Origin of the sequence: Suttonella sp. R2A3, assembly GCF_021513215.1 — a bacterium.
Taxonomy (GTDB): Bacteria; Pseudomonadota; Gammaproteobacteria; order Cardiobacteriales; family Cardiobacteriaceae; genus JAHUUI01.
The window spans coordinates 1152326-1209357 of the sequence record NZ_CP090975.1 but is presented as its reverse complement, the minus strand read 5'-3'; the positions used below and the strand labels follow the sequence as shown (position 1 = coordinate 1209357).

Annotated in this window: 60 protein-coding genes and 2 pseudogenes (2 of these 62 running past the window's edge); 36 read left to right on the top strand and 26 right to left on the bottom strand. The window is 47.9% G+C overall.

What is annotated here, in order from left to right; translation table 11 throughout:
• The 5 genes from ald to L0B52_RS05695 all read right to left on the bottom strand — a co-directional run.
• On the bottom strand, nt 1–464 hold the 5' portion of the coding sequence (gene ald, locus L0B52_RS05715) for an alanine dehydrogenase (protein WP_235063778.1). It extends 658 nt beyond the left edge of the window; 464 of the gene's 1122 nt are visible here — the first part of the coding sequence; its start codon is at nt 462–464; its stop codon lies beyond the left edge, outside the window.
• A gap of 166 nt (nt 465–630) precedes the next feature.
• The gene (locus tag L0B52_RS05710) at nt 631–1137 is read right to left on the bottom strand and encodes a TPM domain-containing protein (RefSeq protein WP_235063777.1); all 507 of its coding nucleotides are present in this window, start codon (nt 1135–1137) and stop codon (nt 631–633) included.
• Nucleotides 1134–1991, bottom strand: coding sequence for a YgcG family protein (locus tag L0B52_RS05705; RefSeq protein WP_235063776.1), 858 nt, complete (start codon nt 1989–1991; stop codon nt 1134–1136). Before L0B52_RS05705 ends, L0B52_RS05710 begins: the two co-directional genes overlap by 4 nt.
• Before the next feature lie 292 nt (nt 1992–2283).
• Entirely contained in the window at nt 2284–3273 is a 990-nt protein-coding gene (locus L0B52_RS05700; protein ID WP_235063775.1) for a hypothetical protein, read from the bottom strand.
• 91 nt (nt 3274–3364) lie between these two features.
• A complete protein-coding gene (locus tag L0B52_RS05695) occupies nt 3365–3877 on the bottom strand; it encodes a ClbS/DfsB family four-helix bundle protein (RefSeq protein WP_235063774.1) in 513 nt (170 codons plus the stop codon).
• Nucleotides 3878–4037: 160 nt separating this feature from the next.
• Between L0B52_RS05695 and L0B52_RS05690 the strand changes: the two genes are divergently transcribed.
• Nucleotides 4038–4217, top strand: coding sequence for a lipoprotein (locus L0B52_RS05690; RefSeq protein ID WP_235063773.1), 180 nt, complete (start codon nt 4038–4040; stop codon nt 4215–4217).
• Between the two features lie 55 nt (nt 4218–4272).
• On the opposite strand, the gene L0B52_RS05685 is transcribed toward L0B52_RS05690, so the two are convergent.
• Nucleotides 4273–6150, bottom strand: coding sequence for a calcium-binding protein (locus tag L0B52_RS05685; protein ID WP_235063772.1), 1878 nt, complete (start codon nt 6148–6150; stop codon nt 4273–4275).
• A 317-nt stretch (nt 6151–6467) separates the two neighbouring features.
• Here L0B52_RS05685 and L0B52_RS05680 point away from each other — a divergent pair, with 317 nt between their 5' ends.
• Both L0B52_RS05680 and L0B52_RS05675 read left to right on the top strand, forming a co-directional pair.
• Nucleotides 6468–7019 carry a cytochrome b gene (locus tag L0B52_RS05680; protein ID WP_235063771.1) on the top strand — a complete coding sequence of 184 codons (552 nt, stop codon included), beginning with the start codon at nt 6468–6470 and terminating at the stop codon, nt 7017–7019.
• Between the two features lie 84 nt (nt 7020–7103).
• Complete coding sequence (locus L0B52_RS05675) at nt 7104–7652, top strand: YceI family protein (RefSeq protein ID WP_235063770.1); 549 nt, start codon at nt 7104–7106, stop codon at nt 7650–7652.
• 86 nt (nt 7653–7738) lie between these two features.
• Here the strand turns inward: L0B52_RS05675 and L0B52_RS05670 are convergent, their stop codons facing one another.
• The 4 genes from L0B52_RS05670 to L0B52_RS05655 all read right to left on the bottom strand — a co-directional run bounded on the left by L0B52_RS05670 (nt 7739) and on the right by L0B52_RS05655 (nt 11980).
• Nucleotides 7739–8761 (bottom strand): ABC transporter ATP-binding protein, encoded by a 1023-nt coding sequence (locus L0B52_RS05670; protein ID WP_235063769.1) that lies wholly within the window; start codon nt 8759–8761, stop codon nt 7739–7741.
• The gene (locus L0B52_RS05665) at nt 8745–10403 is read right to left on the bottom strand and encodes an iron ABC transporter permease (protein WP_235063768.1); all 1659 of its coding nucleotides are present in this window, start codon (nt 10401–10403) and stop codon (nt 8745–8747) included. The genes L0B52_RS05670 and L0B52_RS05665 overlap by 17 nt, the downstream gene beginning before the upstream one ends.
• Nucleotides 10381–11388 (bottom strand): Fe(3+) ABC transporter substrate-binding protein, encoded by a 1008-nt coding sequence (locus tag L0B52_RS05660; RefSeq protein ID WP_235063767.1) that lies wholly within the window; start codon nt 11386–11388, stop codon nt 10381–10383. The genes L0B52_RS05665 and L0B52_RS05660 overlap by 23 nt, the downstream gene beginning before the upstream one ends.
• 154 nt (nt 11389–11542) lie before the next feature.
• Entirely contained in the window at nt 11543–11980 is a 438-nt protein-coding gene (locus tag L0B52_RS05655) for a CopD family protein (protein WP_235063766.1), read from the bottom strand.
• Between the two features lie 206 nt (nt 11981–12186).
• Between L0B52_RS05655 and mnmA the strand changes: the two genes are divergently transcribed.
• Together mnmA and hflD are read left to right on the top strand one after the other, a co-directional pair.
• A complete protein-coding gene (gene mnmA, locus L0B52_RS05650) occupies nt 12187–13290 on the top strand; it encodes a tRNA 2-thiouridine(34) synthase MnmA (RefSeq protein ID WP_311195328.1) in 1104 nt (367 codons plus the stop codon).
• Nucleotides 13287–13895: a high frequency lysogenization protein HflD gene (gene hflD, locus L0B52_RS05645; RefSeq protein WP_235063765.1), complete on the top strand. Its 609-nt coding sequence runs from the start codon at nt 13287–13289 to the stop codon at nt 13893–13895. The genes mnmA and hflD overlap by 4 nt, the downstream gene beginning before the upstream one ends.
• A 16-nt stretch (nt 13896–13911) precedes the next feature.
• On the opposite strand, the gene L0B52_RS05640 is transcribed toward hflD, so the two are convergent.
• From L0B52_RS05640 to L0B52_RS09700, 5 genes and pseudogenes are all read right to left on the bottom strand, one after another.
• A complete protein-coding gene (locus L0B52_RS05640) occupies nt 13912–14331 on the bottom strand; it encodes a diacylglycerol kinase (protein ID WP_235063764.1) in 420 nt (139 codons plus the stop codon).
• Nucleotides 14303–15829: a Ppx/GppA phosphatase family protein gene (locus L0B52_RS05635; RefSeq protein WP_235063763.1), complete on the bottom strand. Its 1527-nt coding sequence runs from the start codon at nt 15827–15829 to the stop codon at nt 14303–14305. Before L0B52_RS05635 ends, L0B52_RS05640 begins: the two co-directional genes overlap by 29 nt.
• A 13-nt stretch (nt 15830–15842) precedes the next feature.
• On the bottom strand, nt 15843–16574 hold the full coding sequence (locus L0B52_RS05630) for a phosphodiester glycosidase family protein (protein ID WP_235063762.1): 732 nt from the start codon (nt 16572–16574) through the stop codon (nt 15843–15845).
• On the bottom strand, nt 16567–17025 hold the full coding sequence (locus tag L0B52_RS05625; protein ID WP_235063761.1) for an NfeD family protein: 459 nt from the start codon (nt 17023–17025) through the stop codon (nt 16567–16569). The genes L0B52_RS05630 and L0B52_RS05625 overlap by 8 nt, the downstream gene beginning before the upstream one ends.
• A pseudogene (locus L0B52_RS09700) lies at nt 17022–17944 on the bottom strand (SPFH domain-containing protein). Before L0B52_RS09700 ends, L0B52_RS05625 begins: the two are co-directional and overlap by 4 nt.
• 278 nt (nt 17945–18222) lie before the next feature.
• Here L0B52_RS09700 and L0B52_RS05610 point away from each other — a divergent pair.
• Nucleotides 18223–18366 (top strand): entericidin A/B family lipoprotein, encoded by a 144-nt coding sequence (locus L0B52_RS05610; protein ID WP_235063760.1) that lies wholly within the window; start codon nt 18223–18225, stop codon nt 18364–18366.
• Nucleotides 18367–18462: 96 nt separating this feature from the next.
• Here the strand turns inward: L0B52_RS05610 and L0B52_RS05605 are convergent, their stop codons facing one another.
• Nucleotides 18463–18933, bottom strand: a complete 471-nt coding sequence (locus L0B52_RS05605; RefSeq protein WP_235063759.1) for a hypothetical protein — start codon at nt 18931–18933, stop codon at nt 18463–18465.
• A gap of 132 nt (nt 18934–19065) precedes the next feature.
• Between L0B52_RS05605 and glyQ the strand changes: the two genes are divergently transcribed.
• From glyQ to L0B52_RS05460, 28 genes and pseudogenes are all read left to right on the top strand, one after another.
• Nucleotides 19066–19977 (top strand): glycine--tRNA ligase subunit alpha, encoded by a 912-nt coding sequence (gene glyQ, locus L0B52_RS05600; protein WP_235063758.1) that lies wholly within the window; start codon nt 19066–19068, stop codon nt 19975–19977.
• Nucleotides 19974–21845, top strand: coding sequence for a glycine--tRNA ligase subunit beta (glyS, locus tag L0B52_RS05595; protein WP_235063757.1), 1872 nt, complete (start codon nt 19974–19976; stop codon nt 21843–21845). The genes glyQ and glyS overlap by 4 nt, the downstream gene beginning before the upstream one ends.
• Entirely contained in the window at nt 21821–22042 is a 222-nt protein-coding gene (locus tag L0B52_RS05590) for a DALR anticodon-binding domain-containing protein (protein WP_235063756.1), read from the top strand. Before glyS ends, L0B52_RS05590 begins: the two co-directional genes overlap by 25 nt.
• 3 nt (nt 22043–22045) lie before the next feature.
• Nucleotides 22046–22780, top strand: coding sequence for a 1-acyl-sn-glycerol-3-phosphate acyltransferase (locus L0B52_RS05585; protein ID WP_235063755.1), 735 nt, complete (start codon nt 22046–22048; stop codon nt 22778–22780).
• On the top strand, nt 22780–23520 hold the full coding sequence (locus L0B52_RS05580; RefSeq protein WP_235063754.1) for a 1-acyl-sn-glycerol-3-phosphate acyltransferase: 741 nt from the start codon (nt 22780–22782) through the stop codon (nt 23518–23520). Before L0B52_RS05585 ends, L0B52_RS05580 begins: the two co-directional genes overlap by 1 nt.
• Nucleotides 23521–23625: 105 nt before the next feature.
• Nucleotides 23626–24903: a DUF2157 domain-containing protein gene (locus L0B52_RS05575; RefSeq protein ID WP_235063753.1), complete on the top strand. Its 1278-nt coding sequence runs from the start codon at nt 23626–23628 to the stop codon at nt 24901–24903.
• Nucleotides 24900–25436 (top strand): GDYXXLXY domain-containing protein, encoded by a 537-nt coding sequence (locus L0B52_RS05570; protein WP_235063752.1) that lies wholly within the window; start codon nt 24900–24902, stop codon nt 25434–25436. The genes L0B52_RS05575 and L0B52_RS05570 overlap by 4 nt, the downstream gene beginning before the upstream one ends.
• On the top strand, nt 25433–26311 hold the full coding sequence (locus L0B52_RS05565; RefSeq protein WP_235063751.1) for a DMT family transporter: 879 nt from the start codon (nt 25433–25435) through the stop codon (nt 26309–26311). The genes L0B52_RS05570 and L0B52_RS05565 overlap by 4 nt, the downstream gene beginning before the upstream one ends.
• A gap of 216 nt (nt 26312–26527) precedes the next feature.
• Entirely contained in the window at nt 26528–27892 is a 1365-nt protein-coding gene (locus L0B52_RS05560) for an NAD(P)/FAD-dependent oxidoreductase (RefSeq protein WP_235063750.1), read from the top strand.
• Between the two features lie 7 nt (nt 27893–27899).
• Nucleotides 27900–28265 (top strand): DUF5368 domain-containing protein, encoded by a 366-nt coding sequence (locus L0B52_RS05555; RefSeq protein ID WP_235063749.1) that lies wholly within the window; start codon nt 27900–27902, stop codon nt 28263–28265.
• A 93-nt stretch (nt 28266–28358) separates the two neighbouring features.
• On the top strand, nt 28359–29087 hold the full coding sequence (locus L0B52_RS05550; protein ID WP_235063748.1) for a glycosyltransferase: 729 nt from the start codon (nt 28359–28361) through the stop codon (nt 29085–29087).
• A complete protein-coding gene (locus L0B52_RS05545; RefSeq protein ID WP_409202325.1) occupies nt 29081–30709 on the top strand; it encodes a glycosyltransferase family 2 protein in 1629 nt (542 codons plus the stop codon). Before L0B52_RS05550 ends, L0B52_RS05545 begins: the two co-directional genes overlap by 7 nt.
• Nucleotides 30693–31250 carry a hypothetical protein gene (locus L0B52_RS05540; RefSeq protein WP_235063746.1) on the top strand — a complete coding sequence of 186 codons (558 nt, stop codon included), beginning with the start codon at nt 30693–30695 and terminating at the stop codon, nt 31248–31250. The genes L0B52_RS05545 and L0B52_RS05540 overlap by 17 nt, the downstream gene beginning before the upstream one ends.
• A 41-nt stretch (nt 31251–31291) precedes the next feature.
• Nucleotides 31292–31936 carry an O-antigen ligase gene (locus L0B52_RS05535; protein WP_235063745.1) on the top strand — a complete coding sequence of 215 codons (645 nt, stop codon included), beginning with the start codon at nt 31292–31294 and terminating at the stop codon, nt 31934–31936.
• Between the two features lie 47 nt (nt 31937–31983).
• A pseudogene (locus L0B52_RS09695) lies at nt 31984–32978 on the top strand (glycosyltransferase family 4 protein).
• A gap of 69 nt (nt 32979–33047) precedes the next feature.
• Nucleotides 33048–33212: a hypothetical protein gene (locus L0B52_RS05520; protein ID WP_235063742.1), complete on the top strand. Its 165-nt coding sequence runs from the start codon at nt 33048–33050 to the stop codon at nt 33210–33212.
• Nucleotides 33213–33363: 151 nt separating this feature from the next.
• Complete coding sequence (locus tag L0B52_RS05515; protein WP_235063741.1) at nt 33364–34659, top strand: O-antigen ligase; 1296 nt, start codon at nt 33364–33366, stop codon at nt 34657–34659.
• A 153-nt stretch (nt 34660–34812) separates the two neighbouring features.
• A complete protein-coding gene (gene msbA / locus L0B52_RS05510) occupies nt 34813–36573 on the top strand; it encodes a lipid A export permease/ATP-binding protein MsbA (protein ID WP_235063740.1) in 1761 nt (586 codons plus the stop codon).
• Nucleotides 36563–37357: a hypothetical protein gene (locus L0B52_RS05505; RefSeq protein ID WP_235063739.1), complete on the top strand. Its 795-nt coding sequence runs from the start codon at nt 36563–36565 to the stop codon at nt 37355–37357. Before msbA ends, L0B52_RS05505 begins: the two co-directional genes overlap by 11 nt.
• A 150-nt stretch (nt 37358–37507) precedes the next feature.
• The gene (gene ndk / locus L0B52_RS05500; protein WP_235063738.1) at nt 37508–37930 is read left to right on the top strand and encodes a nucleoside-diphosphate kinase; all 423 of its coding nucleotides are present in this window, start codon (nt 37508–37510) and stop codon (nt 37928–37930) included.
• A complete protein-coding gene (gene rlmN, locus L0B52_RS05495) occupies nt 37931–39040 on the top strand; it encodes a 23S rRNA (adenine(2503)-C(2))-methyltransferase RlmN (RefSeq protein WP_235063737.1) in 1110 nt (369 codons plus the stop codon).
• Nucleotides 39037–39789 (top strand): tetratricopeptide repeat protein, encoded by a 753-nt coding sequence (locus tag L0B52_RS05490; protein ID WP_235063736.1) that lies wholly within the window; start codon nt 39037–39039, stop codon nt 39787–39789. Before rlmN ends, L0B52_RS05490 begins: the two co-directional genes overlap by 4 nt.
• Before the next feature lie 2 nt (nt 39790–39791).
• A complete protein-coding gene (locus tag L0B52_RS05485) occupies nt 39792–40781 on the top strand; it encodes a RodZ domain-containing protein (RefSeq protein ID WP_235063735.1) in 990 nt (329 codons plus the stop codon).
• Nucleotides 40774–42045 carry a histidine--tRNA ligase gene (hisS, locus tag L0B52_RS05480; RefSeq protein WP_235063734.1) on the top strand — a complete coding sequence of 424 codons (1272 nt, stop codon included), beginning with the start codon at nt 40774–40776 and terminating at the stop codon, nt 42043–42045. The genes L0B52_RS05485 and hisS overlap by 8 nt, the downstream gene beginning before the upstream one ends.
• Nucleotides 42045–42671 carry a tetratricopeptide repeat protein gene (locus L0B52_RS05475; RefSeq protein ID WP_235063733.1) on the top strand — a complete coding sequence of 209 codons (627 nt, stop codon included), beginning with the start codon at nt 42045–42047 and terminating at the stop codon, nt 42669–42671. The genes hisS and L0B52_RS05475 overlap by 1 nt, the downstream gene beginning before the upstream one ends.
• A 15-nt stretch (nt 42672–42686) precedes the next feature.
• Nucleotides 42687–43847 carry an outer membrane protein assembly factor BamB gene (gene bamB / locus L0B52_RS05470; protein WP_235063732.1) on the top strand — a complete coding sequence of 387 codons (1161 nt, stop codon included), beginning with the start codon at nt 42687–42689 and terminating at the stop codon, nt 43845–43847.
• Nucleotides 43848–45269 carry a ribosome biogenesis GTPase Der gene (gene der, locus L0B52_RS05465; RefSeq protein WP_235063731.1) on the top strand — a complete coding sequence of 474 codons (1422 nt, stop codon included), beginning with the start codon at nt 43848–43850 and terminating at the stop codon, nt 45267–45269. It begins immediately after the preceding gene.
• Nucleotides 45269–45592 carry a BolA family transcriptional regulator gene (locus tag L0B52_RS05460; RefSeq protein WP_235063730.1) on the top strand — a complete coding sequence of 108 codons (324 nt, stop codon included), beginning with the start codon at nt 45269–45271 and terminating at the stop codon, nt 45590–45592. Before der ends, L0B52_RS05460 begins: the two co-directional genes overlap by 1 nt.
• Before the next feature lie 4 nt (nt 45593–45596).
• Here the strand turns inward: L0B52_RS05460 and L0B52_RS05455 are convergent, their stop codons facing one another.
• Genes L0B52_RS05455 through L0B52_RS05445 form a run of 3 tightly spaced genes read right to left on the bottom strand, consistent with a single transcriptional unit; the run spans nt 45597 to nt 47703 of the window.
• Complete coding sequence (locus tag L0B52_RS05455) at nt 45597–46238, bottom strand: GDSL-type esterase/lipase family protein (protein ID WP_235063729.1); 642 nt, start codon at nt 46236–46238, stop codon at nt 45597–45599.
• On the bottom strand, nt 46235–47071 hold the full coding sequence (pdxY, locus tag L0B52_RS05450) for a pyridoxal kinase (protein WP_235063728.1): 837 nt from the start codon (nt 47069–47071) through the stop codon (nt 46235–46237). The genes L0B52_RS05455 and pdxY overlap by 4 nt, the downstream gene beginning before the upstream one ends.
• Nucleotides 47071–47703 (bottom strand): trimeric intracellular cation channel family protein, encoded by a 633-nt coding sequence (locus L0B52_RS05445; protein WP_235063727.1) that lies wholly within the window; start codon nt 47701–47703, stop codon nt 47071–47073. The genes pdxY and L0B52_RS05445 overlap by 1 nt, the downstream gene beginning before the upstream one ends.
• A 137-nt stretch (nt 47704–47840) precedes the next feature.
• On the opposite strand from L0B52_RS05445, the gene L0B52_RS05440 reads away from it, so the two are divergent.
• Both L0B52_RS05440 and purU read left to right on the top strand, forming a co-directional pair.
• A complete protein-coding gene (locus L0B52_RS05440; RefSeq protein ID WP_235063726.1) occupies nt 47841–48770 on the top strand; it encodes a bile acid:sodium symporter family protein in 930 nt (309 codons plus the stop codon).
• A complete protein-coding gene (gene purU / locus L0B52_RS05435; RefSeq protein WP_235063725.1) occupies nt 48767–49636 on the top strand; it encodes a formyltetrahydrofolate deformylase in 870 nt (289 codons plus the stop codon). The genes L0B52_RS05440 and purU overlap by 4 nt, the downstream gene beginning before the upstream one ends.
• Nucleotides 49637–49690: 54 nt before the next feature.
• Here purU and L0B52_RS05430 read toward each other — a convergent pair whose 3' ends face one another.
• The 7 genes from L0B52_RS05430 to L0B52_RS05400 form a co-directional block, all read right to left on the bottom strand.
• A complete protein-coding gene (locus L0B52_RS05430) occupies nt 49691–51136 on the bottom strand; it encodes a bifunctional 2-methylcitrate dehydratase/aconitate hydratase (protein WP_235063724.1) in 1446 nt (481 codons plus the stop codon).
• Nucleotides 51137–51199: 63 nt separating this feature from the next.
• A complete protein-coding gene (gene prpC, locus L0B52_RS05425; protein ID WP_235063723.1) occupies nt 51200–52315 on the bottom strand; it encodes a 2-methylcitrate synthase in 1116 nt (371 codons plus the stop codon).
• Between the two features lie 9 nt (nt 52316–52324).
• Entirely contained in the window at nt 52325–53203 is an 879-nt protein-coding gene (gene prpB / locus L0B52_RS05420; RefSeq protein ID WP_235063722.1) for a methylisocitrate lyase, read from the bottom strand.
• Nucleotides 53203–55140, bottom strand: a complete 1938-nt coding sequence (locus tag L0B52_RS05415; protein ID WP_235063721.1) for an AMP-binding protein — start codon at nt 55138–55140, stop codon at nt 53203–53205. Before L0B52_RS05415 ends, prpB begins: the two co-directional genes overlap by 1 nt.
• Before the next feature lie 192 nt (nt 55141–55332).
• Entirely contained in the window at nt 55333–56451 is a 1119-nt protein-coding gene (locus L0B52_RS05410) for a WD40 repeat domain-containing protein (protein ID WP_235063720.1), read from the bottom strand.
• A 14-nt stretch (nt 56452–56465) separates the two neighbouring features.
• The gene (locus L0B52_RS05405; RefSeq protein ID WP_235063719.1) at nt 56466–56975 is read right to left on the bottom strand and encodes a hypothetical protein; all 510 of its coding nucleotides are present in this window, start codon (nt 56973–56975) and stop codon (nt 56466–56468) included.
• Between the two features lie 17 nt (nt 56976–56992).
• Nucleotides 56993–57032, bottom strand: partial view of an NADP-dependent oxidoreductase gene (locus L0B52_RS05400; protein WP_235063718.1) — the 3' portion only. It continues 908 nt past the right edge of the window; 40 of the gene's 948 nt are visible here — the last part of the coding sequence; its start codon lies off the right edge, out of view; its stop codon occupies nt 56993–56995.

Genomic DNA, 57032 nt, shown 5'->3' with positions numbered 1-57032 from the left:
CCATGACTGTTTTTCTGCAGATGATAGGCGCCCACTTGAGTGGCCATACGGCCGGCAACTTCTGACATCGGTGCAAGTAAAGGCAGCGTACCTTGGCGAGACGTGACTGTTTCATAGGCTACAGCGATGCATTTACTTTGCATGAGGCCTTCTGTTTGTTCTGGATCGGGCGATAGGTGTAAGTAGGTAAAGAGGATTTGATCGGCGCGCAGTTGTTTGTATTCTTTTTGCTGAGGTTCTTTGACTTTAACCACCATCTCAGCACGACTAAATATTTCGGATGCTTCGCTCACGATTTCCGCGCCGGCTGTGCGATAAGCCTCATCGTCCTCGCCAATGCCTTCTCCGGCATGGGTTTCGATGATCACTTGATGCCCACTGGTGCACAATTCGCGGACGCTATCGGGGGTTAAACCCACACGAAATTCATTACTTTTGATCTCTTTTGGTACGCCAATCAACATAATAGACTCCTAAAATAATTTGCCGCAATATTACCTTAATTTTAACAATGATGAATAGTCATAAACAACAAAATTAGTATAATCAAACGATTGTTTGCTAATCATGAAATGGTGCGTATAGCCAGTCTGGCTTTGCCGTAAAAAGCTGAAAAGGGGGGCTTGATACTTATAAAACCACGACACGATCAGGCAGCTCATTACCATGAGGATCATCAGGGCAAGCGAAGTGTTCACGCAAGGTGTCGCCAATCGCACTGAGTAATTGCTCTAAAGCGATTTGCGGCGATCCTTGGTCAATGTCAGCAGCGGCTTTGTCGCATAGTCGTTGCCAGGTTTCCTGCGCAACTTTTTCACCAATGCCACGATCAGCAACGAGCTCCAAGCGTTTTTCGGCTAAATTCAGATAAATCAGTACGCCGCTGCGTTCCACCGTATCCCAAATACGTAGATGTGCGAATAGATCTTCGGCTCGCTCGCGAATTCGTTGGTTAAAGGCGACACCTAGCGGCATTGAACGCTCAATAAGCAGGCGTATTTCGCCACGATGGCCGCATTCAGCCGCTTTGTTGGCTTCATTAAGCGCGGCAATAACGCGATGGTTCAGCCATCTCTGGCGTAATGGAATAAAGCTAATTTGGCGCAAGCTACGCCCGATATTATGGATAATCGTCACCACGAACCTCCTGCGCCGCCACCACCGCTACTGCCACCACCGCCCCAAGAAGAGCCGCCTCCTGAGGACCATCCTCCGCCCGAAGAAGGCCAGTTACGATTGGATCGAGACGAACCTTTAGTGGATTTGGGTAGCGAAAAAATAGCGAAAAAGACAAACATAAACACTAATATTGGAATGATGCCAAACGAGAATCCCATGGTGAGGATAACAATCGCTGCCGCACTACCATATAAGATAATAAAAGTGAGCAAGCTGCCCAAAAACTTACGCAAAAAATTACCGATAAAGGCAAGGACCATTAAAATAGGCACAAGCAAATTCTCGAGCGTAGTTCTCTCTTTCTGGTCATGCGATGGCCTATTTTCAGCAATCACTTCATCGCCGTTAAGTACCGCTTCTACAGCACTCATACCGCTGATGATACCCGCGGCATAATCGCCTTGTTTAAAATAAGGGGTGATGTTGTTTTCGATGATACGTTTGCTGGTTATATCAGGTAGTGCGCCTTCTAAGCCGTAGCCAGTATGAAAACGTAACTTACGATCATTAACCGCAACGATCAGTAATAGGCCGTTATTGGATTCGGCATTACCGAGTCCCCAGCGCCTAAAGACAGCCAAGCCATAATCAAACAGATCTTCGCCATCGCTGGAGTCAATCGTCAGCACTGAGGCTTCCATTAAACCGGCTGTGCGCGCTTGTTGTAATTGTTCTGTGAGCACGGTTTCTTGTTCAGCAGGGATCACGCCAGCAAGGTCTACCACAGGTGCGGCTGCTGGTATATCAGCGAGAGGCAGTGCTTGTAACCATACGCTGAACAAGCATAGAAATAAACCCCACCAACGCTTCATGATCACCCTTTGTTCGCAACAATAGTTAAAGTATAGCGAGAATCTTTATGACTGCCAATGAACACCATGATAAGTTGGGTTTATCTCAGTTAAGGAATACTCAGCAAACCATTTAGGATTGAGGGCTAACTTTTAGTTACCAGTGTTAAAAGACAGGGTGTTATGCGTCAACTTATGACGGTCTTGCCAAAGCTTTGCACTTTGTTCTTGATATATGAAAATTAACCGGTTAAATTCTATGAATGAACTGTTTCAAATTCGGGGGTATTTATACTGGTTTAAAGAACCTTTTTTATTTTATGCAATGATATGAAATTGGGATGTTAAATGTATTTTTCAAAAACCATATATACTCAGAAGTTGTCTTGTCCAGTTCAAACTCTCCTGCGACTACCAACTCTACATTAAACTCTTGCCTGTTCCAAAATGCATATTCAAATAATTGCCCTATCGCTTGACGAATACAGGATTTAGCTGAACTTCCAGTTTTAATTTCATAAAATATATAGCTGTTCTTGCTGTTTTCTACAACAATATCAATCCGATTTCCATTTATTGGATTTTCTAAACTAACCGCATCTTTTCCAAATATTGAAACTAAGTGGTCATATAGTTTTTCCTGTAAGTACGTATGTCTAGCGTCAATATTAATTTCTCTTTCTATAGGACTGTAAATAGCACTTCCCGGCAATATTTTTGATTTATTATTGAATATGAATGTATCTTTCTTTTTTGTGGTTTCTATTATTTTCTCTGATTCAATTTCTACTTCCTGGTAGATATTTAATAAATCATGAAAAGTTGATAATATTTCGTCAAAATTAATTTCTTTAGTATTCATTAACTTTCCGATAAATATAAATGTCCCACCTTGAACTAATTCAGTACCTATTTCATGAACTCCTGTAATGTCGCTCCTTTCTCCTTTGTAATGCCACATTCTATAATCTTTAAATAACTCTGGCTCATTTCTGATCAAAGCATTAATTTTTAAAATTTTTGGATATAAAACTCTCAAATCAGTAAGAGAACGACTTGTGACTAAGGAAAATGCTAATCCATATCGAAAACTTTCATTTTCAAATCCAATATTAAATTGTATTTCTTTTCTTCCACCACAATGAAAAGCCCAACCATCGTTAGAAATGGTTTGATCTGTAAAAATTTTAGAGCTCGCTTTTCTATTAAGTCCTTTTATTTTTTTGCGTAAATTTTGAAATTCTCCGAATAAATGTTTTTTTGATCGTTCATTTATTTCGTTGGCTATTTCTCTAATATTCATTTTGATAGTCCGTAGCTTTTTGATAATAGGTTGATGGTGATTTAGCTAAGAGTGGCATGGGGTTTTAGAGTGAACATTTCAATTTAGTGTTCTAGTTTGTCGTTACATGCTTTTTGTGTTTTTTAATGATCTTCATCGCCCAGTCATAATGACTCGAGGTAGCGGAAACGCAATAGCTTCCTAAACTTGTCGTTCCAGTCCAAGAAAAATATTTTTTTGTAAATAATGCTTCGTCTGAAAAAGCGCGTATTAAGTTCATGACCTCTGCATGACTGTCTTGCAGAATGGTTACTGATTTTTCTAAAGACGTTTTCTGATGCTTCTCCCAGAAAGCATCGTTCATTTGTGGATAAGTTCTCCAATTGTACGGTTTGGGTAAGAAGTGTTGTTCTTTTCCTGCCTGATTTGAATCAACCCAATTGAGCAAAAGTTGATGCCATTCATATAAATGCACTAAAACGTCGCGAATATTTTTATCTCTACCCTCGAAGCTGAATAGCGCGTTTTGCTCTTCTTTGCTCATTGAATCAATCAGCGTGAATAATTGTGCGAAGTTCATTGTGCTGGCTGATTCTAATGCTTCTTTTGTGGAGGGTCTTGCCATGGTTTTGCCTTTATAGACTATCTCAGTTAAGCCATTTACGTTGGACTATAGCATAGTCTCTACGTTATTGGCTGGTGGTCTAGTATTTAAGCGATTTTAATCGTGATGCTGACCAATGTAGGCTATGCTTAAGCGACATTGACTAACCTTGGAGTCGGTTATGCGAGGGTTTATTTTCGTGTTATTCGCGGCGTTTGTCGTGGCTGGTTGCCAAAGTAGCGGCGGGGGTTCTTCTACCGATGTGTATGGTAGCGTGGGCGTGAGCACCAGTATTGGTGGTAGCGGCGGCAGCTCAAGCGCTAACCATGTTGGTGTTCAAGGGAGTGTGCCGATAAATTAAGCACCACTGCCTGCCTTTTATCAGCAGGTAGGGCGCTTATAGCGGATGCAATAGGTTAGATGACGACGATTGCACTATGATTGAGCACATCTTCAACGCGGCTGTTTTCAACACTAATGTTGAGCGATTGATAGCTTAGTAATACATCGTCACCGTGTTGGCTTGCGATATCACCTAAGGCAATCTCTTCGCTAAATAGCGCTTGAGAGAGCAACAGCGTATCGTGCTCGGCACTGTCGGCATTAAAATCGGTGATGCGGTGCGTGCCGCTGTCTTGCTGGAAGATAAAGTAGTCATCACCCAGTCCACCAGAGAGTAAGCTATCACCAGAGCCGGCAATCAAAACATCGTTGCCTTCAGCGCCATAAAGCTGGTCAGCACCAGCGCCACCGATTAACACATCATGCCCTTTGCCACCGTGTAATAAGCTGTCGTTATCGAGTGCCTTTAGTGTATCGTTACCAGCTTGCGCAAACACGACTTCACCACTGAGCATATCATCACCTTCGCTACCTTCAACGCGCTCTTGGTACGCAATATCTTTATTGGCCCAGCGGAGTAACTTAAAGCGCTGGTCCGTGAGGCCTTGATTGCTGACTTGATAAGGGCGGGTATTGCTCAACCAATCATCGGTAAAAGAAATTTGCTCAACGCCGCTAACCTGTTTTAAGCCATTGTCAGCGTGCGAGTTAAAAAATAGCGTATCATCGCTTAGGCGATAAACGTTCCAGTCATCGCTGCGACCGTCAAAAATCAGTGTGTCTTTACCTTCTCCGCCCTCAATGCGGTCTGCGCCTGTGCCGGTTTTGATGGTGTCGTTGCCTTTCCCACCGTCAATATAATCGCCTTGATCGCCGCCTTTAAGCTTATCATCGTATTGCGTGCCAATAATGAATGCTGGGGTGTTGTGATGGTTTGAGGTGGGCGAGGTTTTATCTTCTACCCAGGTTGTCCCACGAGAGAGACCAGTTAAACTACTGACGATCACTGTGCTATCAGCGTGCGTGAATTCATAGAACGCCGAATCGGCAATCCGCGTTACCGCATCGCTGAACACGCCATCAATGTGCGCATACCAGCCAAAGGGAATGTTAAGAATAGAAAAAGGACTGATGTTCCAAAGTGGCGAAGCATAGGCCTCATCAAATAACACAATATTATCAAAGGAGCTCTCGAAGGAATTATTAGGATTGACCAGGCCCGGTTTGCCGGCTTTGATCGCATCTAACGCGCTCGCTTCATTGCCGACCACGCGATATACCACATCATTTTCATAACCCATATTGAGTACAACAGATGAGTCATCGTAAATATAGGGTGAACTGTGGCCGATATAATCCGCATCCTTAAAAAAGCCATCGGCGAGTGCCTCGCGATGTTTTGCCATGATATTGGTCATACCGCCACCGAGGCTGTAGCCGGTCACTAAAACATCTTCACCGCTCAAACCATTCGCTAAGGCAAGTTCTTTGACCTTATTCAATAATGGCTCCATATTAGGTGCGATGGTATTCTCGTTGATTTGGAAATAATCGAGTATATCAATCGGAGAGTTCGTGCCGGCGAACACCACGCTGATTTGTGTGAGCGTGCCATGATCATCATATCGACCAAGGATTTTCGCTTGTGGTCCACTGGGAAGAAAACCTGTAATCGGGCTTTCAATTGGAAATTGGCCATAGAAATCCAGGCTATCTTCCGGCATGTTGAGCTCTGTTGGGGTAAGCTCTCGCCAACCATCGGGCAAACGCAGATTGACCTTATTAGCTGCCAAGCCGTGGTTAAGAACTCGATCAGATAGCCCTTGTAAGAAGTTTTCGGTGGGTAACCCCATAATCCCTGAAATATTGCCATAAACCGCTAATTGTTTGGACGTTGCCATTAATGCGGCAGATTCATTACTTGTGTAGTGTTTATAATCGAACATCGCCATATTCAGTACTTCCTATCATTGATCGGATCGTTAAGCTCGTAGGCTCACTATGGCAAGATACTTTGGTGTTGGGTGAGAGGATGCCAACGAATCATGCGTATCGCCTTGGCTGCAAGCTTCCAGGGTTGTCAAGAGGACAAACATTTATTTGAAATAAACGATTGACTTATAACAACGACCAAGAAGATTAATATAAGGATAAACTATTGTCAACATCTACTATATAGATTACTTATTAAGTGCCTTAACACCTGCTCACTGTTTTCTCACGATGAAATCAGGTTTAATAATTATCTAAGCTTTAACAATGATTCATTATGATTGGCAATTCTTCTACCCGTTACGGTGTTGTGCACGTTATGTTGCACTGGTTGATGGCTGTATTGATCGCGTTTTTATTTGGCAGCGGTCTTTATATGGTCACGCTTGGTTATTACGATGCGGGCTATCACACCTGGCCGGTGCGCCATAAAGCCATTGGCTTTATCCTCGCTGTGTTATTGATCTGGCGACTGATTTGGTTAGTGAGTCAAAAAAAACCGCGGGCCCTGGCCACTCACGCACGTTGGGAGATTGGCCTCGCACACGCAACCCATGCGCTGATGTATATTGCGCTGTTGGTGTTGGTTAGCACGGGTTATCTCATTGCAACCGCTAAAAATACCCCGATTGACGTGTTTGGCTGGTTCCGTATCCCGGCGATGGTTGATGCGGATAAGCAAAGCGAATGGTTAGGGCAAGTGCATTTATATGCGGCCTGGAGTTTGATTGCGATGGTGGTTTTGCATGTGCTCGGAGCGCTGAAACACGCGGTGATAGATAAAGATGACACCCTAAAACGCATATTTGGTTGCGATAGTACACAATAACACTTGGTAATGATAATTTATATTATTACAGCGCGTTGTCTTTTAGAATAAAATTGAATTTTTTCACTATACGGAGCATTGACTATGAAAAAACTCATCCTAACTTCAGCCATTGCTTTAGCTGGTGTGAGCACCATCAGCCACGCAGCCCCACAAACCTATGAAGTGGAACCAAGCCACTTTTTTATCCAGTTCAAAGTACCTCATTTGGGCTTTAGCTATGTTATCGGCACATTTAACGATATCTCTGGGACTTACGACTACGACAGCGAGACAGGAGCAATCAGCAACGTTGATGTGAGCGTCAATACCGAATCTCTGGATAGTGATCATGGTGAGCGAAATAAGCATTTACGCAGCGGTGATTTTCTCGATGTGAGCAATCATCCCACCGCGACTTTTAAATCTACCGCTTGGCAGGATGGCAAGCTAACCGGTGAGCTGACCATTCATGGTGAGACTCAGGAGGTCACGATTCCTGTGACTAAGATGGGCGAGGGTGAGGATCCTTGGGGAAAATATCGTAGTGGCTTTGAAAGTAACTTTACCGTGAATTTCGCGGATTTCGGTATCCCTGACAAAATGGCTCAGGCAGCTGAAATATACGTGACTGGCGAAGGCGTTCGTCAATAAGCGGATACGACTAAGCCAAGCTAAAAAACCGGCCATTGTGCCGGTTTTTTATGGAGAATTAGTTGGTGTATTGTTTTATGCAAAGCCTACAAACGCACTTGTAAACGCGCTTGGTCGCCCACTTGTAAACGGTTTTTACACACCACATTCAGCGTTTGCTCGGCAAGAGCGACGCGGTACTCACAGAAATCGCCAAGAAAGCGCACCCGTTCAATCGTGGCGTTGCCATCGGTCGTATCGGCGCTTAACAGCAATTGATGTGGGCGTAAATAGACATCGATCGTTTCAGAATGTTCTTCACGCACCATTAATTGCCCACGTGCGCTGGCTGGGATTGTGCCCAAGCTGCTTTGCCAGGTTTCTCCCTGTTTTTTAAAACGAACAGTCGCACCATGCCCCAAAAAAGCCGCAATATCTGCGTTCGCTGGCGCGTCATAAAGCGCGCGTGGGGTGGCAATTTGTGCGATATTGCCTTCTTCCATGACGGCCACTTGATCGGATAAGGCGAACGCTTCCGTTTTGTTGTGGGTCACAAAAATGGCGGTCATATTCTGTTCGGCAAATAGCTGTTGTATTTCGCCGATCAAGCGCTCGCGAACCTCGTTATCGAGGTTAGAAAACGGCTCGTCGAGTAATAATAAATTCGGTTCTCTTACTAAAGCGCGGGCAATGGCAACCCGCTGCTGTTGTCCACCTGAGAGCTCATGGGGATAACGTTTGCTGAGTTCGTGTAAGCGAACAATCTCGAGCATATTGCTCACTTTTTCCTGACGTGCAGCCTTGGCCAATCCACGCAGTCCGAAGCCAATATTCTCGGCAACCGTTAAGTGCGGAAACAGAGCGTAGTCTTGAAAAATCATCCCCACTTGGCGTGCCTGTGGGGCAACATGCACACCATTACCGGCAATAACGGTGTTATTCAGTGTCATCGTGCCAGCGCTAATCGGTAATAACCCAGCAATCGCTTTTAAAATCGTACTTTTACCGCAGCCTGATGGGCCGAGTAGTGACAGGATATCGCCTTGGGCGAGGCTAAGGCTACAATCATGCACCACTTCGTTTCGCCCATAGGCGATGCTGACGTGATCAAGGCTAAGGTAGTTGTGCATTTTTCTTATCCATCGAATAGGTGAGTAACAAGACCGGTGGCAGGCCGATGACAACCATCAACAGCGCAGGAAGGGCAGCGACTTCAAAGCGTTCCGCGGTCATGTATTGATAAATATAGGTAGAGAGTAATTCTACATTAAAAGGGCGCAGTAGTAAGGCTGCGGATAATTCTTTCATCGATTCAAGAAAGATGAGTAAAAAAGCAGTCAATAAGCTGTTGCGTAGCAGTGGTAGCCAGATTTTGCGCGCCGTTTCGCTGTGGCTATAGCCATTTAAGTACGCGCAATCATCGTAGCTATGCGGCATTTTGCTCATCCCGGCGTCAACTGCGCCAATACCGATGGCGGCAAAACGGCAGGAAAAAGCGAGCGCCATCGCAAAAAGGGTACCGCTGAGCAATAAACCAACATTGCCGTATCCGCTGGCGTTTGTGAACGCGTTGATCGCGTGATCGATGCTGGTGGTCACAATCAGTACGCCGATCGCGAGTACCGTTCCCGGTATGGCGTAACCTAAAGAAGCCAGCCGTGCGGTCCAGTTACCACGCTTTGGACGAAGACGGGCATAACCTTGCAAAATAAAGGCAATAATCACAGCCATCGAAGCCACACTAAAGGCTACTTTTAAGGTATCAATCCCCATGCGCGCAAACGCTGGCCAATCGGTATCGGCGAAATAGCGAACGGCTTGGGTGCTCAGCCAGAGCGCCGGCAGAGCGAAACCGAGCAACACAACCAGCGCACACCAAGCGGTAGCGAGCCAGGCTTTAGCGCCGGTTAATGGGACGCGCAACATGGGTGTTTGTCGCTCACTATAAAAGCGCATATGACGTCGGCCACGCTTTTCTAAGGTGATCAGTACGACGACAAAAAGCAGCAGCAAACTCGATAATTTAGCCGCCAGTGGCAAGTCAAAAAGCTGTAGCCAGGTGTCGTAGACTGCGGTAGTCATATGCCACACCGAGAAATACGCTACCGTGCCGTAATCGGCTAAGGTTTCCATGCCAACCAGGGTGCAGCCAACGGCAATCGCTGGACGCGCTAAGGGCAGCATGACTTTGTAAAATACTTGGGCTTCGCTGCGCCCAAGCAGGCGTGCTGCGTGGATGAGCGATTGTGATTGCTCGGAAAAATTCAGCGACACTAACCAATAAACATAGGGCGAAAACACCAGCGAAAGGACAAAAATGGCCCCACCCATAGTGCGCATATCGACAAACCAATAGTCGCTGGCATTTTGCCAGCCAAACCAGTCACGCAAAGCGATTTGTATGGGGCCGGCGTAATCGAGTAAATCGGTATAAACAAACGCCACCAGATAAGCAGGCATCGCCATCGGAAGCAAGAGTGCCCAGCGCAAGATGCGCCGTGCAGGGAACTCAAATCGGCTGATCAGCCAGGCTGAGGGGACGCCCCAGATAACCGCCATGGTGCAAACGCCCAACAGCAGGATGAGGCTGTTGCGCATATAAATAAAGAGGACTGTGTCATAAAGGTGGCGAAAATTATCCGAATAATCGGAGAACGCGACCACCAATAGCGCGATAATTGGCGCACACAATAAAAGCGAGAGCCCCCACGCGAGTGGGGGCCATGCTTTAGCAATACCGGTTAGGGTATTAGAGGTCGAATTGGACTTCATCAACCAGTTTCAACGCCTTGCTGTAGTTATCAGCTACTTCGTTAATGTCGATTTCATCTTGTTTGAACTCGCCCCAAGACGCAACTAAATCAGACTGCGCCACACCTTCTTTGACCGGGTATTCGAAATTCACATCAGCATACATTTGCTGCGCTTTATCAGCAGTTAAAAACTCAATTAACTGCAACGCTTCGTCTTTATTCGGTGCGTATTTAGCCAACGCAACGCCAGACACGTTCATGTGTGTGCCGTAGGTTTCCTGGTTCGGGAAGTTGATCACAGCAGACTCTGCCCAGGCTTTTTGCTCAGGCTCTTTTTCGTTAGTGAGCATTTTGCCGTAGTAGTATGAATTACCGAGGGCATAATCACAAATACCTTCCATAATCGCTTTAACTTGTCCGCGGTCATTACCTTGTGGTTTGCGCGCCAAGTTAGCTTTAACGCCTTCCAGCCAGGTTTTCGCTGCTGCTTCGCCTTCATGTGCAATGACAGAAGCAATCAATGATAAGTTGTACGGATGCTTGCCTGAACGGGTACAAATTTTGCCTTTGTATTCAGGTTTTGCGAGGTCTAAATAGGTGAAGCTTGTAGGGAGTTCGCCAACACGCTCTTTAGAGGAATAAACATTGCGTGCACGAGAGGTTAGTGCTACCCATTGATCGCCGCGCATGTTTTCAGGGATGTTTGCGTTAACGGTTTCAGATTCAATCGCTTGTGTTAACCCTTCGTTAACCAGCTCTTCCAGGCGACTGATATCAACGGTTAAGACGATATCTGCAGGTGACTGTGCGCCTTCGCGTTTGATGCGTTCGGCCAAGCCATCTTTAACATAAATGGTGTTGGTTTTAATACCGGTTTCTTCGGTAAACGCATCGAGCATCGGCTGGATGAGGAAATCTTGGCGATAAGAATAAACATTTACATCCGCTAATGCAGAGGCTGAAATCGCGCCGAGTAGGGCGCCGACAATAATTTTCTGGCGCATAATAAGCTCCTTTAATGGTTGCAGAAAACGTCAGAAATGGTATTCATTATAAGAACGATTGTCAATACTGTTTAAAAAATACAATCAGTTTAAATCATCGATGACTTTTGATCATTGCACCAAGCGTAATGACAGGGTTTTCAACCATCAGATCTTAAAATGGCTTGAATGTTGCTAGTAGCACGATCACGATAAGAAACAGCACAGGTAACTCGTTGAACCAACGGTAAAATACGTGGCTGTGGCGATTTTTACCGCGTGCAAAGGCTTTATTTAAACGCCCACAATAGATCCAGTAACCCATCAGCAATAAGACCAAGGTAAGTTTAGCATGTAGCCAGCCCATGTGGCTATACATACTCCATGCGCCTTGCCAAAGTAGCAGCGCACCAAAAATCAGCATCAAGCCCATGCCGATGTGGCCAATGATATAGAGTTTGCGTTCCATCACCACAAAACGCGCGATCGCTTGCTGTTCGTCGTTTTCTTGCGCCATTGCGTGGTAAACATAGAGTCTTGGCAGATAAAAAAGGGCAGCAAACCAGCTCACCATAAAAACAATATGTAAGGCTTTCCAAAGTAAATACGTCATGATGATTCCTTAAATTATGGTGCGCACAACAGGCGCTTAGTTCGCCAGATATCATAACATTTTTAGGGTATTGAGACGAAGTTTGCGCTTAAGAAAAATTCCACGCAAGACGTCGAAAATACGTTGATTAGCGCCTGCTCATATAGTCGGTTGGGATTTGGTATCGTTTAACGATAAAATAGGGTGTTTTCTCAATGGAATAAGGCATGCAGACAACGTTTATGCCCGATAAAAAGGCAACCATTGCCGTAGGTATTTCTGGTGGCGTCGATTCGTCGGTCACCGCGTGGTTGCTCAAAAAAGCGGGCTATCATGTGATCGGGATTTTCATGAAAAACTGGGAAGAATCGTTTTCCAGCAGCTATTGTAGCGTTGAAGAAGATATCGAAGACGCGCGCGATGTGTGCGAAACGATCGGGATTGAATTGCATACCGTGAATTTTGTGCGTGAATACCACGAGCGTGTGTTTAAGCTGTTTTTAGATGAGTATGCCGCCGGGCGCACGCCGAACCCCGATGTGTTGTGTAACCGTGAGATCAAATTTGCTGAGCTCGCGCATTATGCTGCAGAATTGGGTGCGGATTATTTAGCGACCGGTCATTATGCACGCCGTGGCGAGCAGGACGGACAGGCGACGCTGCTGAAAGGGATCGATCAAAGCAAGGATCAAAGCTATTTCCTGCACCAAATCACCCCTGAGCAATTATCAAAAGCGCTGTTCCCACTAGGTGGAATGGAAAAAAGCGAAGTGCGCGCGATTGCTGAACAAGCTGGTTTGATCACCTTTGATAAAAAAGACTCCACCGGCATTTGTTTTATCGGCGAACGACCATTTCGCGAGTTTTTACAGCAATATTTACCCGCACAGCCTGGCAAAATGCAAACCGCTGAAGGGATTTGGATTGGTGAGCACATGGGGCTGATGTATTACACCATCGGACAACGCCAGGGATTAGGGATTGGTGGTGTGGCAGGGGCTAGCGATGAACCGTGGTATGTGCTCGATAAGGATCTGGCCAATAACACGTTGATTGTTGGCCAAGGTGAGCACCCGTTGCTCTATCATCGTCGCCTGCGAGCCGGACAGTGCTCATGGTTGAATGAAGCACCACAGAATGGGAAAACCTATCACGCCAAAGTGCGTTATCGACAAGAAGACCAACCGTGTGCGGTCGCCCTCAATGGCGATACGATGATGGTGACCTTTGATGAGCCGCAGCGCGCGGTCACACCGGGGCAGTATGTGGTGATTTATGATGGTGATCGTTGCCTGGGTGGCGGTGTGATTGAGGAGCGGTTTAGGGCATGAGCGATACCACATTGAACGATCAGGCCTGGTGTTTATCGGCGCTGTTTAGCGCGATTAACGGTGTGCGTGATTTGGCTCACACAGGTCATACAGATAAAGGGCTGTTAGAGGCTTTGCTGCCGTGTTTGTTGCAGCAAAACGCTGCGGTGATCAGCGATTATTTTGGCAATCCTGAGCTGCTTGATAAAGGGCGGCAGTTATTAACCGCGATGTTTCAGCAAGATGTTGATAGTGAGTATGTGCGCTATAGCGTGCAACTGATGCACGTTGAGAAAAAGCTCAGTAAAAATCGTGCGTTGATGGCCGAATTGCTCGATGGGTTGGCCGATGTCCGTCGTCAAACCAGCCATTTTCCGCCCACGCATGAGAATGTGCTTGCCAATATTGCCAGCGTTTATCAACGCACGGCGAGCGAGGCGGCCCCAAAAATCATGGTTGGCGGTAACGAGCAGTATTTACAGCAACAAGCGGTGATTGACCAAATTAGAGCGTTACTGCTGTGTGCAATCCGCGTGATTGCCTTGTGGCGGGCGAATGGTGGTAATCGTTGGCAGCTGATGTTCTCGCGCAAAGCGATTCTTGAAGCGGCTGAAAGCGCTTTTTAAACCGTTTGGTGTTGTGTTAGAACCAAGTGTGGGTGATCGCCATTACCCACAAAATAGCCAAAAGAATCAAGGAAATATATTGCGCGGCGTTGCCGGCATCTTTCGCGCGCTTGGCCAGTGGATGCTTTTCTAACGAAGTGTGGTCAACCGCAGATTCGATCGCGGTGTTCAGGAGCTCGACAATAATCGAAAAAAATGACGCAAATACTAACACCATAGTGATGGCGAGCTTAAATGGCAAGAAAAATAGCGCGATGAGTAAGGTGCTGTGTAATAACAACAACTCGCGAAATCCTGCTTCTGCGCATGCTGCACAAACGCCATCAAAAGAATAACACAGCGCATTGGCTAAGCGTTGTAGGCTGTGTGTGTTGCGTAGCTCGGCGTTACCTTTGTAAGGGTTGTCTTTAAATAGATTTTTTTGTTTCTTCGTCATGTTCTTTAAAGTGAAGGGTAAGTTTGCCACCACAGTTTGCCCAATATTCCTGTTCTTCGACGAGATCAGCGTGGGTCAAAGGGTGGGTGGCAAGATAATCTTTGGGGAAAGTGAGGGTGAATGTGCTGCCTTGTTGATCAAGGCTGGGGTATTGATCGTGGCTGATGTTGCGTCGCGCACGATAAATCAGCGCGGCAAGGCGCAGCGCTAAGCAATATTGCAAAGTGAGCGTATCGGCCGGTTTAGACAGCGCCATGATCGGTTTATAAGGGAGTTTCTTGCGTTGCCCTTTAATGAGTAAGGCCATCATGTTTTGCATCAGGCGCGAAAAGCCGGGCAGATCCGCATTGCTGATTAAATAAGCGCCGTGCTGTTGCTGCTTGCTCAAGGCAACAGCTAAGCCAATTTCATGGACTTGTGCGGCAAAATAGAGCATTGGCACCAGACGTGGCGGTGCTTTAAGCGGCAGTTGATTATTGAGATGTTCGGCAAGTTCGCTAACGCGGTTGGCATGTGCGATATCGATATTAAAGCGCTGCTGTAAGGCTCTAATCGTATATTCGCGTTCATCGGTTTGCCCGTCGCTGCGTCCCATTAAATCGAGCAAAACTCCTTCGCGTAGTGCTTCTTGTGAGACGATCGCCTCATCAATCTGTAAGTGCTGAAAGAGGCCGGCTAAAATGCACACCCCACCGGTAAAACCAAAAGCGCGCGCCTCATCGATATCAAGCTGGTCGGAGAGGTATTTGTAATGGCCTATTTCAACCAATTGATCGAGCAGGTTGTTGAGCTGCTTTATGTTGATACGGTTTAGGTTGGCGTCTTTACGCTGCAGTACTTTAAGCACGCTTTTTGCCGTACCCGAGCTTAAAATCACCCGCTGCCAAGCAGTATTGGTATAAGAGGTGATATGTGGCTCAATCGTTTTACCCACGTGATTGAGCGCTTTTTTCACCCCACTTTTGCTGATTCTACCTTTGGCAAAAAAACGTTGCGCCATATTCGCACAGCCTATTTTTAACGAACGCAATACATCAGCCTGGGTGTTTGTGCCGACAATGATCTCGGTGGAGCCGCCGCCGACGTCGATCACTAAATTATGGTCTTTGAAATGGTTGTGTGCGGTGATGCCGAGATAAATCAGGCGCGCTTCTTCTGTGCCGCTGATGATCTCAATCTCGTGGCCTAGAGTCGCTTCAGCACGTGCGACAAAATCTGCGCTGTTTTTGGCAATCCGTAAGGTATTGGTTGCGACCACGCGGATATGCTCGTTAGGGATGTTATCCATCAGCTGCCACATTTGCGATAAGGCATTTAAGCCGCGCTGCATCGCTTTTTCGCTTAAGGCGTTGTCTTCATCTAAACCCTCACCCAGGCGCACCATGTGTTTGACCTTGTCGATTTCCTGGATGCCATTTTGGGTGGTTTTAACCACCAGCAAATGAAAACTGTTCGAACCAAGATCGAGTGCGGCAAAATACGGACTCATTGAAAGCATGAATAATCCCGGGCTACGGTGATGAATGACTGACGGCAATCATACCGACAAAATCTTGCCAATGAAATAGACCACTTACCTCGGGAATGTACCAATCTGAGATCGCACCATCGAGGTATAAGGCCTGATAACAGCCCAGTTGCTTGAGCGCATCGGCAAGGCGGTAAAAGCTTGGCCATTCATCCTCGTAGCGCTCGGTCATGATGAAATATAAATCGCCGGAGCGTGTTGTGCAGACAGCGTTGCGTTTATAAGGGCTGGATAATCCTTTGATAAAGCGTGAATTAATTGCGCCATCTATGAGCAGCATTGGTCCGGCTTGTACGGCAAACTCGGCTTGTGGCTTTAAACGCTGATAAGCGGCGAGGGTGTTGATGTGTGCTTGATCATCAGCCAGCCAAAATACGCCATTAGGCTGGATGTGAAAATTGCCTTGGCCGCGGTTTGTGTTGATCTGTGATAGGGTTTTGCCTTCTTCGATCCATAAGCCGGCAGGGGTTTCATCAGCGCTAAAGATCGCTGCATTCATCAATAAATCGATGCTTCGCCCATCTTCGTCAAGCGCTTGATAGAGCTCACGTAGCGAGCGATACGCTTTACCGTTGCTGTTTTGCCAATGTAGCGACACATCAGCGGGCTCGGCGGTAAATACGCCATAACGCACGCCGTCAATCGTCTCATTACGATAGCTGTTAGCCAATACGTTAGCACTCAAGAGCGCCAGCAGTACAAGCAGTCTAGCCAACACGCGCTACCTTGAGGGTTAGGCTGTCTATATCTTTAATGACGACCTTTGTGCCGGCGGGTAATTCTTCATCGCATTGTACTGTCCATAAGCTATCATCGATTTGCAGGCGTCCATAGCCTTGATGGATCGGTGTTTGTAACACATATTGCCGGCCGATGAGATAGCGTCCACGGTTATTGAGTTTATCAGCGGTGCTATTGGGGCTACGTCGCCAATGACGGGCAAAAAACCACCAAAGCACCACACCCACTAACGACAAGACAGAAAACAATAACAACTGCATTTGCCAACTCATTTCGGGGAAGGCAAAGGTGATCGCCGCCATAATCAGCGCGGTGGTCGCCCAAATGAGGAAAAAGAACGATACCGTAAAGATTTCCATCAGCAAAAAGAGGCCGCAGAGAATTAACCAGTTCCAATAAATGGGGTCAATCAACAAGGCAATCATTTCTTTGTTCCTTTGTCGGCCGATTGTTTGAGCAATTCTGCCACACCACCTAGTGCACCGAGGATACCGTTAGATTCCATCGGTAAGAAGAAGGTTTTTTGGTTTTCGCTGGTGGCAAATTTGCCCAAAGCCTCAACATACTTTTGCGCGACAAAATAATTAACCGCGTTAATATCGCCATCAGCAATCGCTTGTGAGACCATCGAGGTGGCGCGCGCTTCGGCTTCAGCTAAACGCTCACGCGCCTCAGCATCAAGAAACGCTGAGGCTTTACGTCCTTCTGCTTCAAGAATCTCTGATTGTTTTTTACCTTCTGCGGCGAGAATTTCTGATTGACGCCGACCTTCTGCTTCAAGAATTTCCGCACGTTTTAAGCGCTCTGCCTTCATTTGTCGCGCCATCGCATCGGCGAGCTCAACCGGTGGGGTGATGTCTCTGATTTCCACACGGGTGACTTTAACCCCCAAGGGTTGGTTGCTGTGTCGATGGTTGAAAGCAGACGGACGTTGATTTCATCACGTTTTGATAACAAGTCATCCAGGCTCATTGAGCCCATCACCGTACGCAGGTTGGTCATGCTGAGGTTAAGGATGGAATATTCCAGTTCATCAACCGCATAAGCCGCTTTCGCCGCATCCATAATTTGAAAAAACACCACGCCATCGACGCTAACAATCGCATTATCGTAAGTGATGACTTCTTGGCGCGGTACATCGAGCACTCGCTCTTTCATATTCAGGCGATGACCAACGCGCTCATAAAACGGCACGATGATGTGAAAGCCTGGCCCTAAGGTACGGTTGTATTCACCAAAGCGCAGCACGGTATATTCCATACCCTGATTGACGATCTGTATCGCACGTTTAGCAAACCAAAACGCGAACACGATGGCAACAATAACAAAGACCGTAAAGCCCATATCGGCATCAATTCCAAATTCAGCAAGCATGGTGACTCCTTAGATGAGATGATGAAAGCAAGCTTGGCTAGATTATAGCGCATCCTTTTGCGCGAATATATGTAAATACAGCGATATCAAACACGTGTATTGACGCTTAATAGCAGTGATTGGTATCACTCTCTTCACCTGAGTAGCGGTTAAAAAAGATTGAACGATCATTAAAAACTGTGCCATAGTAATGTATCGGTTGTGTTTAAAGCGGCCGAGAGACTGGTTATTTTGATGAGGAGAAAGTTATGCGTCATTTAGTGGCCTTAATGGCATTGTTCGGCGTTTTTGCATTAGCCGGCTGCAACACCGTTAAAGGTGTGGGCGAAGATATGGAACAAGCAGGCTCAAAGATTTCTCAAACTGCAGAAGACACCAAGCAAAAAATGTAATAGTTTGGGGCTGTCCCAATAAGATATTCAGCCGGAAGTTTTTTACTTCCGGCTTTTTTTATGCCTTAGTTTATCCACTTGGGTTACTTACTCGGGCTACTCGCTCGGCTGACTATCTCCAGCTTGGCTGCTCGGGCGACTAAGTGCTAAAAAACCGCCCAAGGCGAGTAATAAGACCGAGGCGGCAATAATAATCGAGACTGGGAAGATTAAATTGCCCGCCATATCGAGCTGGCTGTATTTGATGATCATAATCAGGCCTTCCAGAACCAAGGCAATACACACGGTGCCGACAAATCGTGTGACGGTGCGGCGAATGTTTTGATAAATATTGCCTTCATCGCTTCCAGCATATTCTTTACCCACACCGACACCAAGTTCATACATCGCCAGCGCAATCACCAATGAATTGATGGCTTTAATGAGCAGGCCGATAAGCTCACCGGAATCATCACTCAGCGCTGAGAGCATAAAAGAATGCAAGGTGAGGCCGATCATTAGCAGCGAAATCAGGTGGAAAATAGCCGAGAAAATAAACGCGAGAACTTTGCGGTAGAGGTTATTCATTGGCGAATGGGTTTTTGTTTAGGCACGTCATCTTAGCAATATTGCGTTGTGCTGTAATGCTATTTTGGTAATAAACGCTTTAGCGATACAATACCCTCCTTTGGCTTAAGAATAAGATAAGGCACCCGATACATGGCAGAGGTACTGAATTTTCAGGATATGATTTTTACCTTGCAGCGATTTTGGTCGCAGCAAGGCTGTGTGGTGATGCAACCACTGGATATGGAAGTCGGCGCTGGTACATTCCATACAGCAACGTTTTTGCGTGCACTCGGCCCAGAGCCTTGGAATGCAGCGTATGTACAGCCTTCAAGACGTCCAACCGATGGGCGCTATGGCGAAAACCCGAACCGCTTGCAGCGCTATTATCAGTTTCAAGTGGTGATGAAGCCTTCGCCGCCGCGTTTTCAGGATTTATATTTGGCGTCGATGCGCGAAATTGGCATTGATCCGGCGGTTCACGACATGCGTTTTGTTGAAGATAACTGGGAATCGCCCACCCTTGGTGCTTGGGGTCTTGGCTGGGAAGTTTGGGTCAATGGCATGGAGATCTCACAATTTACCTATTTCCAGCAGGCCGGCGGTTTGGAATGTAAACCGGTGATGGGCGAGCTGACCTATGGTTTAGAGCGTATCGCGATGTATTTACAGAATGTTGAGAGTGTGTACGATCTTGTGTGGACCGAAACCCCACAAGGTACGGTTTATTACGGCGATGTCTATCAGCAAAATGAGCGCGAACAATCGACCTATAACTTTGAATATGCCGATGTGGATGCTTTATTTGCGCAGTTTGATGCTGCAGAAGCGATGGCGCTACGCCTAGCTGCTGATCAACTGCCACTACCCGCTTATGAACAGGCGCTTAAAGCCTCGCATGTGTTTAATTTACTCGACGCGCGACGCGCGATCTCGGTCACTGAGCGTCAACGCTATATTTTACGTGTGCGCACGATATCAAAAGCGGCCGCTGAGGCGTTCTATGCCAGCCGTGAAGCGTTAGGCTTTCCGTTATGCCGTGATCAGCAGGAGGGCGCACGATGAGTACGACCACCAATCTATTAATCGAAATCGGTATGGAAGAGCTGCCGACGCGTGCGGTCAATCAATTGGCCTCTGCCGGACAAAACCTCTGGAGAGAGCTGCTGTCTGAAGCGGGTATTCCGTGTGCGGAAGTTGAATCTTTTGCGACGCCACGCCGCCTGGCTTGGCGTTTGCGTGAAGTAGCGCTTAAGCAACCGGATCAGGATATTGAGCGTAAAGGGCCGGCAATGAAAGCGGCCAAAGACGCTGACGGACAGTGGACTAAGGCCGCAGAAGGGTTTGCGCGCTCTTGTGGGGTTGCGCCAGAAGACTTAAGCATTGTTGATACACCAAAAGGCCAATGGCTGATGTATTACGGGCGCGAAGAAGGTCAGGATTTGCAGGCGTTATTGCCTGAGATGTTTGCCGAAGTGATGAATAAACTGCCGATTGCTAAGCGCATGCGCTGGGGCAATTTTGATCAATCCTTTGTGCGCCCGGTACTAAGCTTGGTGGTGCTTGCTGATCAAGCCATATGGCCGATGAGCTTTTTCGGGGTGGACGCTGATCGCTATAGCTTAGGGCATCGCGTGCATCATCCAGAACCGGTGGCTATTGGTGAGGCGATGGGCTATGAAGCAACGCTTAATAAGGCATTTGTGATGGTTGATGCGCAGGCGCGCACCGAGCGGATTCGTGAGCAAGTGAGCGCTGCGGCAGCACAATTAAATGGCGAAGCGGTGATGCCGGAAGCGCTGTTAGAAGAAGTTGCGTCGTTGGTGGAATGGCCAGTGGCTGTGACCGGGCATTTCGAACCGTCATTTTTAGAAGTCCCGCAGGAAGTGTTAATCACCACCATGCAGGACAATCAGAAAACATTCGCCGTGGTGGATCAGAATGGCGCATTGCAGCCGCATTTTATTGCGGTGGCGAATATTGAATCGCTGGATCCGGAAGTGGTGCGTGAAGGGAACGAGAAAGTGATCCGTCCACGCTTTGCTGACGCAGCGTTTTTCTGGGAACAGGATTTGAAAAAACCGCTCGCCAGTCATCAAGAACAGTTGGCTAAGGTGGTTTATCAGGAACAGCTCGGCTCGTTGGCCGATAAATCAGCGCGTGTCGCTGAAATGGCAACCGCGTTGGCGCCTGTGTGTGATGCGGATGCCGGCAAGGCGAAAATGGCGGCGGTGCTGGCAAAATGCGATTTATTGAGCGAGATGGTGATGGAGTTCCCAGAGCTACAGGGCTTGATGGGGCGTTATTATGCTGAGCGCGATGGGCTAGACGCGGAAGTCGCCGCTGCGCTCGAAGAGCAGTATTTCCCATTGCAGGCTGGTGGCGCGTTGCCAGAAACGCGCGTTGGGTTAACCTTAGCGCTGGCGGAAAAATTTGATACCTTAATCGGCGGTTTTGCGATTGGTGCAAAACCCACCGGAAGTCGCGATCCTTATGCACTTCGCCGGATGGCGATTGGGGTGATTCGTTTGATTATTGAGGCGGATTTATCCTTGCCGCTTAATACGTGGTTGGCAAACAGTGCGGCAAGCTTCCCTGCAGCGCTCAATGCCGAAGCGCAAGTTAGTGAGGTACGAGAGTACATCATTGAGCGTTTACAAGGCTACTATCGCGAGCAAGGTGTTGCGGTTGAGGTATTCCAGGCTGTGCGTGCATTGGAATTGGACGATTTAGAAGATATCAATCAGCGCGTAAAAGCGCTTGCGCAGTTTGTCGATTCTGCTTCAGCGCCGAGTTTATTGGCGAGCGCGAAACGGATTCGCAATATTTTGAAAAAACAGGATATGGCGAAGCGTGATGTTGAGGTAGAGTACTTGCAAGAGCCTGCTGAACAAGCGCTTTATGACCAGTGGCAGCAGATTACCCCCCTTTAGCACAGGCGCTTGATCAAGAAAATTATCAAGCAGCTCTTGAGCGGCTTGGTGAATTAGCTGCGCCATTGGCCGCATTCTTCGATCAAGTGATGGTGGTTGCTGATGATCCTGCGTTGCGAGAAAATCGCCTCGCTTTGCTGGGTGCGCTGCAGGATGGCTTTGATCGCGTTGCCGATTTATCGTTGTTACCGGGGTAAACTATGTTGATGGGTGTACGCACAATCTTATTCAAAATCGCTTTTGTGTTGTCGATTATGCTTTGGGCGACGCTGATTATATTCATGATTGTGTTGCCGTTTCGTTGGCGGCATCGCCTGGCGACTGGCTGGGGCGATACTGTGATCTGGCTGGCGCGCTGGATTTGTGGCATCCGCTGGCAAATTCATGGTCGCGAGCATGTGCCGCAAGAAGCAGGGGTGATGGTGGTCAACCATCAGTCAACCTGGGAAACAGTGTTCACGCCGACGATGATTCGTGATCAGGTTTGGGTACTGAAAAAAGAGCTGATGTATGTACCGTTTTTTGGTTGGGGTATGGCGCTCCTGCGCCCAATAGCCATTGATCGCAGTAAGAAAAAAGCCGCGATGGAACAAGTGATTGACCAAGGACGGCAGCGCATTGGTATGGGTTTTTGGGTGGTGATGTTCCCTGAAGGGACACGCGCCAAAGCCGGAGAGCCGAAGCCTTATAAACACGGCGCGACGCGCTTGGCGGTCAATTTAGGTACCCATATTTTACCGATTGTGCATAACGCGGGGCAGTTTTGGCCTAAAAAAGGGCGTATGCACCCGGGCACAGTGCAAGTGATTATCGGTGAACCGATTCCCACGGTTGGCGAAGATATCGTCGCGTTGAGTGATCGTATTGAAGCGTGGTCGCATGAGACCATGCAGGCGCTTTATCAGCAAGAGTTAGCGCGCCGAGGCACACAATAATGTGGCGTCATCGCTTATTTGGCGTTGCCTTTGGGCTCAACGCGGTGTTCTGGGCGACGCTGATCCTGTTGATGTCGCCGCTGCCGTTTCGTTGGCGACATAAAGTGGGTTCGTATTGGGCTGATGGTGTGATTTGGCTGGCAAAAATTATTTGTGGGATTGATTGGCAGGTAATTGGACGCGAACATATTCCTGATCAGCCGTGTATTTTGCTGCTCAATCATCAATCGAATTGGGAAACATTTTTTACAACGCTCTTAAAGCGCGATCTGGTGTGGTTGCTGAAAAAAGAGATCACCGACATGCCTTATGTTGGTTGGGCAATACGGCTGATGAACCCGATTGCGATTGATCGAACACAAGGTCGCGTGGCGATGAAGATGTTGATGTGTGAGGGCGCTAAGCGCATAGCGAGCGGCTATTCATTAGTGATTTATCCTGAAGGGACACGTAGCGCTGTTGACGCGCCACAGCCGTTTAAAATGGGCGCAGGTCGCCTTGCTCATGAGCTAGGTGTGCCAGTGATACCGATTGCGCACAATGCCGGACAATTTTGGCCGGTTCGTGGGCAAACCCATAGCGGGGTGGTGCAGGTAGTGGTTGGTGAGGCGATTGATCCTCATGGACTGTCGCCAAAAGATATCAACGCCCAAGCAGAAGCGTGGATCAGTGTGCAACGTGACGCGCTGGTGGCTGCTGAAAAAGCACGTCGTGAAGCTTCTGATGCTTTGGCGTATTAAGTAAATATCTTCGTTTAAATATACATCTAGCGTTAATTTGGTGATAGATTAGGTAGTGTAAAGGCGTTATGCCAAGGATCTTCACTACCAGACTCAGGCACAGTAATGCAGCAAAAACCGCTTACCGCAAAAATCTATGATTGGCTCATCGAAGAAAGCCGCCTCTGGCAGCAAGAAGGGCTCATCAATACGGATCAATCACAGGCGATCACAGCTTCTTACTCTCGATACGATGCCAAACCTTGGATGGCTTGGGTGCTGGTGTTGCTTGCGGTTTTATTTATCGGTGGTGGGGTTATTTTACTATTGGCGCATAACTGGCAGGAGTTAGGACGCCTTGCTCGTGCATTGATTGCGCTATTGCCTTTGTTAGTCATGCAAGGGGTATGTTTCTTTCTTGCCTGGCGCGAGCGCTCACAAAGTTTGTTGGGGGAGGCCTGCGCGATTGCTTTGGCTGCAGCGCAGGGGGCGGCGATTGCGCTTATCGCGCAAACTTACCATGCTTATGGTGCGCTTTGGCAATATTTTTTGCTGTGGTTTTTGATGGCGTTCCCGAGTGCCTTGTTGTTACGCTCACGCGCATTGTTTGTTGCATCGATGGTGTTGCTGTGCGCGATTGGGGAAAGCGCACCATGGCTTTATGCGGTGCAAGACGACAGTCTTTGGGCGAATGTATGGAAAGCGCCGTCGCCTAGTGGCGAAATCATTTTAGTTGGGCTGATTGTTGGTCTCATTTATGCGTTTCGCTTTGCTGGTTTGGTCGAGCGTTGGGCGGTATTACTGGCAGTTATTTACACTTTGCTCATTCTGCATGTCGACACTAATGTTAAGTTCCTCGCGTTGATTTTTTTAGCTTATTACGGGCTGGGTGCTACCAACGATATTCGGGGTTGGCGTAATCCACTGCGTAGTATTGCGAGTGTGGGTATTGTGGTGTTGCTGCTATGGATTATGCTGTTTGAGGTTTTTAAGTATCAAGCATTCCCTGTCGGTTATGAATCTGTGGTTTTAGTGTCGGTGGTTTTATGGCTGTGGCGCAAGCAGCCGTCGGCATTAAAAAAGCCAACCACCTGGGTGATGTTGCTCACCCCCTGTTTGGTTATCGTCTTGCCGTTAATCGTTGATTTTGGTGCACCTGAATGGGTGTATTTTGTACTCGCTCAGGCTTGGGTGCTCTTTAGTGGGCTACTGTTAACCTATAGCGGACTTCAAGAAGAGCGCTTACTGAAAACTAATACCGGTTTATTTTTACTGTTAGTACTGCTCTTAAATATATTCTTTGATAGCGGTTGGATGCTGCTCGCGCGTGGGCTCGGCTTGATTGTTGCTGGGGTTTTATTGTTGCTGATTAATGTTTGGCTGCTGCGTCGGAGGAAGGTATGAAGCGTATACTTTACGGCGTACTGTTACTTGTGTTTTTCGCGCAAACGCTCTATTTGGCCAATCGTATCATCCAGTCAGAACGTACCCTTGAAAACGGCAACGTGTATCGCTTCCAAACTGTGCCGGTTGATCCGTATGACGCGTTTCGCGGGCGTTATGTCAGATTGCACTTCGCTCTGGAAAATACCGCACATCCGCTTGATTCGGCTTCATGTTTCGGATGGTCAAGTGAGCGGATGCGTTGGGCTAGCTTGGTTCGCGATGAGCACAATGTGGCGCAAATTGGCGGGCTTTATAAAGAAAAACCGGCACAAGGTGATGCTATTCAGGTCAAATTAATCAGCTGTGTTGAAGATGATAAGGGACAGATTAATCTGACTTTTGATAAATTCTACGCTAATGAACTACTTGCACCAGAAATAGAACAGCGGTTTCGTGAACATGCAGAAGAAAGTTATCTTCATTTGCGTGTACGGGGTCGTTATGCTGTCCCGGAAAAACTGGAAATTGCTGAAGGTGGCGCTGGCGCGTGAGCTGGATTGTCCTTACCTTTTGTGCTGCATTTGCTCAGGCGTGGCGTAATGCCTGGCAAAAAACGCTAAGTCACAGTGTTGATGCGCTGGGTGTGACCTTAGCGCGGTTTTTGTTTGCTGCACCTTTGGCCGCACTTTATCTATTCGCGATGCAATGCTATTACAGCTTGGGTTTGCCGCAGATCTCACACACTTTTATAGTCATGGTCGTTTTGGCAGCACTCAGTCAAATAGTGGCTACCGCTTTGATGGTTCTATTATTTCAGCGACAAAATTATGCGATAGGCGTTGGACTGGCAAAGAGTGAAGCGATTCTTGCCGCATTATTGGCGGTGATCTTTTTGCATGAATCGTTCAGCTTTGGTGCGTGGTTAGGCGTAGCACTCGGCGGGCTGGCTGTATTTTTACTCAGTGGTGTTCGTGCGCGGCGCCTACCAGATAAACGTACACTGGTCATTGGATTGGCGTGTGGTTTGAGTTTCGCGTGCACGTCATTATTGGTACGCGAAGCTTCACAGCAATTGCCAACGCTACCGTATCTGCTGCGTGCGGCATGGGTGTTGTGCAGTGTGCTATGGATTCAAATACTTGGATTACTGTTGTGGCTTGGCTGGCGGCAACCACAAACGCTTAGCACGATGCGCCAACATAAAAAAACGGTGTTGGCGATCAGTGTCGCGGGTTTTTGTGCTTCAGTAGGCTGGTTTAGCGCCATGAGTATGCAGTCTGTAGCGCTGGTGAAAACCTTAGGACAAGTAGAAGTATGGTTTACCCTGCTTATTTCTGCGCGCTTGTTTCGTGAATCGCTGAGTTATGCCGATCGTTGGGGATTAGCGCTGATTGTGGCTGGTGCTGTATTGGTTATTTGGGGTTGATTGACCATTTGACTGGTGAAAAAGAAACGGTGGCGTGTTTTTTAGGATTAAGTGAGAACAACGTGGTTTTTGTTTTATCATAATAAAACCGATAGATACAGAAAAATAAAACTGGCTAATCATTGATAGTCAAGCTATAATTTATGTCATATCAAAAAAATATCATAATACTTCTCGATACATTTCAGCGAATAACATTTAATGAGAGGAGCGAACATGGGTCAGAAAAAACGATTACTAGGTGACCTAGATGGTGTGCAATTTGCACGTTCTTTGAATCGTCGCGGGTTTATTGGCTTGAGTGGTGCTTTAGGTGCTGGCGCATTATTGGCAACGTCGCTCTCGGCGCAAGCTGTACCCAAAATCAAGAGTAAAGCAAAAATTGTCATTGCTGGCGCTGGTGCGGCGGGGTTGGCCGCCGCTTCGCGTTTGAGCGATCGCTTAGATGGTGCAGAGATTATTTTGGTTGATGGGCGTAAGGCACATTTTTATCAACCGGGCTTTACGCTGGTTGCTGGTGGGATCAAATCGGCAGACTATCCGGTGTCAACGACGGCAGAGTATGTTCCGCGTAGTGCGACTTGGATTGAGGAATATGTTAGCGAGTTTGATCCTGAGAGCAACAGTATCACCACCGCTTCCGGACAAAAAATCAGCTATGATTATTTGTTGGTGACTACCGGATTGATGCTTAACTACGCTGGCATTGAAGGGATGGATGAGCAGCTAATCGGGAAAGATGGTCTGGGCAGTATCTATCATAGTCCGCAGGCGGCCGCGGCAACGTGGCAGTTGCTTGACCGTTTTGCCGATAGCGGTGGCGATGGGGTGTTTTTACGTCCAGCGACTGAGATGAAATGTGCTGGTGCGCCATTGAAATATACCTTTATCACTGATGATCATCTGCGTCGACGTGATAATCGCAGTAAAGCGAAACTAACGTACAACGCACACAGTGGCAACCTATTTTCTGTGCCGATTGTTCATGAAAAGCTACGGATGTTATTTGAGAATCGTGGCATCGAGACCCATTATAACCGTGTGCTTAGCGCGATTGATCCCGGTAAGCGCATCGCTACTTTTACCAGCGTAGAAGAGGGCTCGGTTGAGTTGCCGTATGATTTCATTAATGTTGTTCCCCCTATGCGTGCGCCAGAAGCTATCCGTAACAGTCCACTGCCTTGGCAAGATGGAAAATGGGCGAGTGATGGCTGGTTGGAAGTGAGTAAAGACAATCTGCGTCATGCGCGTTACCAAAATGTGTTTGCAATTGGTGATATCGCTGGGGTGCCTAAAGGTAAAACGGCTGCGAGTGTGAAATGGCAAACGCCGGTGGTGGTCGATCATTTGGTGGCAGAGATTGCCGGTAAAGAAAGTGAGATGGTTTATAACGGCTACACCTCTTGTCCATTGATTACCCGTTTGGGGCGGGCGATGCTGATTGAATTTGACTATCGCAACAACCTTGTTCCGTCTTTCCCTGGCGTTATCGCACCACTTGAAGAGCTTTGGGCTACCTGGGTTATTAAAACGGTTGCCTTAAAGCCGACCTATATTAGTATGTTGCGCGGCAGCGCATAAGGAGTGGATGATGAAAAGTCTTGATTTTGCCTCTCTTTTGGCCGTGTTTCAGGAAATGTTCGGTGCTTGGTTTTGGCCAATGCTTGTCGCTATTGTGCTCATTACCGTGTTATTTCTTGTATTACTCATTAAAGAGCGACGTATCCATTCACGACGCTTGATGTGGGCGCAATTACTGGGTATCCCCGGCGGTATACTGGCTTTAGTGATTATGGCTACGGTCTCATCATCCGGCTATACCGATGCTGGCGGGCCTATTGATTGGATCATCATTGCGTTAGTGTTCGCGTTGGGATTTATTGGTACGGCTATTATCTATTACACCATTGTCGGTTGGCTCACATCGAGCAGACGGCAAGAACATGTATTTTAAATAGTGGCGAGCGGGGTTTTCTCGCTCACCTCCCTCCATGGCATCACACTGCTTTGCACTATATAATGGGGCATTGAGTTAACCATTATTCACATGTCGCAACGTTATATTCTTTGTATGAAATGGGGAGATAAATATCCCGCTGAATACGTCAACCGTTTGTATCGTATGGTCAAACGCCATCTCTCGCTGCCTTTTACCATGGTGTGCTTAACAGATAATGACGAAGGTATTGATCCGGCGGTGCGTTGTCTGCCAATTCCTTCGCTTAATTTGCCCGATGGCTTGCCTGAGCGTGGCTGGTTGAAATTGACTACTTTTACCCCTGATTTACACGGATTACAGGGCACTGCACTGTTTCTTGATCTTGATGTGGTGATCATGGATAACATCGATCATTTTTTCACCCATCAACCCGCACAGCAAGGCGTATTTATTATTCGCGATTGGAAGCGTCCTTGGCGCAAAGTGGGTAACAGTTCGGTTTATCGCTTTGAACTTGGCGCTTATCCAGAGTTACTCGAGGATTTTCGTGCGCGTTTTGCAGAAATCCGTCAACAGTTTCGCAACGAACAGGCGTATTTATCGTGGTATGTCCATCAGCACAACGAGCTCCATTATTGGCCAAGCACGTGGTGTAAAAGCTATAAATACCATGCTTTACGGCCATTACCTTTATCACTTTGGTTAATGCCGAAAAAGCCAGACTGTGATATTTTGATTTTTCATGGTGAAGTGAATCCGCACGATGCAATCACTGGCGGCGGTGGTAAATGGTATCGCCATATCCTGCCGGCACCATGGCTTAAAGAGTACTGGTGAGCGCAACGATGTGTCGTCTTAGTGTCGTGATGATTGTCAAAAACGAAGCGGATAACCTGCGTCTGAGTTTGCCATCGATCAAAGATTTGGCCGATGAAATCATCATATTGGACTCCGGCAGTAGTGATGACAGCCAAGCGGTTGCTGAGTCTTTTGGGGCTAAATGGTATGTCAATAGCGATTGGCAGGGCTTTGGTGTACAGCGCCAACGTGCGCAAGCTTACGCAAAAGGGCGCTGGATCTTGGCTTTGGACGCTGATGAAGTGGTCGATAAAGCGCTCGCGCAAGTGATTAGCCAAACAATTAATCAACAACCTGCGCAAACAGTTTATGGATTGAAGCGCTTAGACTATATTTTTGGTCATCGCATCGATCATCCGCGCTGGCGTGTTAAGCCTTATTGGCGACTCTATCCTGCGGCTTTCCAGTTTAACCTCGATCACGTGCATGAATCACTTGATGTGGGAAGTGCGCAAACTGAGGTGCTAGAAGGGTTTCTTGAGCACCATACGGCGCCAGATCCTGAGTTTCTTTTGCGCAAACGATTGGCTTATGCTCTAACCTGGGCGAAAGAGCGCCATGGCCGTGGTAAACGGGTGAGCGGCCTTGGTGTGCTGCTGCGCTCGCTATGGTCTTGGTTGCGGCAATATGTTATCAACGGGCGTTTTTTGCAAGGTCGCTATGGGTTTATTTATGCCGGTATTTTTGCCCAATACACCTTTAATAAATATGCTTTACTGTATGACCTTAATCATCGTTCAGACAGTTATCGCGAAGATTACCAACCGCACGCTATAAACCACCATAAATTTCCTGAACCCGCGGGGATGAACACACAAGATCGGCCAGCAACGCTGAGCGTGGTGATGATTGTTAAGAACGAACAAAAGCACTTGCCAGCGTGTTTGTACAGCTTGGGTGATTTGGCTGATGAGATCGTCATTCTCGATTCAGGTAGCACGGATCAGACGCAAAAAATTGCTGAGCATTTTGGCGCTAAATGGTTTGTGAATAAGGATTGGCAAGGCTTTGGTCGTCAGCGGCAAATCGCGCAAAACCATGCACAAGGCGATTATATCTTGGCCCTTGATGCTGATGAGCAACTGGATGCTCAATTAATTCAAGCGATAAAAGATTTACTTAAGCGACCAGTTGTTAATGACGCCGTTTTTGCGGTTAAGCGACAAAATATATTTTGCGGAAAAGCTGTGCATGGTAATGCTTGGTACTATGACCGAATCGTACGCCTTTACGCGCGTGAGCAATTTACCTATCATGATTATGATGTGCATGAATCTGTCGGTGCTCAAGGTGTAAACGTCAAGGTGTTGCCAGGCGCTTTGCAGCATTTTACCAATGACAACCTCTATCATTTTCTGGATAAGAATATTCGCTACAGTACCGTCTGGGGCAAAGAGAAATCGTCACTAGGTAAGAAAAGTAAATCTTCGGTTGTGCTTGCGTTAACAACGTTTCACGCATGGTTACGCGAATATATCTTTCGTGGGGCGATTCTTGGTGGTGCTTATGGGTTGTTTTTATCTGTGAGTGCAGCAGGGTATCATTTTAATAAATATATTATATTGGGTTATAAAGCAACGAAATATGATCTTGAAGAATGAATATATCGTTTCTGCTGTGAGCATTTGTCTCCTATGCTATTTTTTAGTGATAGGCGTTGCTAAGAGTGCTTATAATTACCCCGTTGGATTCCTCTTATTGATGACTATATTTTTATGTCGGAGGTGGTGGTCAGAACGCCCAAAAGAATCAATCATCACATGGCTATCAATAGCTTTCTTAATGATGGCTGTGGTTAATGGTTTTGATGCTTGGCGTTCAGGTATGTCATCTGGGTATACTTTTCCAGTTATTTATCTTTTCTTTCTATTGATATTGCGTTTCTTGTGCGTTTATCCACCGAAGATAGAATTACTTTTTTGGGGTGTTGCACTGGGATCAGTCGCTGTGGGGGTTACCACCCAATATTATATTTATTTTGCTCCAGATTTAATTCCTAATGGGCGTGCCTCACGTTACCTTAATCCTATCCAGTTTGGCAATTTATCTATGCTACTGGCAGTATTATGCCTATGTGGCTTATTGATGCGATATAAGAAAAAAATTATCTTTTGCTGTTGCTTCTCAGTATTGGTTGTATAGGGGCATTTTATGCAGCTTTATTATCACAAACCAGGGGGAGTGTGCTGGCATTAATGATCACTTTGCCAGTTATTTTGCTTATGTATTGGCAATATTATCGTGTGATCCCTAAAAAAAATATTTTACTGGCTGGCGTGATTATATTCATACTGATGGCAGTGGCTTATATGCTGCTTAAACCGGTTATTTATCAACGTTGGCAAGAAACACAAACTGAACTATCTCTTATTGTAGAGGGAGGCGGTAAAAATACTTCTATTGGTAATCGACTTGATATGTGGGAGTTTGCTTGGGAAGAGGGTTTGCAACATCCGCTTATTGGTGCGGGTTCTGAGCAAATGATGATTGATAAAGAGCAGTGGGTAAATGAACGCAACGCAAGCAGAAGAATTATCAAGTTTGGTCATCTGCATAATGAATTTTTAGATGCCTTTGCGAAAAAAGGGATTTTTGGATTGGGTGCGCTGCTGCTATTGTTTTTAATTCCATTAGGGTTTTATTTTTATCAACGCCCACAAAATGCCAAGCAGTTCGCTGTAAAACTAACCGCGGTATCGCATATTTCAATGTATATAGGCTTTAGTTTAACCGAGGTGACGCTTAACGTTTATAAGCTAGGTATGGTGCTCTATATTTTGCCGTTGTGTGTTTTTTTTGCAGTATACAGGTCACTCGATAAATGTTGATTATTATAGATGCCTTGTCTTTATGTTTTGAGGGGTGATGAGGCTATATGAAAATATTACATGTTCTTCCGACTAAATTGCCTGTACCACCACAAGGTTACGGGGGTACAGAAAGAGTTCTTTGGTCATTGATTGAAGGCCAGCGCGAACGTGGGCATAGCGTTCGTTTTCTCACAAAAAATAAAAATCAAAACGATTCGAGAAGTATTGCGTGGGATGACAATAAATCTATAGCACAACAAGTTGAAGGATGGGCTGATGTCATCCATTTCCATTTTCCGTTTGATGGCGCATTGCGCACGCCTTTTATTTGTACCGAGCATGGTAATTGCAACGAAGATAAAACCTATCCACAAAATAGTGTATTTTTATCACGCAAGCATGCGGACCTTTATCATGGACAGTGCTATGTTCATAATGGTTTGCAGTGGTCGATGTATGGTGAACCCAATATAGATCGCCCCGATGATTATGTACATTTTTTGGCTAAAGCCTCGTGGCGGGTAAAAAACCTCCAAGGGGGTGTGCGGATCGCGAAAGCAGCTAACAAATCGTTGCATGTCTTGGGGGAAAGCGGTATAACATCAAGCGCAATCCTTATCTCTATTTTTCACCTAAACTGCATTTTCATAATATGGTGGGTGGTGAGGAAAAGAACCGCTTAATTCGGCAGTCACAAGCGCTACTTTTTCCAGTACGTTGGCATGAACCGTTTGGTCTGGCGATCATTGAAAGCCTTTATTTGGGTTGCCCAGTTATAGCAACACCTTATGGTGCACTACCAGAAATTGTTTCTAATGAACGCATTGGGCGGCTATCTTGTCAATACGATGAATTGGCTGAGGCGGTAAGAGCGGTTGATCAATTTGATCGTCGCGCCTGTCATGAGCATGCAAAAAAATATTTTAATCACTTAACGATGACAGACGGTTATCAGCAATGCTATGAAAAAGTGATTGCTGGTGAAAAGCTGAATAATGAACCACCATTTTCCCGTGCTAAGCCCAATAACAAAACTGGGTTGTTGCCGGTAACAATATAATTAACATGATGTTTTTGAATAAAAACTCAGGATGGTTTAACCGTGTAACATGTGCGTGAGCAGGATGCTGTGGATATTTATAAGCGTTTAAGCGTCTACCTTAAAGGGTATTGGCGGATTTTTGCCGTAGCGATTGTCGCGATGATTGTGGTTGCAACCACAGCGCCAACGTTTGCTTATTTAAGGAAGTTGCTGACTAACGAGGGATTTGTTGAAAAAACCTCGATAAGATAGCGCAGCTACTGCTGGCGATTTTTGGTTTATTTGCACTGTGTGGTGCAATTCTTAGTGGTACTTATGGGTTATTTTTATCTGTGGGTACAGCTGGGTATCCTTTTAATAAATATGTGCTGCTTCAGCATAAAAATGAGTCGGGGGCAAAGTAATGGGCGTTTATCCTGCCAGTAAAAAAGATACGGTTTTTTTCTTTATCAATAGTGCCAGTATTTTTTTATTTTTCGCGCTATCGTTAAGCATAAAAAGTGGCTACAGTTATGGCCCTGCGTTACTGATCCTGTTTGCGCTGTTTTCGCTGCCTTGGTGGGCGAAAAATATACGTTTGCAGCGCGCACATTATTGGTTTTTGTTGGTTTTGCTTTTAAGTGCATTGGTGGGGTTTTCTGATGCTATTCGTGCTGGGGCCGATGCAGGAGATTATAATCGACCGGCGCGTTATCTTGCCTGTATGTTGTTGTTTGTGTATTTTACGGTGTATCCACCGCGAGCTCGCTGGATTTGGTGGGGGGTTGCGATTGGTGCGATCGGTGCAGGGGTGAGTGCGATTTATTACACCTATTTTAATATTCCTCCGGTTTGGCGCGCGGCTAAATATCTTAATCCCATTCAGTTCGGTGATTCTGCTGCATTGCTAGCCACTTTATGTTTGTGTGGTTTGGTTGCGACGTATAAAAAACACCATCTGCTTTTTACAATGCTCATTTTAGGTGCGTTATTGGCGTTGGTGGCTTCTATTTTATCGGAAAGCCGAGGGAGCTGGCTGGCGCTGATGATATGGTTTGTTGTGTTGATAGTGCTTGCTTTGTTTTATTTTAAAAATGCTAAAAACTATGGCTTGATCCTTGTTGGTTTTTTGCTGATTGTAATGGCGACTTTTTTTACCATTGGTGGTGAGACTACGCTGAAGCGAATTAACGAAGTCACCCAACAAATATCTTTGTATACCGAAAAAGGACAAGACCATAGATCGATTGGTGCTCGCCTGTCGATGTGGCGCTTTGGTCTGCATGAAGGGATGAGCTATCCTATTTTTGGCGCCAATCGCGCACAAATGTTGGAGGATAAAAAAGTTTGGGTAGCGGAAGGTAGGGCGGGTGAGGCGATTGTAAATCTTGGGCATTTACATAATGAGTTTATCGACCGTTTTGCCATTACTGGAATTGTTGGACTAGTGATTTTACTGGCGTTGTTTCTTTATCCGTTAGGTTTTTTTCTACGCAAGCCAACAAATACTCATTTACATGATCATTCTGCCGAACAAAGAATACTGGCGCTTAAAATGGCCGGTGTTACCACTGTGATTATGCATATGGGGTTTGGGCTCACACAAGTTTCACTAAATGCACATAATAGCGGCTTTATGCTCTATGTGATTCCTGTGTCGTTATTCTTCGCGCTACTTGCCGCAAAAAATACTGATGAGTATAAGTTGCGCTCATGCTAAGGTTTTTGCACTAAAAGTGCATTATTATCATCTGGCTCAGAACTTAGGCCTAGAAAAAAATTCTCGTGCTTAATTTGATAATAAGAGCTTTACTGCCATTAAGGGTATAATTAACAAAATGTTTTTAATCAAAAGACTTGGGGTGGCTTAATCATGCAACATGTGCGTGAGCAGTACGCTGTGGATATTTATAAGCGTTTAAGCGTCTACCTTAAAGGGTATTGGCGGATTTTTGCCGTAGCGATTGCCGCGATGATTGTGGTTGCAACTACAGCGCCAACGTTTGCGTATTTAATGAAGCCGCTGATTAACGAAGGATTCGTTGAAAAAAACCTCGATAAGATGGTGTGGTTGCCGCTGGCAATTGTTGGTTTGTTTGTTCTGCGCGGCGCGTTTAATTTCATCAACGAATACTGCACCAGCTATTTATCGAGCCATTTAGTGCAACAAATGCGCGAGCAAATGTTTGCCAAGTTACTGCTGCTCCCTGAGCGATATTATGGTGAACACAGCAGTGGGCGCTTGATGTCGCGAGTGCTTAATGATGCCAATCAAATTGCTGATGCCGGGTTTAACGCGATCACAGTGCTCGCTAAAGACGGACTGAGCGTGTTGGGGCTGTTGATTCTTTTGCTTTATCTGGATTGGCGACTCACCTTAATCACCTTTATTACCTTACCTGTGGTTGGACTGTGTGTGCTCTATGTCAGCCGACGGTTGCGTAAGTTATCACGCCTAAACCAGCAACAAATGGGGCTGATGACCCAAGTGCTCAGTGAAACGATTAATGGCACACGGGTGGTGAAGATTTATGGCGGGCAAGCGCGCGAGCGTCTGCGTTTTCGTGACGCGGCGAAAGGGGTGCGCCATAATTTGGTGAAGCAAACTGCAGCAAATGCGGCGAGCTCGGCGATCACCCAGCTGTTAATTGCGATTGCGCTAGCTCTAGTCATCTATTTTGCTGCACGACAGGCGCGCACAGAAGGTTTTAGCGCTGGGGATTTTATGTCCTTTTTGACCGCGATGCTGATGATGTTTGACCCAATCAAACGCATTACTGGCATCATGCAGTCGTTGCAGCGTGGACTGGCGGCGGCTGAAAGCGTTTTCACCCTGCTTGATGAGGGCGAAGAAGCCGATCAAGGTACGCTTACCTTGTCGAATAACGTTGGCGATATTGAGTTCAAGTCTGTAGTGCATCGTTATCCTGATGCTGAGCGCAACAGCATTGATCACCTCAGTCTGCGTATTCCGCAAGGTCGTGTTGTGGCCTTGGTTGGCGCCTCTGGCTGCGGCAAAACGACTTTGGTCAATTTATTGCCACGCTTTTTTACGCCCACTGATGGCGAAGTACGGATTGCTGGTCGTAATATTGGTGAGTACCAGTTGGAGAGTTTGCGCGCGCAGATGGCGTTGGTTAGCCAGGATGTGGTGTTATTTAACGATACGGTGGCCAATAATATCGCTTATGGCGTACTCGGTGAGCACGACGAAGCAGCGATTATTGCGGCGGCGAAAGCGGCGAACGCGTGGGATTTTATTCAAAGATTGCCAGCCGGCCTTGATACCGAGATTGGCGAGAACGGCCTTAAGCTATCTGGTGGTCAGCGTCAGCGTTTAGCGATTGCGCGCGCGGTATTAAAAAACGCACCGATTTTATTGCTTGATGAAGCAACGAGTGCGCTCGATAATGAGTCCGAGCGTTTAGTGCAAGAAGCGCTAGAGCAGTTGATGAGTGCGCGGACAACAATCGTTGTGGCGCATCGTCTCTCAACGGTTGAAAAAGCCGACCATATTGTGGTGATGGATGCAGGGCAGATTGTTGAACAAGGCAAACACCTCGAGTTGCTCGCTAAGAAAGGCCGCTACGCCGAACTGCACCAATCTCAACTTAGCGCTAACGATGAGTCTTGATTATTCGGCCTTACTGAAATCGATGTTAAGTACGCAAACTGCATCGATTGTCCCGCATAAACTCCCCGATGGTCGGAAGGTATGGGTGCGTTGTATCAACCGAGGTAATTTGCGTATCCTTTATACCCTACAAACGCTGATTGCGCTGTATCTGTTTAAAGTACCGTCTTTGCGTGGGGTATTTTGTAATCCCAAGGAAGCGATTAGCGATGAAGCCAATCGTCTGCGTGATCTGGAACAAGCCGGTGTCAATGCCCCAAGGTTGTTGGCACAACGTTCTGATGGCTTAATGATGAGTGATTTAGGGCAAGCCGATACGCTTGATCATCAGCTGCATGAAGCACAGGCACGGCAGCAAGATTTACTTGCGCTTTGGCAAAGTGGCTTGGTGGGTATTAATAGCGTGCATCAAAAAGATAGTTATCTCAGTCAGGCCTTTTCACGCAATATTTTAGTACTTGATCATGAGCGGTGGGGATTTATTGATTTTGAAGAGGATCCGCGCACGAAGCTTAGCTTAGCGCAATGCCAGGTGCGGGATTTGTTGTTTTATTTGCATTCGACTGTTTTTATGATCGATGATGTTGAATCTGCAGCGAATGCTTTTGAAGGGGTGCTTAACCAAGGCAGCGACGAACGCAAACAGTGTTTTATCGAGGCAAGCCGGGCGCTCGCAAAATGGCAGCGTTGGCGATTGATTGCCAAGTTAGGGCGCGACGGGCAGCGTATCGCAAAAGTGTTGTATTTTCTCTCGCTGATCTCAAAATCCAAGCATGACCAATAGCTAAAAACAGAGGGTGTTTTTGTTAACCCATGCTAAGGTTTTTTTGGCCATAAACCGCCATTATTTTGCGGATAATTTGCCGTCTGAGCGCTGTATTGTGCTACCATATTGTGTGTTTTTATCATAACAACGACTTGGAGACTATTTTTTATGGAACGCACCTTATCAATTATCAAACCTGATGCCGTGGCTAAGAATGTGATTGGCCAAATTTACACCCGTTTTGAGCAAGCAGGTTTGCGGATTGTTGCCGCGAAAATGAAACAGCTAAGCCGTAGCGATGCTGAAGGCTTTTATGCCGTACATAAAGAGCGTCCATTTTTCAACGATTTGGTTGAATTCATGATTTCAGGACCTGTGATGATTCAGGTACTCGAAGGCGAAGGCGCAATTGCTAAAAACCGCGAAGTGATGGGTGCGACCAATCCTAAGGAAGCGGCACCTGGCACAATCCGTGCGGATTTTGCTGAAAGCATCGATGCGAATGCGGTACACGGCTCGGATGCGCCAGAAACTGCCAAACAAGAAATCGCTTACTTCTTTACTGACAGCGAACTCTGCGCACGTAAATAAATGACCACCCAGCCAAGCAAAACGCATCTTTTTGGACTCAATCGGCAGGCGCTGACCGAATGGTTCGTCGCGCTTGGCGAAAAGCCGTTTCGTGCCAAACAGGTCATGAAATGGTTATACCATGAGCGCATGCTTGATTTTGATCAGATGACGGATTTGAGCAAGCCTTTGCGTGCGCTGTTGCATGAGCGCGCGCATTGTGCGCTACCAGAAATTATCGCTGATCAAATCGCCAGTGATGGCACACGTAAATGGGTGTTCCGCTATCCTTGCGGCAACAGCATTGAAACAGTGTTTATTCCTGAAGATGATCGCGGCACGCTGTGTATTTCCTCGCAAGCAGGTTGTGCGCTAGCGTGCCCGTTTTGCTCGACTGCGCACGAAGGGTTTAACCGCAATTTAACCAGCGGTGAAATTCTCGCCCAAGTTTGGCTGGCTAAATCTTTGCTGGGTTGCGGTGATAACGGCAAACGCGTGGTCACTAACGTGGTGCTGATGGGTATGGGTGAGCCGTTAGTGAATTTCAATAATGTGATTCCAGCCACCGATATCATGATGGACGACTGGGGCTTTGGCTTATCTAAGCGCCGCGTGACCTTGAGCACTTCAGGGGTTGTGCCGGCGATCAAACAGCTCAAAGAGGTCACAGACCTTAGTTTGGCTGTTTCACTGCACGCGCCTAACGATGCGCTGCGTGATGAGATTGTGCCGATTAATAAACGCTATGGTCTGCCAGCGCTGCTTGAGGCGTGTCAGGAATATGTGGCGCATAATGGGCAACATGGTGGTGTGACTTGGGAATATGTCATGCTGCGTGGGGTCAATGATCGGCTGGAACACGCCAAAGAATTGGCCGTGCTGCTCAAAGGGATTCCTGGAAAAATCAATCTGATTCCGTTTAACCCGTTCCCGGGTTCACGGTTTGAATGTTCAAAACGCAGCGATATGCTGGCGTTTCAACGCTATTTAACCAAAGCAGGCTTTATCGCAACCATCCGCAAAACCCGCGGTGAAGATATTGATGCTGCTTGTGGGCAGCTCGTGGGGCAGGTGAATGACCGTAGCCGTCGCGCGCTGAAACTGAGTCGTGAACAGGCAGAGATTGCATGAAAAAACCAAACCGTTTTATCGCGAGCGTTCTAGTGGTGCTTCTTGGTGGGTGTAGTTCGTTAGATACTACCTCGACAGGAGGAATTAAGCCCGATTACGAAAAAGCCTATCAGGATTATTTAGCGCTTGGAGCGCAATACCTGCAAATGGGGCGCTACGATTTAGCGGAGCCCAAGCTTAAGCGCGCGATTGAAATTAATTCGCAGCCGGCTGAGGCTTGGAATGTGCTTGCTGTGCTCTATGAAGAGAAGCGTGATATCGCCTCAGGCTATCAGGCGTATCAAAAGCTGATTTCCAGTCATCCTGATTACACGCTCGGCTTTGTTAATTTTGCGACGTTTTTGTGCAAATTTAACCGTGATCCAGAGCGCCAAGCGCTGTATCAGCAAATGCGCGGCAAGGGCGCAGAATTTCAGACCTTATCGTATATTATGCAAGGCAATTGCGAACGCAGTCGTGGCAATATCACCGGTGCTGAAGGGGCTTACCGACAGGCGTTAACCCTTGATAGTCAAGCACCGGGCGCGTTGCTGCCACTGGCTGAAATCGCTTTGCAACGCGGTAATGCGACGGCAGCGCTTAATTATTTGCGCATTGTCCATACCTATGTCGGTTATAGCGCGGAGAGTGCCTATTTAGGCATTCAAGCAGCACGACAGGTAGGTGATGTGCGTATGGAAGAAGATTTATTGCGGGTGATGCGAGCAAGTTATACGCAGTCACCACAGGCTCAACAATTGGGATTATAAGCATGAAAGACAGCGTGACATCATTGGATGAGTCATCAGCGGCGCTTGATATTGGACAAATCTTACGTCAGGCACGTGAGGCACGAGACATCACGATTGCCTCGGCCGCCATGCAAACCAATTTGCGTGGGGTAGTTATTGAGCAACTCGAAGAGAATAATTTTGAAGCGACCGGCGCACCAGTGTTTACGCGTGGGTATTTGAGTATTTACGCGCGCTTTCTCGAGTTAGAAGAAGATAAATTATTGGTTGCTTATAATCAGCGCGATAGCAAACAAGACGCGGGTAAATTACGCCTGAGCTCGGTTAATGTGCAGAGTCAGCAACGACCGTATAAACGCTCTTATACGCGTCAATGGGTGATGCTTGGGTTATTGCTTATCCTTGGTGGTGTGCTCATGACGCAGTTATTTAACGACCAGTCGTGGCTGATTAAACAAATTCAAGGTGCTTTTGCGACTCAAGAAGATCCAGTAAATAATGGAGAAGGTGCCAGTGATGAAGAAACCTCAGGGATTGTCTTGGAAATTGCCAGTGAACAGGAAGGGCAAAATTCAGGCAATGATACGCCGGGTTTGACCTTAGAAAGCGTTGGTGAACCTGTAACAGACGATACGACAACGCTTGAAAATAACGATACATTGAGCTTATCGTCTTTAGATGAGCAGAACGCCTCTAGTGCTGATGATATTGGTCTACTAAATGATACTGAAGGTGAAGCCAGTCCGCAGTCCAGCGGCCCTGCGTTGGTTGTGACCACCGCCCAGGAAAACTGGATTGAAGTGAAAAATGCGGGTGGTGAAATCCTGCATTCAAAGATTTACCAACCCGGTTCGAGTATTGAATTAACCAGTGATTCGCCGCGCTATTCGCTGAATATTGGACGCCCAGATGCGGTGACCTTAATGCTTAATGGCGAAGAGCGACCGCTGGATAATTTCCGTCAAGGTGGGCATACACGTTTGTTTGAGGTTGTAGTGAGTAATGAGTAATAGCGCTGCAATCCAATCGGTGCGCGGTATGCGCACCATCTTGCCACCAGAATCGGAAAAGCTGGCGCAGTTGAGTACGTTGGTCCATGAGATTTTATCGGGCTTTGCCTATCAGCCATGGTCACTGCCACTACTCGAAAAAACGGCTTTGTTTCAGCGTACGATTGGTGAAGAAACCGATATTGTGGCCAAAGAAATGTATACCTTTGCCGATCGCAAGGGTGAGAGCCTGAGCCTGCGCCCGGAAGCGACCGCAGGCGTTGTGCGCGCGATGATCCAAGAAGGACTGTTACAACAGCCACAGCGTCTGTTTGTCGAAGGGCCGATGTTTCGCTATGAGCGCCCGCAAAAAGACCGCTATCGTCAATTTACGCAAATCAGTGTGGAAGCGTTTGGTTATGCCTCGCCTGCCTTAGATGTGGAATTAATGTTGATCGGCGATGCGCTGTTTTCTCGCTTAGGGGTTCGCGAACAAGTCAGCTTAGAAATTAACAGCATTGGTCAGCTTGATGAACGTCGCGCGTATCAAGCGGATTTGGTCGCGTATCTAACGCAGCATAAGGACCAGCTTGATGACGACAGCATTCGTCGCTTAGAGACTAACCCGCTGCGGATTCTTGATAGTAAGAACGCGCAAGTGCAAGCGGTGCTCGAGGGTGCACCTTTGTTAGAGGATGCACTTGGCGAGGAGAGTCGCCAGCATTTTAAAGATGTTTGTGCGATGCTCGACGCTCTTGGCGTCGCGTATGTGATTAACCCACGTTTGGTGCGTGGCCTGGACTATTACAACCACAGCGTGTTTGAATGGACCACCCAAGCCTTGGGTGCGCAAGGAACAGTCTGTGCTGGTGGGCGCTATGATGGTTTAGTTGAGCAGCTTGGCGGCAAACCCACGCCAGCCGCAGGTTTTGCTTTTGGGATTGACCGTATTTTATCACTGGCTGAACAGGCCAAACCGTTTAGCCCACCCACGCCTTTAGTCTATGCGATCGCTTTAGAGTCGGCGCAACAAACCACCGTACTCTCGCTTTGCCAATCGATTCGCCAAGCTGTGCCTTCTGCGCGGGTAGTCTTTCATCCGGAAGTGCAAGGCATGAAATCGCAAATGAAAAAAGCCGATCGCAGTGGCGCGCACTTTGCCTTGATTGTGGGTGAAGGTGAAGCGGCAGAAGGCAATGTAACGATGAAGAATTTAACCGATGGAAGTCAGCACACAGTCGCACAGGCAGATGTGGTTGCTTGGCTTAACACACAAAGGGCTTGATGATGGAACGAACAGACGAAGAAACCGGTGAACTGGTTCGCGAATGGCTACAACGCTATGGCGTGAGCATTATTGTAGGTTTGGTATTAGCGGTTGGGGCAGTAGGTGGCTACCAATGGTGGCAAAGTGCGCAACTTAAACAAGCCTCTGAGCAAAGTGCATTACTTAACCAGTTAGGTGATGCGGTCGAGGCCAACCAAGCCCAAGAGACGCAGCGCATCTATGCTGAAATGGATCAATCTGCGCAAACTATCGGCCTTGCCCAATTGTTAATGGCTAAAGAAGCCGCGACAAATAATGATTTAGCACGGGCGAAAACGTTTTTAGGCGAAGCGGTGAATGCCAAAGATCCTTTAGTGGTTGATAGCGCGCGTTGGCAGCTGGCGAATTTAGAAATGCGCGATGGCCAATACGATGCCGCGCTTAGCGAATTACAGGCGCTCAAAGGTAGTGCGTACGCGAACCAGGTCGCGTTACTCGAAGCGGTTATTTACCAGCAGCAAGGCAATCTTGAACGGGCTGCTGAAGCGTATCGTTCGATACAAGGTGATGCAGCGATGTTAGCGCAACAGCTGGCCGCCGTTGAAGGTGAGCTGGCAACGGCCACTAATCCTCCGACTCAATAAACTCAGGAAATCTTTATGACAGCGCGAATTCTCTTGATATTAGCCTCAGCCTTGGCGATTAGTGCGTGTTCGCCAAGTAATTTTTTCTTAGGTGAAGATAATCGTCCTGAACCTAAGCCTTTACCAGAAACCAGCACACAAATTCAAAGTCCGGTGATCTGGTCACAAAGTGTCGGCAAAGTTGGTGCGGATCGTGGTCTGCGCCTGCGTCCTGCCACTGACGGACAGCGTCTATATGTGATCAGTGCCGATGGCAGGCTGAGCGCTTTTAATGCCAGAAGTGGCGATCGACTCTATCAATACGATTTAGATACCGATATCAGCGCGGGTGTGACCGCAGCACCAGGTTTGTTATTTGCGGTAACGCGTAATGGCGATTTATTGGCCTTGTCGGCAGAAAACGGCGAGCCGCGTTGGCGCGCTTCATTGGGTGAATCAGTATTAGCGGCGCCGAGTTATACCAATGATATGGTGGTAGTACGTGCGAGTAGTGGTGCTGTGTTTGCTTACCGTGCCAGCGATGGCGTGGTGCTGTGGCAATACCGCATTAGCGAACCTAAATTGGTCGTGCGTGGCGATGCTTCACCGGTGGTCGGTGGTGGTGTGGTGATTGTCACGACCAACAGCGGCCGTTTGGTGGTCTTAGACCAAGCCAGCGGTATGCCGATGGTGGAAGAACGTTTAGCGATTGGTTCAGGAAATAACGATGTGCAGCGCCTGGTGGATATGGACGCAACCCCGAAAATCAACGGCAGCACGCTGTTTGCCTCAGCATTTCAAGACGAAACCTTTGCGGTGAGTTTAGAAGGCGGCAATATATTGTGGCGTCAACCACAAGCTGCGACCGCACAAGATTTTGCGATGTCGCCGGATGGACTATTTTTGGCCAATGACATTGATCATGTGATTGCGCTCAATCAAAATGATGGCAGCATCCGTTGGCAAAATGATGCCTTAGAAGGGCGTTACCTCTCGCCATTAGTGGCGATTCCACCAGGGATCGTTGGTGGCATCGATGGTGAAGGGTATTTGCATTGGTTTGATAGTCGTGATGGCCGTTTAATCGGGCAAAATAAGATAGGATCGACCTATGCGCTAAGCGAGCCGGTTGTGCTTAACAGCGGCATTGCTTGGCAGCTTGCTGATGGTAAATTGGTTGTGGTGGCACCGCGCTAAATGAACGAATACAATGAACAGAACGGCGGCGAGAACACGCTCAGCACGCCAAGTTATCGGCTACCACGTCTGGCCTTAGTCGGGCGACCCAATGTTGGTAAATCCACGCTATTTAACGCACTCACGCGCAGCCGTGATTCGATTGTTAGCGATACCCCAGGTCTCACCCGCGACCGCAATTACGGTCTGGCGGATCTTGAAGGGCGTCAGGTACAGGTGATTGATACTGGTGGGCTGCTGCGCGAAGAAGAAGCGGATATTGATTTTCGTGTCGATAAGCAGGCACGAGAAGCAGTCATAGAAGCCGATGTTGTGGTCTTGGTGGTTGATGCACGCGAAGGTTTGACCGCGGTGGATGAATCGATTGTGCAAGAGCTACGCCGGAGCCAGAAACCGTTGATTGTTGCGGTTAATAAAACTGATTTTGCTGATCCTGATGTCCTGCTTGCTGATTTTTACGCACTTGGCTTTGCCAATGTACTCGCGATTGCTGCAGTGCATCGTCGCGGTTTGCGTCAACTCGGTTCACGAATTATCGAATTACTCGATGGCTTGCCGGAAGAGCAATTTCTGCTTGATGAAGAAGAGGCGCATCTTGCGCAGCATGAATTAAGCGGGATTGCTCTAGCGGTGGTTGGACGGCCTAATGCCGGTAAATCGACCTTGCTCAATCGCTTGATTGGTGAAGAACGCCTGGTGGCCAGCCCGGTTGCTGGGACAACGCGTGATGCAATTGCGATTCCCTATACCGATCGTGATGGTGAAACCTTTACCCTGATTGATACCGCCGGTATTCGTCGTCGTGCGCGCGTCTCAGATAAGGTGGAAAAATTCAGTGTGGTTAAGAGTTTAGATGCGATTGACCGCGCCAATGTGGTGTTGCTTTTGCTCGATGCACACGAAGGCGTCAGCGATCAGGACGCACATTTACTTGGCGAGATCGTAAAACGTGGGCGTGCTCTGATTATCGCGATCAACAAATGGGATCATCTCGATGAGGATCAGCGCCGTGACGTGCAAACGCAATTTGAGCGTAAACTGCGCTTTGTCGATTACGCACAGGTGTTTTATATTTCTGCGCTGCATGGCAGTAATATTCGTCAGCTGTTACCGGCGGTTAAAAAAGTCTATCACGCTGCGATGCGCGAACTTTCGACCAACAAACTCACCGAAGCATTGAATGCCGCGTATCGACGCCACCAACCGCCGTTGGTTAATGGCTACGCGATTAAGCTGCAATACGCGCACCAAGGTGGGCGTAATCCACCGCATATTATTATTCATGGTTCGAGAACAACCAACGTTCCGGCGAGTTATGAGCAGTATTTGAGTAAATTTTTCCGTCGCCATTTTCAGCTTGATGGGACGCCGGTGCGTATCAGCTTCCGTGACAAACACAATCCGTATAACGAGCGTAAGTAGTGCCGACACCGATTGCTGATGCTATCAACGAAGCCTTGCGCGCGTTATCACCAAAGCATCTTGATGTGCTTAATGAATCCGCGCAACACGCTCATTATCAGCCGGGTGCTGAAACGCATTTTAAAGTGACGGTGGTTAGTGAGGATTTCTCAGGGTTATCACGGGTTCGTCGGCATCAAAAAGTTTATCAGTGCGTCAACCCGTTATTAAAGCAAGGTGGCGGCGAGGTGCATGCGCTAGCGCTCCATACTTATACACCCGAAGAGTGGCAGGCTCGCGCGCAAAAAGGTCCGGATAGTCCACCGTGTGCCGGACAACGTTAAGCTTCTAAAGATAACCGACTACTTGCAAAAACTGATACAGCGCACGGGCGAACTGACGATAGCCATCAGCGTTGGCGTGGATTTCATCGGATTTAAGCGCCTCATCCGATAAAATCTGTGACCACTGATCAGCAAACAGTGCGAGGTCGTGTGAGGCGGCAAGCTCAGCGTAGATCGGGTTATCGCGTGCAATCCCTATCATATTGCTCGCACTAAAATGCGGTTCGGCAATCAAAAGCACAGCGATATCTGCCTGTGCTAAAGCCTCTATAGTCTGCGCTATATGGCGCTTTGTGGCTTGTGGATCAACGCGCTGTAACACGTCATTACCACCCACACCCAATAAGACCAAATCCGGATGTATGGCAATCACCGCATCTATTCTTGCCAACACATCTGCTGAAGTATCGCCATTAACCCCCATATTGATGACTTCTAATTCTGATAATTCAGCGAGAACGGCAGGATAGTCTTGGCCGCGCAGCGCGCCAAAGCCATAGGTTAATGAGTCGCCTAGGGCGACGATACGCGCGTTATTGGGTAGTGGCGGCTGTTGTGCTATAGGTTCATCGCTGCGAAACAGCCATAAAATAGCTGCCAATCCAGCACAAAGTGCGAGAATCAGCAGGTTGCGACGGTTGATCATGCCCTAGGCGGCAGTAATAATTCGCCTAAATTGTCAGCAGCGGTCTGGCGCATCGCTCGGATGACATAATCGGCGGCTTGTTCTGCAGCTTCGCGTAAGGTTTTGCCATCGAGTAAGGCCGCAGTGAGTGCCGCATTAAACGTATCGCCGCTGCCTCTAACGTTACAATCCACCCGAGGATGGTGGAATGAGTCAACGCTGTCTTTGGTGACAATCAGAATGCTGATCTGATCAGCGGGGGTGTCATCTAAGCAGGCGCTGGTAACCACCAACGCGCGTAGGTGATCGTGTAATAGGCTGCGTGCGCCGTTAACCAATGCTTTTGTACTGGTTAATGGGGTGCCGCCAGTCAAGTATTCAACCTCAAAATGATTCGGGGTAAGAATATCAGCGGCATAAATCAGCGTATCACGGTAGGCACTGGCGAGGTTAGGGTCAACGTATAGGCCGCTATCGCTATCGCCCATCACGGGATCAATACAGGCAATCATCTCGGGGTGTTTCTGTCGTTGTTCGCCGATCCAGTCGCTCAAGATGAGCGCTTGCGATGGTGCGCCAAGATAGCCGGTAATGATTGCTCGTAACGGCTCAATCGCGCCACGCAAATCAATATCACGTAAATAGCCGGCAAACCATTCATCGCTGATGATTCCACCAGCGTTGGTGCCATAAAATGGGGTGTTACTTAACAGTACGCTCGGAACAGCAATCGCGCGATGGCCTAAATCGTCTAATGTTGGCATCGCCGCATTATTGCCGACTGTGCCGTAAATGACTTGCGACTGCACAGAGACGATGTGATAGGTAAGCGGATTGAAGTGGCTATAATCCATTAGGGTTCCTTGTGACGAGTGAGATTAGGCAAATGCCAATCACGGTAAAAAGACAGCATGCGAATCAGCACAATCAATAACATGATGGCAAAATCGCGTAACCAGTCGGCGGCGTTGAGGCTATCAAGCAATAACCATACGATACCACCAATAATCACTGCAGAAATATAAATTTCACGATGCAGCACCAGCGGTATCTTGCGACAAATAATATCACGTAATACCCCGCCCATAACAGCCGTTACCACACCCATAAACACGATAATTGCTGGATTCATGCCATAGTCGTGCGCTGCGTTAAAGCCAATAACCGAAAAGGCGGCTAAACCAATCGCATCAAACCAGCGTAGCGGGTGATCCAGGCGCTCAACGCGATGATAGAAGATTTGCACCAGTAAGGCGGTGGCTGTGATGACAATCAAATAGGTTAAATCGCTCAACCAAAACAGCGGATGACGGTCGATCAACACATCACGCAGCGTTCCGCCACCAATCGAACCAGCAACGGCGACCATAATCGCGCCGGCGGCATCTAAATGCACACGTTTAGCAAGAACGCTTGCCGCCACACTACAGGCAAAAACGCCAATAATATCGAGAATATAAATAATGGTTGAGGGCGATGAAAGCATGGTTTATTTCAGCTGGTTTGGCGGTTGATTTGTGGCTGCTCATCGTATCGCGGAATGCTGATCAGCGCTAGAGTATTGCGTCGATTGTTGCTTATGCGTACTATTGAACATTATTGTTTTTTAATATGGAGGTATGGATGCGGGCTTTGGCACAATTTTCAGCTTGGGTAGGGCGAACATTCGCTTTGTGGGCAGTATTATTAGGACTGGCAGGATTCTTCTTTCCTGATCTTTTTACACCGCTTAAAAGTTTGATCGTTCCCGCGTTAGGCGTGGTGATGTTTGGGATGGGCCTGACCCTCAAAGTGGAAGATTTTGCGGAAATTGCCAAAAGGCCGCGGCAAGTGCTGGTTGGTTTGGCCGCGCAATTTGTGATCATGCCGTTACTCGCGCTACTTCTGGTGCGTGTGTTTAACCTCGATCCTGCAGTGGCTCTTGGGGTGATCTTGGTCGGCTGTTGCCCTGGCGGGACCTCAAGTAATGTGATTACCTTTCTCGCTAAAGGCGATGTCGCGCTGAGTGTGACGATTACCTCATTTTCAACCGTGCTTGCCCCGCTACTAACGCCACTGTTGCTGCAATTCTATGCCGGTGAATTAATTGATATTGAATTGTTATCGATGATGATCACAGTAGCAAAAATTGTCTTATTGCCGATCATTCTAGGGGTGATTGTACACCGGTTATTGGGTGAGAAAATTCAGCCAGCGATTGATGTGTTGCCGTTGGTTTCGGTGGTGGCGATCGTGTTGATTGTGGCGATTGTCGTTGCGCTGTCGCACACAAAAATTGCCGAAAGTGGCTTGCTGATTTTCGCAGTCGTTGTACTGCATAATATACTTGGTTACGCGCTAGGCTATTTGTTAGCGAGATTCAATGGTTTTAGCTACGCGCAACAGCGCGCGATTATGGTGGAAGTCGGGATGCAAAATAGTGGTTTGGGTGCGGCGCTGGCGAGTAAGTATTTTACCCCTGAAGCGGCTGTGCCGAGTGCGTTATTTAGTGTTTGGCACAACATCAGTGGTGCGTTGCTTGCGAGCTTCTGTGCGAAAAAGGAAGAACGATGAATCCTGCGTATTGCTATGTTTTGACGCTTTCTTGCCCAGATAAACCCGGCATCGTGCATGCGGTATCGGGCTTTTTGAGCACCCGCGGCATTAATATTCTGACCTCAGCGCAATATGGCGATGAGGCGTCGCAGCAATTTTTTATGCGCGTCAAGGTTGATGCCAGCGCCGCAAAAATGGATCTAGCAACTTTAGAATCCCAGTGGGCCGCAGTTGCCAAAGAGTGGCAGATGGAAGCGACTTGGCACGCCTTGGCTGAAAAAACACGCGTTATGCTGATGGTCTCTAAAGCAGGACATTGCTTGAACGATCTGTTGTTTCGTTGGCAGGAAGGCTCGTTGCCGATTGACATTGTTGCGGTCGGCAGCAATCATGATAAGTTTCGTTCGGTGTGTGAGGCCCACGATTTGCCGTTTTATCATTGGCCGTTGACGAGCAAAGACGATAATAACCGTGCTGAACAAGAAGCCAAGCTTAAAGTCGCTGTTGAGACGCACAACGTTGATCTGGTCGTGCTTGCGCGCTATATGCAAATCCTCTCACCAGATTTATGCGCGTTTTTAAACGGACGAGCGATCAATATTCACCATTCATTTTTACCCAGCTTCAAAGGCGCGCGACCGTATCATCAGGCGCATGCGAAAGGGGTGAAGCTGATTGGCGCAACCGCGCATTATGTGACCACCGATCTCGATGAAGGCCCGATTATCGAGCAGGATGTCGCGCGAGTGAACCACAGTATGGACGCCGCGAAGCTGACTGAAATTGGTCATGATATTGAGCGTTTGGTGCTTGCGCGTGCGCTACGCTCACATTGCGAGCATCGCGTACTGCGTAATGGCAATAAAACAGTAGTATTTGCTTAAGTCAAAGTCATCGAGCCGAGATAAAACCCTCTCGGCTCGAAGGATTGATTGCTTTTAACGCACCCACAGCGCCATAAATTCGTTAACCGGTGTGCTGGCAAGCTTCTCTTGATCGTCACACAGGGCAATCAACGCATCGGCGTTTTTCTGTGAGAGTTTAGCGCGAATGCTGCGCGCGAACTTTTCTTCCAAGACCGGAATGCCTTCGTCACGACGGCGGCGGTGACCAATCGGATAATGTACTTCCACTTTATCTGTCGCGCTGCCATCTTTAAAAAAGACCTGTACGCTGTTGGCGATCGAGCGCTTATCTGCATCCAAATAATCTTTGGAATAGGTGCTATTTTCGCTGACGGTCATCTTATCGCGTAAGCTATCGATGCGCGGATCGTTAGCGACTTCATCTTCGTAATCAGCAGCGGTTAAGCGTCCGAAAATCAGCGGCACAGCGACCATATACTGCAGGCAGTGATCGCGATCAGCCGGGTTGGCTAATGGGCCGGATTTATCGATGATGCGGTAACCAGCTTCCTGCGTTTCTAGCTCAATGCGTTCGATCTCATCTAAGCGGTCTTTAACCTGCTCGTGCAAGGTCATTGCGCATTCGACTGCGGTTTGCGCGTGAAACTCTGCCGGGAACGAAATCTTAAACAGTACATTCTCCATCACATAGCTGCCAAAATCGCGGGTGAAAGCGAAAGGTTTGCCTTTAAACAGCACATCGTAATAGCCCCAATTTTTCGCACTTAGCGCTGAAGGGTAGCCCATTTCACCACTTTGTGCGATAAGCGCTAGGCGAACCGCGCGACTGGTCGCGTCACCGGCTGCCCAACTCTTGCGCGAACCGGTGTTTGGTGCGTGACGATAGGTGCGCAGTGCACCGCCATCAATCCACGCATTCGATACCGCATTTAATGCTTCCTCACGACTCAGGCCGAGGAGTTTGCTAACCACCGCGGTGGAGGCAATGCGTACGAGTAAAACGTGATCAAGACCGACTTGGTTAAAGCTGTTTTCCAGTGCAATGATGCCCTGGATTTCGTGTGCTTGAATCGCCGCAGTGAGCACGTCTTTCATGGTGAGTGGGGCTTTGTTTTCAGCGATGTTACGACGGCTGACATAATCAGCAACCGCTAAAATACCACCTAAATTATCTGATGGATGTCCCCATTCAGCAGCCAGCCACGTATCGTTAAAATCGAGCCAGCGAATCATCGCCCCAATATTAAACGCCGCCATCACCGGATCGAGTTCGTACGCGGTACCAGGGACGCGTGCACCGTTAGTGAGCGTTGCACCTGGTACAACCGGGCCAAGCAACTTAACGCACGCTGGGTAATCGAGCGCCTGCATCGCGCAGCCTAAGCTGTCCATTACACAGTAACGCGCGGTGCGGTAGGCTTCTTCGCTGTTAATATCAGTGTCATAGACGTAGTTGGTGATGTTTTGTAACACGTCGTCAAATTCGGGGCGCTCTGTGGTTTTGATGCCAATAGACATAGGGGTTCCTTTAATCAAAAAATTAATCAAAAAATAAAAATAGGCTTAAATTGTTGTGGTTTGTTAGCTGCGATCTTCAATCGCCACATACGAGCGATCGGCCGGACCAATATACTCTGCACCTGGTCGGATAATCCGATTATCAGCGCGCTGCTCCATCACATGCGCTGTCCAACCGGCGGTACGCGCGAAGACAAAGATCGGTGTAAACAGCTTGGTCGGGATGCCCATAAAGGTGTACGCTGAGGCGTGGAAAAAGTCCGCGTTAGCGAACATATTTTTCTCGCGCTTCATCACCGCTTCCACGCGTTCAGAAACCGCGTATAGGTGATCGTCATTAACCTGCTCAGCGAGTTTTTTGCTGTATCGCTTGATGATCGCGTTGCGTGGGTCTTGCACCTTATACACCGCGTGCCCAAAGCCCATCACCAATTCTTTGCGACTGAGCTTGTCGAGCAAAGCGGCTTCAGCTTCATCAGCGCTGCGCCATTGTTCGATCATTTCCATCGCCGCTTCATTCGCGCCACCGTGTAATGGGCCGCGCAGGGCGCCAATTGCTGCAGTGACACACGAATAAATATCGGATAAGGTTGAGGCGACCACACGTGCGGTAAACGTTGAGGCGTTAAACTCGTGTTCAGCATAGAGGATCAACGAGGCGTTGATCACTTCGGCGTCTAGATCATTCGGCGCTTTGTCGTGCAACATATGCAGGAAATAGCCGCCGATATGCGGGTCATCGAGTTTGGTTTCGATGCGTACGCCGTCGTGGCTGTAGCGATACCAATAGGTGACAATCGCCGGTAAGTTCGCGAGCATACTGATGGTGGCGAGTTCTTGCTCACTAAAATCCGTTTCCGGATACAGATTGCCGAGCATCGAGCAACCAGTACGCAATACATCCATCGGGTGAGTGTCTTTAGGGATTTGCTCAAGGGTGGCTTTTAATGGCTCAGGCAGGCCGCGGTATTCGATCATTTTGGCGCGAAATGCGTTGAGCTCGCTTTGCGTTGGTAGCTCGCCTTTGATTAGCATATAAGCGACTTCTTCAAAGCTGGCGCGTTGTGCTAAGTCTTCGACGCTGTAGCCGCGATAATGCAGGCCGTCGCCTGATTGACCGACAGTACAGATACTGGTTTTGCCGGCGACCTGGCCGCGCAATCCGGATGCGTTACTCATAGTGTGCTCCTATTTCTGTTGGTTGATGCGATCAAGTTGTTGCTCAAACGCATGGTAGTTGAGACGCTCATACAGCGCGTCGCGCGTTTGCATCGTATCAAGCAGATGTTCTTGCGTGCCTTGAGCGCGAATTTCTGCGTACACGCGTTCAGTGGCAAGGCTTGCCGCGCGAAATGCTGATAAAGGATAAAGCACCATCGCAACGCCTACCGAGGCCAACTCATCACGGCTAAACAAAGGCGTTTTGCCAAACTCAGTGATGTTGGCAAGCAGTGGTTTGTCGATGGCTTCAGCAAAGCGGCGATACTCGTCAAGGCTCGCCATTGCTTCGGCAAAAATCATATCTGCACCGGCCTCAATATAGGCTTGGGCACGCGCAATCGCGGCGTCTAATCCTTCGTTGTTATACGCATCGGTGCGCGCCATCAAAACAAAATCCGGGTCGGTTTTTGCATCAACCGCGGCTTTTACGCGATCACACATTTCTTCTGTGCTGACCAGCGCTTTATTTGGACGATGTCCGCAGCGTTTCTGCCCAATTTGGTCTTCCATATGCACCGCAGCAACGCCGGCCTGGGTGAGCTCACGAATCGCGCGTGCGATATTAAACGCGCCACCCCAGCCAGTGTCGATATCGACTAAAAGCGGGGTGTCAACAACGCCTGTGATGCGTTTGGCATCGATCAAGACGTCGTTTAAGGTGGTGATCCCTAAATCCGGCACGCCGAGCGAGCAGGCGGCCACTCCGCCACCAGAAAGATAAATCGCTTGATAGCCAGCAGCTTGAGCAAGACGGGCACTATAGGCATTGATCGCCCCCATAATTTGGAGCGGTTTTTCGCGCTCAATCGCCTCACGAAAACGTTTACCAGCAGATGGTGTGTGCATTAGATGTCCTTGGTTTGATGTTCAACGATGCTGATGTCCAGCTCCTGATTGCGCGGATAGCCGAGCTCGCGCAATCCTGCTTTGATGATGTCCAGTGCGTGGGGGTCTTCGATGGTCGCCGGAATATCGTACGGTGTATCATCGGCCATTGAGCGCATGGTAGCGCGCAAAATTTTACCCGAACGCGTTTTCGGCAGTTTATCAACAACGGTCACCAGTTTGAATACTGCCAGCGCACCGAGTGCGTCGCGCATATGTTCAATGACCTGCGCTTTAATCGTTTCATTGTCATTTTTACTGGTCGATTTTTTGACGATAAAGCCAATCGGCACTTGTCCTTTAAGACGGTTTTTTACCCCGATGACCGCGACTTCGGCCACATCAGGGTGCTCGGATAAAATCTCTTCCATCTCGCCGGTGGATAGACGGTGTCCGGCGACGTTGATCACATCATCAATCCGGCCCATCACGTGCCAAAAGCCGTCTTCGTCGTAATGGCCTGAATCGCCGGTTAAGTAATAGCCGGGATATTGCGAGAAATACGCTTCTTCACAGCGTTCATCGTTTAACCATAAGGTTTGTAAAGTGCCAGGCGCCATCGGCAGACGAATCGCGATATTACCCATGGTATGCGCACCAACTGGATGACCTCGATCATCGAGCGCGCACACTTGATGACCAGGAACGGCCAGCCCTGAATTAAACGGTTTGTAGGGCGCATCATCAATGCCCATAAAGCAGGCGGTAATTGGCCAGCCAGTCTCGGTTTGCCACCAGTGATCGATCACCGGTACGCCAAGTTTATCATTGACCCAGTCAAGGGTTTTCGCATCGCTGTGTTCACCAGCGAGGAAGACACTTTCAAGTTTAGACAGATCGTATTGTTCAACGAGTTTCCCTTGGCTGTCTTCACGGCGGATTGCGCGGATAGCGGTCGGTGCGGTAAAAAGCGATTTTACGCCATAATCTGCGATCACTCGCCAAAATGCACCCGCATCAGGTGTGCCCACCGGTTTACCTTCATAAACCACGGTGGTTGCACCAGCGAGCAGTGGGGCATAGCAAATATAAGAATGTCCGACCACCCAGCCAACATCTGAGGCCGACCAAAAGACATCACCGGCGTGAATGTTATAGATGTTCTCCATCGACCAGACAAGCCCGGTGGCGTAATCAGCATGACCACGTTGTACGCCTTTAGGCTTACCGGTGGTGCCAGAAGTGTAGAGAATATAGAGTGGATCTTCACCACGAACCCACGTGCATCCAACTGGATCAGCGTTAGCGGCTTCTTCGCGCCAGTCATATTCACGGCTTTCAAGCGTCACAACACAACGCTTGCGCTGCCAGACCAAGGTGCTATCGACATGATGCGCACATTGTTCTAAAGCTTTACGCACAATCGGCATATATTCGATAATCCCTTTTGGCTCGATACCGCAAGAAGCGGTGAGGAGCATTTTTGGCTTGGCATCATCAATCCGTTTACCGAGTTCTTTGGCAGAAAAACCACCAAAAACGACCGAATGAATCGCGCCAAGACGCGCACAAGCGAGCATCGCAAAAAGCGCTTGCTCGAGCATTGGCATATATACCACCACGCGATCGCCTTTATTCACGCCGTGGTTACTGAGCACGCCAGCGAGTCGTGAAACCTCATCAAGCAGCTGGTTATAGGTGTATTGTTCTTTGCGTCCGGTGATCGAGCTATCAACAATAATCGCTAATTGGTCGCCGCGTCCAGCATCGACATGGCGGTCAATCGCATTGTCACAAATATTAAATTCCCCACCACAAAACCAGCGATAAAACGGCGCTTTGCTGCGGTCTAACGCTTGTTCATAAGGTTTTTGCCAACGCAGGCTATCGGCAACTGGGGCCCAAAATTGCTCAGGGTGTTCGGCGGCTTTTGCGCGCATGAGATGTAGAGAGGTCATCGTTAACTCCTCGGTTGTTTATTTATTTATACTTATAATAGATTTAGATTATCAGATTGGAGCACCGTTTCCCAAATAAAATTTTTTACGCTAATTTATTTAGTAATAATGGGCTGCTCAGCGATTAAATCCCCTGAGCAATAGCGAGCAAGCACCACTTCAGCGTGTGCTATGTGCTAAGACGGATTAGGATTAAAAACAGATGTTGTTGGTGCTGTTCATTGTGATGCGGTTTGGCTGCATAATACTGGGCAACGTGATATCCGGGGCTCGGCTTAGCGTTTGCAGGTTATACACGCCTAACGTTGCGCTGCCGCCGTAGGTAAAGAGTGCGTATTTGCTGTCGCCACTCACCCATATACTGATAATGCTTGCGCCATCTAAGTCGATGGTATCCAAAATTATCAGCGTTTTAGCGTCACGGATTTGCAGATAGCCATCACCACCGATTACTAAGTAGCGATCGAGCCAACCGCTGCGCAAATAACGTGGGGTAAAATCGAGTTGCACGCTATGTTCACGGGGATGTTTCCCTAAACGGCGCAGGTGTAAGTAGCCGCCTAAATTGGCAAAGGCCGCAAACGATAAATCGTTACTGAGATAAGGCTCTAAAAAGCGTGTGTTATCGGGTGACGGAAATCGTTTGATGGACTCCGTCTCCGGCGTGTAAAAGATCACTTCTTTGCGCTGATAGGTGGTAAAGGCGATTAATGCATCGGCAAATCCCGGTACACCATGGGCAAAACCCGCTTTGCCTCCGATGGATATCGCCTGCCAAGCGTCACCGCGCTCAATGTCCCAGCGCTGGATGTTGCTGCTGCGCTCTTCGAGTACGGTAAGGGTTTGACTGACTGGGCTGATGATGGTGGAGAAATGCGCGTAACGCGATTGGAACGTGCCGGGTAAGATCTTGAGTGTGCCGCTGGCGTAATCTAATAGCGCGACCTGTGCTTCGAGTGCGATCACCAGCAGCGTTGAAGAGGGTAAGAAAAACAGCTTATAAACCGGTGAAGGCAGGTCATAGTGTGTCATCGCCTGGCTTTTTTGCTGTAAGAGCCATACTCGTGAGGCAATTCGGTCGCTAAAGGCTAAATACGGCGAGTCTTTACTGCTTGCCAAGACTTTCGGTAGTGCGGGTAAGGCAATGCTGCCCACGCTTTGTCCGCTAACAATATCAGCAACCGAAAAACGGTGGTGGAGTACATCGGTGACAAACGCATAACGGCTTGGCTCGTAGTAGGCTATTTTATTAGCAGCATAGCCGCGCGGCGCGATCGCCAATATACCGCTAAAAGCGGCGAAGCGAAGCAACGCGCGCCGCTCCATTATGGGGTGTCCGTAAAGCTTTGCAGGCAGCTTTGTAAGGCGTCTTTATCGATGATCGCTCGATTGTGCACACCGTAAAGCTTGCCTTCAACAAACAAGGCGTTATACGGCAAACCCTGTGCCCCTAAGGTGTGCAAGATATCTTCAGGTGCAGATCGGCTTAAATCCAGCTGCTCAATCTGAACATCCGACCCAAACTGGGCAATCGCTTGTGGGTCATCACCGAGATTCAGCGCGATAATATTGATTTGATCGTCGACGGCGAGTGAATCAAGCAGTGGCAATTCCTCGCGACACGGTGCGCACCATAACGCCCAAATATTGACAAGACTTACTCCCGCTAAATCCTGGGGATCAAGCGCAAAATCTGCGGCATTAAGTGTCCGCTCGGAAGGGGCGAATAGTGCACAATCCTCGTTGCCTGCATTAGTGGCAACAGTAGCAGCAGGGACGGTATTGTTTGAGGTGTAAAAGATAAAACCTAATCCAAGCAATAAATTCGCAATCATGGCATTAACTCTACTATTTACGGGGTTGTGTTTAGTACAATTTTACCAAATGTTCGC

What these genes read in the sequence shown, in the direction of transcription:
- L0B52_RS05475 (WP_235063733.1), top strand. Translation starts at nt 42,045, where the DNA reads ATGATGGAACGAACAGACGAAGAAACCGGTGAACTGGTTCGCGAATGG.
- rlmN (WP_235063737.1), top strand. Translation starts at nt 37,931, where the DNA reads ATGACCACCCAGCCAAGCAAAACGCATCTTTTTGGACTCAATCGGCAG.
- hisS (WP_235063734.1), top strand. Translation starts at nt 40,774, where the DNA reads ATGAGTAATAGCGCTGCAATCCAATCGGTGCGCGGTATGCGCACCATC.
- L0B52_RS05550 (WP_235063748.1), top strand. Translation starts at nt 28,359, where the DNA reads ATGTCGCAACGTTATATTCTTTGTATGAAATGGGGAGATAAATATCCC.
- pdxY (WP_235063728.1), bottom strand. Translation starts at nt 47,071, where the DNA reads ATGGATTATAGCCACTTCAATCCGCTTACCTATCACATCGTCTCTGTG.
- L0B52_RS05555 (WP_235063749.1), top strand. Translation starts at nt 27,900, where the DNA reads ATGATGAAAAGTCTTGATTTTGCCTCTCTTTTGGCCGTGTTTCAGGAA.
- L0B52_RS05700 (WP_235063775.1), bottom strand. Translation starts at nt 3,273, where the DNA reads ATGAATATTAGAGAAATAGCCAACGAAATAAATGAACGATCAAAAAAA.
- L0B52_RS05665 (WP_235063768.1), bottom strand. Translation starts at nt 10,403, where the DNA reads ATGAAGTCCAATTCGACCTCTAATACCCTAACCGGTATTGCTAAAGCA.
- prpB (WP_235063722.1), bottom strand. Translation starts at nt 53,203, where the DNA reads ATGCACACACCATCTGCTGGTAAACGTTTTCGTGAGGCGATTGAGCGC.
- bamB (WP_235063732.1), top strand. Translation starts at nt 42,687, where the DNA reads ATGACAGCGCGAATTCTCTTGATATTAGCCTCAGCCTTGGCGATTAGT.
- L0B52_RS05610 (WP_235063760.1), top strand. Translation starts at nt 18,223, where the DNA reads ATGCGTCATTTAGTGGCCTTAATGGCATTGTTCGGCGTTTTTGCATTA.
- mnmA (WP_311195328.1), top strand. Translation starts at nt 12,187, where the DNA reads ATGCAGACAACGTTTATGCCCGATAAAAAGGCAACCATTGCCGTAGGT.
- prpC (WP_235063723.1), bottom strand. Translation starts at nt 52,315, where the DNA reads ATGAGTAACGCATCCGGATTGCGCGGCCAGGTCGCCGGCAAAACCAGT.
- glyQ (WP_235063758.1), top strand. Translation starts at nt 19,066, where the DNA reads ATGGCAGAGGTACTGAATTTTCAGGATATGATTTTTACCTTGCAGCGA.
- L0B52_RS05430 (WP_235063724.1), bottom strand. Translation starts at nt 51,136, where the DNA reads ATGTCTATTGGCATCAAAACCACAGAGCGCCCCGAATTTGACGACGTG.
- L0B52_RS05415 (WP_235063721.1), bottom strand. Translation starts at nt 55,140, where the DNA reads ATGACCTCTCTACATCTCATGCGCGCAAAAGCCGCCGAACACCCTGAG.
- L0B52_RS05640 (WP_235063764.1), bottom strand. Translation starts at nt 14,331, where the DNA reads ATGACGAAGAAACAAAAAAATCTATTTAAAGACAACCCTTACAAAGGT.
- L0B52_RS05695 (WP_235063774.1), bottom strand. Translation starts at nt 3,877, where the DNA reads ATGGCAAGACCCTCCACAAAAGAAGCATTAGAATCAGCCAGCACAATG.
- L0B52_RS05635 (WP_235063763.1), bottom strand. Translation starts at nt 15,829, where the DNA reads ATGCTTTCAATGAGTCCGTATTTTGCCGCACTCGATCTTGGTTCGAAC.
- ndk (WP_235063738.1), top strand. Translation starts at nt 37,508, where the DNA reads ATGGAACGCACCTTATCAATTATCAAACCTGATGCCGTGGCTAAGAAT.
- L0B52_RS05445 (WP_235063727.1), bottom strand. Translation starts at nt 47,703, where the DNA reads ATGCTTTCATCGCCCTCAACCATTATTTATATTCTCGATATTATTGGC.
- L0B52_RS05490 (WP_235063736.1), top strand. Translation starts at nt 39,037, where the DNA reads ATGAAAAAACCAAACCGTTTTATCGCGAGCGTTCTAGTGGTGCTTCTT.
- L0B52_RS05575 (WP_235063753.1), top strand. Translation starts at nt 23,626, where the DNA reads ATGCAGCAAAAACCGCTTACCGCAAAAATCTATGATTGGCTCATCGAA.
- hflD (WP_235063765.1), top strand. Translation starts at nt 13,287, where the DNA reads ATGAGCGATACCACATTGAACGATCAGGCCTGGTGTTTATCGGCGCTG.
- L0B52_RS05660 (WP_235063767.1), bottom strand. Translation starts at nt 11,388, where the DNA reads ATGCGCCAGAAAATTATTGTCGGCGCCCTACTCGGCGCGATTTCAGCC.
- L0B52_RS05670 (WP_235063769.1), bottom strand. Translation starts at nt 8,761, where the DNA reads ATGCACAACTACCTTAGCCTTGATCACGTCAGCATCGCCTATGGGCGA.
- L0B52_RS05585 (WP_235063755.1), top strand. Translation starts at nt 22,046, where the DNA reads ATGTTGATGGGTGTACGCACAATCTTATTCAAAATCGCTTTTGTGTTG.
- der (WP_235063731.1), top strand. Translation starts at nt 43,848, where the DNA reads ATGAACGAATACAATGAACAGAACGGCGGCGAGAACACGCTCAGCACG.
- L0B52_RS05440 (WP_235063726.1), top strand. Translation starts at nt 47,841, where the DNA reads ATGCGGGCTTTGGCACAATTTTCAGCTTGGGTAGGGCGAACATTCGCT.
- glyS (WP_235063757.1), top strand. Translation starts at nt 19,974, where the DNA reads ATGAGTACGACCACCAATCTATTAATCGAAATCGGTATGGAAGAGCTG.
- L0B52_RS05685 (WP_235063772.1), bottom strand. Translation starts at nt 6,150, where the DNA reads ATGGCGATGTTCGATTATAAACACTACACAAGTAATGAATCTGCCGCA.
- L0B52_RS05580 (WP_235063754.1), top strand. Translation starts at nt 22,780, where the DNA reads ATGTGGCGTCATCGCTTATTTGGCGTTGCCTTTGGGCTCAACGCGGTG.
- L0B52_RS05680 (WP_235063771.1), top strand. Translation starts at nt 6,468, where the DNA reads ATGATTGGCAATTCTTCTACCCGTTACGGTGTTGTGCACGTTATGTTG.
- L0B52_RS05675 (WP_235063770.1), top strand. Translation starts at nt 7,104, where the DNA reads ATGAAAAAACTCATCCTAACTTCAGCCATTGCTTTAGCTGGTGTGAGC.
- L0B52_RS05560 (WP_235063750.1), top strand. Translation starts at nt 26,528, where the DNA reads ATGGGTCAGAAAAAACGATTACTAGGTGACCTAGATGGTGTGCAATTT.
- L0B52_RS05570 (WP_235063752.1), top strand. Translation starts at nt 24,900, where the DNA reads ATGAAGCGTATACTTTACGGCGTACTGTTACTTGTGTTTTTCGCGCAA.
- L0B52_RS05705 (WP_235063776.1), bottom strand. Translation starts at nt 1,991, where the DNA reads ATGAAGCGTTGGTGGGGTTTATTTCTATGCTTGTTCAGCGTATGGTTA.
- msbA (WP_235063740.1), top strand. Translation starts at nt 34,813, where the DNA reads ATGCAACATGTGCGTGAGCAGTACGCTGTGGATATTTATAAGCGTTTA.
- L0B52_RS05485 (WP_235063735.1), top strand. Translation starts at nt 39,792, where the DNA reads ATGAAAGACAGCGTGACATCATTGGATGAGTCATCAGCGGCGCTTGAT.
- L0B52_RS05540 (WP_235063746.1), top strand. Translation starts at nt 30,693, where the DNA reads ATGATCTTGAAGAATGAATATATCGTTTCTGCTGTGAGCATTTGTCTC.
- L0B52_RS05605 (WP_235063759.1), bottom strand. Translation starts at nt 18,933, where the DNA reads ATGAATAACCTCTACCGCAAAGTTCTCGCGTTTATTTTCTCGGCTATT.
- L0B52_RS05405 (WP_235063719.1), bottom strand. Translation starts at nt 56,975, where the DNA reads ATGATTGCGAATTTATTGCTTGGATTAGGTTTTATCTTTTACACCTCA.
- L0B52_RS05455 (WP_235063729.1), bottom strand. Translation starts at nt 46,238, where the DNA reads ATGATCAACCGTCGCAACCTGCTGATTCTCGCACTTTGTGCTGGATTG.
- L0B52_RS05625 (WP_235063761.1), bottom strand. Translation starts at nt 17,025, where the DNA reads ATGATTGCCTTGTTGATTGACCCCATTTATTGGAACTGGTTAATTCTC.
- L0B52_RS05655 (WP_235063766.1), bottom strand. Translation starts at nt 11,980, where the DNA reads ATGACGTATTTACTTTGGAAAGCCTTACATATTGTTTTTATGGTGAGC.
- L0B52_RS05690 (WP_235063773.1), top strand. Translation starts at nt 4,038, where the DNA reads ATGCGAGGGTTTATTTTCGTGTTATTCGCGGCGTTTGTCGTGGCTGGT.
- L0B52_RS05515 (WP_235063741.1), top strand. Translation starts at nt 33,364, where the DNA reads ATGGGCGTTTATCCTGCCAGTAAAAAAGATACGGTTTTTTTCTTTATC.
- purU (WP_235063725.1), top strand. Translation starts at nt 48,767, where the DNA reads ATGAATCCTGCGTATTGCTATGTTTTGACGCTTTCTTGCCCAGATAAA.
- L0B52_RS05505 (WP_235063739.1), top strand. Translation starts at nt 36,563, where the DNA reads ATGAGTCTTGATTATTCGGCCTTACTGAAATCGATGTTAAGTACGCAA.